General features: G+C 69.3%; 54 protein-coding genes and 1 other RNA gene (2 of these 55 only partly in view). 37 read left to right on the top strand and 18 right to left on the bottom strand.

Annotated elements, in window-relative coordinates:
* From H8N03_RS24295 to htpX, 8 genes are all read left to right on the top strand, one after another.
* Positions 1 to 813, top strand: partial view of an amino acid ABC transporter substrate-binding protein gene (locus H8N03_RS24295; RefSeq protein WP_187078823.1) — the 3' portion only. It extends 75 nt beyond the left edge of the window; the window shows 813 of its 888 coding nt (coding positions 76-888); its start codon lies off the left edge, out of view; its stop codon occupies positions 811 to 813.
* A gap of 62 nt (positions 814 to 875) precedes the next feature.
* Entirely contained in the window at positions 876 to 1637 is a 762-nt protein-coding gene (locus H8N03_RS24290; RefSeq protein ID WP_187078822.1) for an amino acid ABC transporter permease, read from the top strand.
* A gap of 1 nt (position 1638) precedes the next feature.
* Positions 1639 to 2307 carry an amino acid ABC transporter permease gene (locus H8N03_RS24285; protein ID WP_187078821.1) on the top strand — a complete coding sequence of 223 codons (669 nt, stop codon included), beginning with the start codon at positions 1639 to 1641 and terminating at the stop codon, positions 2305 to 2307.
* Positions 2308 to 2335: 28 nt separating this feature from the next.
* Positions 2336 to 3073 carry an amino acid ABC transporter ATP-binding protein gene (locus H8N03_RS24280; protein ID WP_187078858.1) on the top strand — a complete coding sequence of 246 codons (738 nt, stop codon included), beginning with the start codon at positions 2336 to 2338 and terminating at the stop codon, positions 3071 to 3073.
* 183 nt (positions 3074 to 3256) lie between these two features.
* Positions 3257 to 4294: a dihydroorotase gene (pyrC, locus tag H8N03_RS24275; protein ID WP_187078820.1), complete on the top strand. Its 1038-nt coding sequence runs from the start codon at positions 3257 to 3259 to the stop codon at positions 4292 to 4294.
* Positions 4291 to 5010 (top strand): NYN domain-containing protein, encoded by a 720-nt coding sequence (locus H8N03_RS26490; protein WP_187078819.1) that lies wholly within the window; start codon positions 4291 to 4293, stop codon positions 5008 to 5010. Before pyrC ends, H8N03_RS26490 begins: the two co-directional genes overlap by 4 nt.
* A 50-nt stretch (positions 5011 to 5060) precedes the next feature.
* Positions 5061 to 5771, top strand: coding sequence for a DUF3025 domain-containing protein (locus H8N03_RS24265; protein ID WP_354005173.1), 711 nt, complete (start codon positions 5061 to 5063; stop codon positions 5769 to 5771).
* A gap of 69 nt (positions 5772 to 5840) precedes the next feature.
* Positions 5841 to 6710: a protease HtpX gene (htpX, locus tag H8N03_RS24260; RefSeq protein ID WP_187078817.1), complete on the top strand. Its 870-nt coding sequence runs from the start codon at positions 5841 to 5843 to the stop codon at positions 6708 to 6710.
* 60 nt (positions 6711 to 6770) lie between these two features.
* Here the strand turns inward: htpX and rnpB are convergent.
* The 4 genes from rnpB to H8N03_RS24240 form a co-directional block, all read right to left on the bottom strand.
* An RNA gene (rnpB, locus tag H8N03_RS24255) (RNase P RNA component class A) lies at positions 6771 to 7099 on the bottom strand.
* Positions 7100 to 7127: 28 nt separating this feature from the next.
* Positions 7128 to 8207 carry a M48 family metallopeptidase gene (locus tag H8N03_RS24250; protein ID WP_255428380.1) on the bottom strand — a complete coding sequence of 360 codons (1080 nt, stop codon included), beginning with the start codon at positions 8205 to 8207 and terminating at the stop codon, positions 7128 to 7130.
* Between the two features lie 2 nt (positions 8208 to 8209).
* Positions 8210 to 9403 (bottom strand): YjgN family protein, encoded by a 1194-nt coding sequence (locus tag H8N03_RS24245; protein WP_187078816.1) that lies wholly within the window; start codon positions 9401 to 9403, stop codon positions 8210 to 8212.
* 38 nt (positions 9404 to 9441) lie between these two features.
* Positions 9442 to 11076, bottom strand: coding sequence for an MBL fold metallo-hydrolase (locus H8N03_RS24240; RefSeq protein WP_187078815.1), 1635 nt, complete (start codon positions 11074 to 11076; stop codon positions 9442 to 9444).
* 28 nt (positions 11077 to 11104) lie between these two features.
* Here H8N03_RS24240 and H8N03_RS24235 point away from each other — a divergent pair, with 28 nt between their 5' ends.
* Entirely contained in the window at positions 11105 to 12076 is a 972-nt protein-coding gene (locus H8N03_RS24235) for a tripartite tricarboxylate transporter substrate binding protein (protein ID WP_187078814.1), read from the top strand.
* Between the two features lie 48 nt (positions 12077 to 12124).
* On the opposite strand, the gene H8N03_RS24230 is transcribed toward H8N03_RS24235, so the two are convergent.
* Positions 12125 to 12664 (bottom strand): carboxymuconolactone decarboxylase family protein, encoded by a 540-nt coding sequence (locus tag H8N03_RS24230; protein WP_187078813.1) that lies wholly within the window; start codon positions 12662 to 12664, stop codon positions 12125 to 12127.
* Between the two features lie 80 nt (positions 12665 to 12744).
* Here H8N03_RS24230 and H8N03_RS24225 point away from each other — a divergent pair, with 80 nt between their 5' ends.
* Positions 12745 to 13740, top strand: coding sequence for a Bug family tripartite tricarboxylate transporter substrate binding protein (locus tag H8N03_RS24225; RefSeq protein WP_187078812.1), 996 nt, complete (start codon positions 12745 to 12747; stop codon positions 13738 to 13740).
* A gap of 89 nt (positions 13741 to 13829) precedes the next feature.
* Here H8N03_RS24225 and H8N03_RS24220 read toward each other — a convergent pair whose 3' ends face one another.
* Positions 13830 to 15335: an FAD/NAD(P)-binding protein gene (locus H8N03_RS24220; protein WP_187078811.1), complete on the bottom strand. Its 1506-nt coding sequence runs from the start codon at positions 15333 to 15335 to the stop codon at positions 13830 to 13832.
* A 17-nt stretch (positions 15336 to 15352) separates the two neighbouring features.
* On the opposite strand from H8N03_RS24220, the gene H8N03_RS24215 reads away from it, so the two are divergent.
* The 4 genes from H8N03_RS24215 (at position 15353) to H8N03_RS24200 (ending at position 18617) form a co-directional block, all read left to right on the top strand.
* Positions 15353 to 15985, top strand: coding sequence for a 2-hydroxychromene-2-carboxylate isomerase (locus H8N03_RS24215; RefSeq protein WP_187078810.1), 633 nt, complete (start codon positions 15353 to 15355; stop codon positions 15983 to 15985).
* A gap of 7 nt (positions 15986 to 15992) precedes the next feature.
* Entirely contained in the window at positions 15993 to 16862 is an 870-nt protein-coding gene (gene dapF / locus H8N03_RS24210; protein ID WP_187078809.1) for a diaminopimelate epimerase, read from the top strand.
* A gap of 16 nt (positions 16863 to 16878) precedes the next feature.
* A complete protein-coding gene (locus H8N03_RS24205; RefSeq protein WP_187078808.1) occupies positions 16879 to 17556 on the top strand; it encodes a DUF484 family protein in 678 nt (225 codons plus the stop codon).
* A 137-nt stretch (positions 17557 to 17693) separates the two neighbouring features.
* The gene (locus tag H8N03_RS24200) at positions 17694 to 18617 is read left to right on the top strand and encodes a tyrosine recombinase XerC (RefSeq protein WP_187078807.1); all 924 of its coding nucleotides are present in this window, start codon (positions 17694 to 17696) and stop codon (positions 18615 to 18617) included.
* 88 nt (positions 18618 to 18705) lie between these two features.
* Here H8N03_RS24200 and H8N03_RS24195 read toward each other — a convergent pair whose 3' ends face one another.
* The 7 genes from H8N03_RS24195 to H8N03_RS24165 form a co-directional block, all read right to left on the bottom strand.
* On the bottom strand, positions 18706 to 20310 hold the full coding sequence (locus H8N03_RS24195; protein ID WP_187078806.1) for a class I adenylate-forming enzyme family protein: 1605 nt from the start codon (positions 20308 to 20310) through the stop codon (positions 18706 to 18708).
* A complete protein-coding gene (locus H8N03_RS24190; protein ID WP_187078805.1) occupies positions 20307 to 20963 on the bottom strand; it encodes an ABC transporter ATP-binding protein in 657 nt (218 codons plus the stop codon). Before H8N03_RS24190 ends, H8N03_RS24195 begins: the two co-directional genes overlap by 4 nt.
* Positions 20960 to 21739 (bottom strand): ABC transporter ATP-binding protein, encoded by a 780-nt coding sequence (locus tag H8N03_RS24185; protein WP_187078804.1) that lies wholly within the window; start codon positions 21737 to 21739, stop codon positions 20960 to 20962. The genes H8N03_RS24190 and H8N03_RS24185 overlap by 4 nt, the downstream gene beginning before the upstream one ends.
* Positions 21736 to 22665, bottom strand: a complete 930-nt coding sequence (locus tag H8N03_RS24180) for a branched-chain amino acid ABC transporter permease (RefSeq protein ID WP_255428378.1) — start codon at positions 22663 to 22665, stop codon at positions 21736 to 21738. The genes H8N03_RS24185 and H8N03_RS24180 overlap by 4 nt, the downstream gene beginning before the upstream one ends.
* A gap of 83 nt (positions 22666 to 22748) precedes the next feature.
* Complete coding sequence (locus H8N03_RS24175; RefSeq protein ID WP_187078802.1) at positions 22749 to 23645, bottom strand: branched-chain amino acid ABC transporter permease; 897 nt, start codon at positions 23643 to 23645, stop codon at positions 22749 to 22751.
* A 10-nt stretch (positions 23646 to 23655) separates the two neighbouring features.
* Positions 23656 to 24957, bottom strand: a complete 1302-nt coding sequence (locus H8N03_RS24170; RefSeq protein WP_187078801.1) for an ABC transporter substrate-binding protein — start codon at positions 24955 to 24957, stop codon at positions 23656 to 23658.
* A gap of 103 nt (positions 24958 to 25060) precedes the next feature.
* The gene (locus H8N03_RS24165; protein ID WP_187078800.1) at positions 25061 to 26797 is read right to left on the bottom strand and encodes a sensor domain-containing diguanylate cyclase; all 1737 of its coding nucleotides are present in this window, start codon (positions 26795 to 26797) and stop codon (positions 25061 to 25063) included.
* A 78-nt stretch (positions 26798 to 26875) separates the two neighbouring features.
* Here H8N03_RS24165 and H8N03_RS24160 point away from each other — a divergent pair, with 78 nt between their 5' ends.
* From H8N03_RS24160 to H8N03_RS24050, 23 genes are all read left to right on the top strand, one after another.
* Complete coding sequence (locus H8N03_RS24160; RefSeq protein WP_187078799.1) at positions 26876 to 28057, top strand: class I SAM-dependent rRNA methyltransferase; 1182 nt, start codon at positions 26876 to 26878, stop codon at positions 28055 to 28057.
* A gap of 125 nt (positions 28058 to 28182) precedes the next feature.
* Entirely contained in the window at positions 28183 to 29220 is a 1038-nt protein-coding gene (locus H8N03_RS24155; RefSeq protein ID WP_187078798.1) for a CobW family GTP-binding protein, read from the top strand.
* Between the two features lie 295 nt (positions 29221 to 29515).
* Positions 29516 to 30577 (top strand): RNA polymerase-binding protein DksA, encoded by a 1062-nt coding sequence (gene dksA, locus H8N03_RS26485; RefSeq protein WP_354005172.1) that lies wholly within the window; start codon positions 29516 to 29518, stop codon positions 30575 to 30577.
* A 40-nt stretch (positions 30578 to 30617) separates the two neighbouring features.
* Positions 30618 to 32519, top strand: coding sequence for an STAS domain-containing protein (locus H8N03_RS24145; protein ID WP_187078797.1), 1902 nt, complete (start codon positions 30618 to 30620; stop codon positions 32517 to 32519).
* A 101-nt stretch (positions 32520 to 32620) separates the two neighbouring features.
* Positions 32621 to 33172, top strand: a complete 552-nt coding sequence (gene hslV, locus H8N03_RS24140) for an ATP-dependent protease subunit HslV (RefSeq protein ID WP_187078796.1) — start codon at positions 32621 to 32623, stop codon at positions 33170 to 33172.
* Positions 33173 to 33296: 124 nt separating this feature from the next.
* Positions 33297 to 34613 (top strand): ATP-dependent protease ATPase subunit HslU, encoded by a 1317-nt coding sequence (gene hslU / locus H8N03_RS24135; RefSeq protein ID WP_187078795.1) that lies wholly within the window; start codon positions 33297 to 33299, stop codon positions 34611 to 34613.
* Positions 34614 to 34857: 244 nt separating this feature from the next.
* The gene (gene mraZ / locus H8N03_RS24130) at positions 34858 to 35286 is read left to right on the top strand and encodes a division/cell wall cluster transcriptional repressor MraZ (protein ID WP_187078794.1); all 429 of its coding nucleotides are present in this window, start codon (positions 34858 to 34860) and stop codon (positions 35284 to 35286) included.
* A gap of 9 nt (positions 35287 to 35295) precedes the next feature.
* The gene (gene rsmH / locus H8N03_RS24125) at positions 35296 to 36207 is read left to right on the top strand and encodes a 16S rRNA (cytosine(1402)-N(4))-methyltransferase RsmH (RefSeq protein ID WP_187078793.1); all 912 of its coding nucleotides are present in this window, start codon (positions 35296 to 35298) and stop codon (positions 36205 to 36207) included.
* On the top strand, positions 36207 to 36500 hold the full coding sequence (gene ftsL, locus H8N03_RS24120; RefSeq protein WP_187078855.1) for a cell division protein FtsL: 294 nt from the start codon (positions 36207 to 36209) through the stop codon (positions 36498 to 36500). The genes rsmH and ftsL overlap by 1 nt, the downstream gene beginning before the upstream one ends.
* A complete protein-coding gene (locus H8N03_RS24115) occupies positions 36497 to 38233 on the top strand; it encodes a peptidoglycan D,D-transpeptidase FtsI family protein (RefSeq protein WP_187078792.1) in 1737 nt (578 codons plus the stop codon). The genes ftsL and H8N03_RS24115 overlap by 4 nt, the downstream gene beginning before the upstream one ends.
* Positions 38233 to 39699 (top strand): UDP-N-acetylmuramoyl-L-alanyl-D-glutamate--2,6-diaminopimelate ligase, encoded by a 1467-nt coding sequence (locus H8N03_RS24110; RefSeq protein ID WP_187078791.1) that lies wholly within the window; start codon positions 38233 to 38235, stop codon positions 39697 to 39699. The genes H8N03_RS24115 and H8N03_RS24110 overlap by 1 nt, the downstream gene beginning before the upstream one ends.
* Before the next feature lie 2 nt (positions 39700 to 39701).
* Positions 39702 to 41087 carry a UDP-N-acetylmuramoyl-tripeptide--D-alanyl-D-alanine ligase gene (locus H8N03_RS24105; protein WP_187078790.1) on the top strand — a complete coding sequence of 462 codons (1386 nt, stop codon included), beginning with the start codon at positions 39702 to 39704 and terminating at the stop codon, positions 41085 to 41087.
* Positions 41077 to 42255: a phospho-N-acetylmuramoyl-pentapeptide-transferase gene (mraY, locus tag H8N03_RS24100; protein ID WP_187078789.1), complete on the top strand. Its 1179-nt coding sequence runs from the start codon at positions 41077 to 41079 to the stop codon at positions 42253 to 42255. The genes H8N03_RS24105 and mraY overlap by 11 nt, the downstream gene beginning before the upstream one ends.
* Positions 42255 to 43766 (top strand): UDP-N-acetylmuramoyl-L-alanine--D-glutamate ligase, encoded by a 1512-nt coding sequence (gene murD / locus H8N03_RS24095; protein WP_187078788.1) that lies wholly within the window; start codon positions 42255 to 42257, stop codon positions 43764 to 43766. Before mraY ends, murD begins: the two co-directional genes overlap by 1 nt.
* A gap of 41 nt (positions 43767 to 43807) precedes the next feature.
* A complete protein-coding gene (gene ftsW, locus H8N03_RS24090; RefSeq protein ID WP_255428383.1) occupies positions 43808 to 44965 on the top strand; it encodes a putative lipid II flippase FtsW in 1158 nt (385 codons plus the stop codon).
* Positions 44962 to 46020 (top strand): undecaprenyldiphospho-muramoylpentapeptide beta-N-acetylglucosaminyltransferase, encoded by a 1059-nt coding sequence (murG, locus tag H8N03_RS24085; protein ID WP_187078786.1) that lies wholly within the window; start codon positions 44962 to 44964, stop codon positions 46018 to 46020. Before ftsW ends, murG begins: the two co-directional genes overlap by 4 nt.
* The gene (murC, locus tag H8N03_RS24080; protein WP_187078785.1) at positions 46017 to 47429 is read left to right on the top strand and encodes a UDP-N-acetylmuramate--L-alanine ligase; all 1413 of its coding nucleotides are present in this window, start codon (positions 46017 to 46019) and stop codon (positions 47427 to 47429) included. The genes murG and murC overlap by 4 nt, the downstream gene beginning before the upstream one ends.
* Positions 47426 to 48391: a D-alanine--D-alanine ligase gene (locus H8N03_RS24075; protein ID WP_187078784.1), complete on the top strand. Its 966-nt coding sequence runs from the start codon at positions 47426 to 47428 to the stop codon at positions 48389 to 48391. Before murC ends, H8N03_RS24075 begins: the two co-directional genes overlap by 4 nt.
* The gene (locus H8N03_RS24070) at positions 48388 to 49176 is read left to right on the top strand and encodes a cell division protein FtsQ/DivIB (protein ID WP_187078783.1); all 789 of its coding nucleotides are present in this window, start codon (positions 48388 to 48390) and stop codon (positions 49174 to 49176) included. Before H8N03_RS24075 ends, H8N03_RS24070 begins: the two co-directional genes overlap by 4 nt.
* Positions 49177 to 49184: 8 nt before the next feature.
* Positions 49185 to 50414: a cell division protein FtsA gene (gene ftsA, locus H8N03_RS24065; RefSeq protein WP_187078782.1), complete on the top strand. Its 1230-nt coding sequence runs from the start codon at positions 49185 to 49187 to the stop codon at positions 50412 to 50414.
* A 147-nt stretch (positions 50415 to 50561) separates the two neighbouring features.
* Entirely contained in the window at positions 50562 to 51806 is a 1245-nt protein-coding gene (gene ftsZ / locus H8N03_RS24060) for a cell division protein FtsZ (protein WP_187078781.1), read from the top strand.
* Positions 51807 to 52030: 224 nt separating this feature from the next.
* A complete protein-coding gene (gene lpxC, locus H8N03_RS24055; RefSeq protein WP_187078780.1) occupies positions 52031 to 52954 on the top strand; it encodes a UDP-3-O-acyl-N-acetylglucosamine deacetylase in 924 nt (307 codons plus the stop codon).
* Positions 52955 to 52957: 3 nt separating this feature from the next.
* Entirely contained in the window at positions 52958 to 53137 is a 180-nt protein-coding gene (locus tag H8N03_RS24050) for a hypothetical protein (RefSeq protein ID WP_187078779.1), read from the top strand.
* A 140-nt stretch (positions 53138 to 53277) separates the two neighbouring features.
* Here H8N03_RS24050 and ruvC read toward each other — a convergent pair whose 3' ends face one another.
* The 5 genes in view from ruvC to aroE are tightly spaced (at most 9 nt apart) and all read right to left on the bottom strand, a layout consistent with a single transcriptional unit that may run on beyond the window.
* Entirely contained in the window at positions 53278 to 53826 is a 549-nt protein-coding gene (gene ruvC, locus H8N03_RS24045) for a crossover junction endodeoxyribonuclease RuvC (protein WP_187078778.1), read from the bottom strand.
* Positions 53827 to 53835: 9 nt separating this feature from the next.
* Positions 53836 to 54828 carry a phosphatidate cytidylyltransferase gene (locus H8N03_RS24040; RefSeq protein ID WP_187078777.1) on the bottom strand — a complete coding sequence of 331 codons (993 nt, stop codon included), beginning with the start codon at positions 54826 to 54828 and terminating at the stop codon, positions 53836 to 53838.
* Entirely contained in the window at positions 54825 to 55457 is a 633-nt protein-coding gene (locus tag H8N03_RS24035; RefSeq protein WP_187078776.1) for a lysophospholipid acyltransferase family protein, read from the bottom strand. Before H8N03_RS24035 ends, H8N03_RS24040 begins: the two co-directional genes overlap by 4 nt.
* Positions 55454 to 56185, bottom strand: a complete 732-nt coding sequence (gene mtgA, locus H8N03_RS24030) for a monofunctional biosynthetic peptidoglycan transglycosylase (RefSeq protein WP_187078775.1) — start codon at positions 56183 to 56185, stop codon at positions 55454 to 55456. Before mtgA ends, H8N03_RS24035 begins: the two co-directional genes overlap by 4 nt.
* Positions 56182 to 56452, bottom strand: partial view of a shikimate dehydrogenase gene (gene aroE, locus H8N03_RS24025; RefSeq protein ID WP_187078854.1) — the 3' portion only. 542 nt of this gene lie beyond the right edge of the window; the window shows 271 of its 813 coding nt (coding positions 543-813); the start codon falls outside the window, past its right edge — the gene reads right to left on this strand; it ends in the stop codon at positions 56182 to 56184. Before aroE ends, mtgA begins: the two co-directional genes overlap by 4 nt.

Genomic DNA, 56452 nt, shown 5'->3' with positions numbered 1-56452 from the left:
ATGGCCAAGGTCAAGGCCGCCGGCAAGGTCGTCATGGGAACCCGCGAGTCGTCCGCTCCGCTCGCCTACACCCTGGGCAACAACCAGTTCACCGGCTACCACGTGGAACTGTGCCAGCGCATCCTGAAGTCGGTGTTCCCCGGCGTGCCCGTCGAATACGTGGCCGTGACCTCCGCCAACCGCATCCCGCTGGTGCAGAACGGCACGGTGGACATCGAGTGCGGCTCGACGACCAACAACGAGACCCGCCAGAAGGACGTGTCCTTCGCCCTCACGACCTACGTGACCGAAGTGCGCACCGCGGTCAAGGCCAGCTCCGGCATCAAGTCGGTGGCCGACCTGAACGGCAAGACCGTCGCCACGACCACGGGCACCACCTCCGTCGCGCTGCTGCGCAAGAACAAGCGCGCCCAGGGCATCCAGTTCAAGGAGGTCTACGGCAAGGACCACGCCGACAGCTTCCTGCTGCTCGAGTCCGGCCGCGCCGACGCCTTCGTGATGGACGACAACATCCTGGCGGGCCTGATCGCCGGCTCCAAGAGCCCCAAGGACTTCAAGATCGTGGGCGAGACGCTGAACGTCGAGCCGATCGCGATCATGGTCCGCAAGGACGACCCCAAGTTCAAGGCCGCCGTGGACGACTACATCCGCAAGGCCATGAAGGACGGCGAGCTGAAGCTGCTGTACGCCAAGTGGTTCGAGAAGCCGATCCCGCCGAAGAACACCAGTGTGAACCTGCCGATGGGCAAGATCCTCACCGACCTGGTGAAGAACCCCAACGACAAGCCGGCCGAAGCCTTCAACCAGCAGTAAGCTGACGAACACCGGCCGCCTCCTGTGCGGCCGGTTGTCCAAAGAACAACGAGGAGGAGCGGATGGCCCTCGAATGGCAGGTCTTCTGCGAAGACACGATCGAGAGGACCGTGGTCAAGGGGTGCTTCGGCACCGGCGGCGCCACCGGCACGCAGACCTACCTGGACTGGCTGCTGTCCGCCTGGGGGCAGACGGTGCTGGTTGCGGGCCTGTCGCTCGTGGTGGCGCTGGTCGTCGGGTCGATCATCGGCACCATCCGCACGCTGCCGGACAGCCCCTGGCTCGCGCGCGTGGGCAACTGGTGGGTGGAGCTGTTCCGCAACATCCCGCTGCTCGTGCAGATCTTCCTCTGGTACCACGTGGTGCCGGTGCTCTTTCCCGCCTTCGCCGACACGCCCAAGCTGGCGCTGGTCGTCGCGGGGCTGGGCCTCTTCACGTCCGCGCGCATCGCCGAACAGGTGCGCGCCGGCATCCAGGCGCTGCCGCGCGGGCAGCGCTACGCGGGCATGGCCCTGGGCTTCACGACGCCGCAGTACTACCGCTACGTGCTGCTGCCCATGGCGTACCGCATCATCATCCCGCCGCTCACGAGCGAGACGATGAACATCTTCAAGAATTCGTCGGTGGCGTTCGCCGTGTCGATCACGGAGCTCACCTTCTACGCGCAGCAGGTCGGCGAGGAGACTTCGCGGGGCATCGAGGTGTACATGGCGGTGACCGCCCTGTACATCGTCTCGGCCCTCGCCATCAACCGACTCATGGCGTTCATCGAGAAGAGGGTGCGCGTGCCGGGCTTCGTGGCCAACGTCGCAGGCGGGCACTGAGATGAACGTCCTGGACTTCTCCTTCTTCACGGGCGAGGTGTTCCGCGCGTACATCCTGAAAGGGATGTACTTCAGCTTCGCGCTGACCGCGGTGGCCACGGCCGGCGGCATCCTCTTCGGCACGGTCCTGGCGCTCATGCGGCTGTCGGGACGCAAGTTCCTCGACATCCCGGCGGCCATCTACGTCAACGGCATGCGTTCCATCCCGCTGCTGATGGTGCTGCTGTGGTTCTTCCTGCTGGTGCCCTTCATCATCGGCCGGCCGATCGGCGCGGAGATGACGGCGGTGATCACCTTCATCGCGTTCGAGGCGGCGTACTTCTCGGAGATCGTGCGCGCCGGCATCCAGTCCATCCCGCGCGGGCAGGTGTTCGCGGGCCAGGCGCTCGGCATGAGCTACGGGCAGAACATGCGGCTGGTGATCCTGCCGCAGGCCTTCCGCAACATGATCCCGGTGTTCCTGACGCAGACGATCATCCTGTTCCAGGACACGTCGCTGGTCTACATCATCACGGCCCACGACATGCTCCACGGCTTCACCGTGGCGGGCAACAACCTGAGCCACCCGCGCGAGAGCTACATCCTCGCCGCCGTCTTCTACTTCGTCATCTGCTTCACGCTGTCCTGGCTGGTCAAGCGCCTGCAGCAGAAGATCGCCATCATTCGCTGAGAGACTCGCCATGGCCGACCAACAACCGATGATCGACATCCGCAACGTGTCCAAGTGGTACGGGCCGGTGCAGGTGCTCAACGACTGCTCCGTGCGGATCAACAAGGGCGACGTGGTCGTCGTGTGCGGGCCTTCGGGCTCGGGCAAGTCCACGCTGATCAAGACCGTGAACGGGCTGGAGCCGATCCAGAAGGGCGAGATCTTCGTCGACGGCACGCAGGTCAACAGCGGGAAGACCGACCTGCCCAAGCTGCGCAGCCGCGTCGGCATGGTGTTCCAGCACTTCGAGCTGTTCCCGCACCTGTCGGTCACCGAGAACCTGACCATCGCGCAGGTGAAGGTGCTCGGGCGCAGCAAGGACGAGGCGCACGCCCGCGGGCTGAAGATGCTCGATCGCGTGGGCCTGATGGCGCACAAGGACAAGTTTCCCGGCCAGCTCTCCGGCGGCCAGCAGCAGCGCGTGGCCATCGCCCGGGCGCTGTCGATGGATCCGATCGTGATGCTGTTCGACGAGCCGACGTCCGCGCTCGACCCCGAGATGGTGGGCGAAGTGCTCGACGTGATGGTGGGCCTGGCCAAGGAAGGCATGACCATGATGGTGGTCACGCACGAGATGGGCTTCGCGCGCAAGGTCGCCAACCGCGTGATCTTCATCGACGTGGGCGGCCGCATCCTCGAGGACTGCAGCAAGGACGAGTTCTTCGGCAACCCCGAAGCGCGACAGCCGCGCACGAAGGATTTCCTGAACAAGATCCTGTCGCACTGAAGGGCGCTGTGCGGCGGCGTACGCGGCCGAAAAGCCTTTGAACGCAGAGGTCGCAGAGGATCCGCAGAGGTCGCAGAGGAATACCTTTCTGGTTTCTTTCTCTGCGACCTCTGCGCTTTCTCTGCGACCTCTGCGTTCCTGCCCCCCGATTTTCTGGGCCTTCAGGGTGGGACAATGCACCCCATGTCCCAGACCCTCACCATCACCCGCCCCGACGACTGGCACCTGCACGTGCGCGACGGGGCGGCCATGGCCTCGGTGGTGCCGCATTCGGCGGCGCAGTTCGGCCGGGCGCTGATCATGCCCAACCTGCGGCCGCCGGTGACCACGGCGGCGCTCGCCGCCGCCTACCGCGACCGCATCCTGGCGGCGGTGCCCCAGGGCCAGTCCTTCCAGCCGCTGATGTCGCTGTACCTCACCGACAACCTGGCGCCGGAGGAAATCGCCCGCGCGAAGTCCGCCGGCGTCGTCGCCGTCAAGCTCTATCCCGCCGGCGCCACGACCAACAGCGATGCCGGCGTGACCGACATCCGCAAGGCCTACCGCACGCTGGAGGCGATGCAGCGCGAAGGCATCCTGCTGCTGGTGCACGGTGAAGTGACCGATCCGTCCGTGGACATCTTCGACCGCGAGGCGGTGTTCCTCGAGACGCAGCTCAAGCCCCTGCGCGCCGACTTCCCCGAGCTGAAGATCGTCGTGGAGCACATGACCACGAAGGAGGCGGTGCAGTACGTGCGCGACGCCGACCGCTTCACGGCCGGCACGATCACCGCGCACCACCTCCTGTACAACCGCAACGCCATCTTCACCGGCGGCATCCGCCCCCACTACTACTGCCTGCCCGTGCTGAAGCGCGAGGTACACCGGCAGGCGCTGGTGGCAGCGGCCACCAGCGGCAGCCCGAAGTTCTTCCTGGGAACGGACAGCGCACCGCACCCGGCGGTGCTCAAGGAGCATGCGCTGGGCTGCGCGGGGTGCTACACGGCGCTTTCCGCGATGGAGCTGTACGCCGAAGCCTTCGACGCCGCCGGCGCGCTGGACAAGCTGGAAGGCTTCGCCAGCTTCCACGGTGCCGACTTCTACGGCCTGCCGCGCAACACCGGCAAGCTCACGCTGAAGAAGGAAGCCTGGCAGCTGCCGGAAAGCGTGCCCTTCGGCGAGGCGCAGCTGAAGCCGCTGCGCGGGGGCGAGACGCTGCCATGGCGCGTGGTGGCGGCATGAACGACAGCGGCAAGCTCGCCGCGCTGCTGGTCGACGCGGACAACGTGACCGCGCAGTGCGTGGAACACGCGCTGGCCGACCTGGCGCAACGCGGCTTGCGCGTGAACATGCGCCGCGCCTACGGCGGCGGCGAGAAGCTCACGGGCATGAAGGACTGCCTGCTGCGCCACGCGGTGCGGCCCTTCGTGAACCAGGGCACCGGCACGACGGACGCGCTGCTGGTGGTGGACGCGATGGACCTGCTGCATGCCGGGCGGCTGCCGGACGTGCTCGCGATCGCGTCGAGCGACGCGGATTTCGCGCCCCTGGCCGTGCGCCTGCGCGAAGCCGGCATCCACGTGATCTGCTTCGCCCAGGAGGGCAAGTCGGCCGACGGCGCCCTGAGCCGCTGCTACGACGAACTGGTCTACGTCGACGTGCCGTCGCGGGCCAGGCACGCTCCGCCGCCTGCGCCGGCCCCGAAGCCGCCGAGGGCCGCTGCGAAGAAGGCGGCGGCCGCCGCCCGCGCGCCGGCCGATCCCGCACGCGCGGTGCTGGAGTCCATTCCCGGCTTCCGCGAAGGCCGCGAGGTGCCGCTCAACACCATCGTGCGGAAGCTGCGGGACGAGGGGCTCCTCGGCAAGACCGCCAGCGGGCCCGGGTACCTGCGCAGGCACGCGGGCTACGTCGAACTGCTGCCGGCGGACAACCCGAACAAGGCCCGCCTCAAGCCGTGATCGACTGGGCGCAGCCCTGGTACGGGCCTTGGCGCGCGCAGGGCGAACCGGTGGCCGCGCGCATCGCGCAAGGCGCGCCGCCGCACGAAGCACTCTCCGCGCTCGGCGCGCCCGTGCGCTTCGTCGCGCAGGAGCAGCTGCCCGCCGACGAGCCGTATGAGCAGTTCATCCGCGAGACCGGCCTGTGCCCCGTCCGTCCCGGGCTGCACGACTTCTTCAACGGACTCGTCTGGCACGCCTTCCCGCAGTCCAAGGCGGCGCTGAACCGCCTCCAGGCCGCGGAGATCGCGCGCGATGGCATCGGCGCGCGCCGCGGCCCGGTGCGCGATGCGATCACCGTGTTCGACGAGAACGGCGCCCTGCTGCAGGCGCCGCAGCCGCTGTGGGATGCGCTGCTGGCGCGCGAGTGGCGGCGGCTGTTCGTGGAGCTGCGGCCGCTGTGGCGCGAGGCACGCCTGGTGATCTTCGGACACGCGCTGCTGGAGCAGCTTGCCGTGCCGCGAAAAGGCCTGACCGCCCATGTGTGGCGCGGGGACGCTGCTCTGGATTCAGGAGCAGGCGCCGACGCCTGGCTGGCGGCACGATGCACCGCGGAAGTGCTCGCCACCAAGCCTTTCACCCCGCTGCCGGTGCTCGGCATCCCCGGCTGGTGGCCCGGAAACGAGAACTTTTCCTTTTATGATGACTCTCTCGTATTCCGTCCACGCAAGACGCCAGAAGCCACCACAACAACAACGTCCGCGGGCCCCTCGCGCTCTTGATTTCCGGTTGGCGCAACCTCAACTGGCGCGCGAGGGTGAATGTCTTCCACCCTTCGGAGCTTCCAAACAATGAAACGCATCCTCCTCTTCCTGGCAACCAACCTCGCCGTGGTCGTCGTCCTCGGCGTCGTCGCGAGCCTGCTGGGGGTCAACCGCTACCTCACCGCCAACGGCCTGAACCTCGGGGCCCTGCTGGTGTTCGCCTTCATCATGGGCTTCGGTGGCGCCATCATCTCGCTGCTGATCTCCAAGCCGGTCGCCAAGTGGTCCTCGGGCGTGCAGGTCATCACCGGCACCGAAGGCCCGGACGAAGCCTGGATCGTGAACACGGTCCGCAAGTTCGCCGACCAGGCCGGCATCGGCATGCCGGAAGTCGGCGTGTTCCCGGGCGAACCCAACGCCTTCGCCACCGGCGCCTTCAAGAACAACGCGCTGGTCGCGGTGTCCACGGGCCTGCTGCAAGGCATGACCCGCGAGGAAGTCGAGGCCGTGATCGGCCACGAGGTCGCGCACATCGCCAACGGCGACATGGTCACGATGACGCTGATCCAGGGCGTGATGAACACCTTCGTCGTGTTCCTCTCGCGGGTGATCGGCTACCTGGTCGACGGCTGGCTGAACCGCGGCGAGCAGCGCTCGGGCCCCGGCATCGGCTACTTCGTGACCACGATCGTGCTGGACATCCTGCTCGGCTTCCTGGCCGCCATCATCGTGGCCTGGTTCTCGCGCCAGCGCGAATTCCGCGCCGACCGCGGCGCCGCGCAGCTGATGGGGCGCAAGCAGCCGATGATCAACGCGCTCGCCCGCCTGGGCGGCATGGTCCCCGGCGAGCTGCCCAAGGGCCTGCAGACCGCGGGCATCACGTCCGGCGTGGGCAAGCTGTTCTCGACGCACCCGCCGATCGAGGAGCGCATCGCGGCGCTGCAGAACGCGCAGTAAGCGCTTCGCGCGACGAAAGAAAAAGGCCGCCCTCGGGCGGCCTTTTTGCTGCGGCGTTAAGTGTGAAGTCCGCCGATACGCCGGATCTTGTGCACCCGGTTGCCCGGGCGTGACCATCATTCTTCTGGGCCGGGGGTCGCCCCCACGGCTCGATGCTACCTACCCGCCAGCTCCGCGGGACCACGTCAACGCTGGCCTATTTGGTATTGCTGCGCGTAGAGATTGCCCGTTTCACCCCCGGAAGCTTGCACCTCCGGGACTACGTCTCTGTTGCTCTGATCCTCACCTCGCGGTGGACAGGTGTTACCTGCTACGCTGCCCTGTGCAGTCCGGACGTTCCTCCAGTGCGGCCTTTCGGCACTTGCACCAGCGACGGCCTGGCGGGCTTCACGGACGGGATTATCCCAGCTCGGGAGATCACCTGCAGGCACTCTCTCCGCGCTTCAATGCCTCGGCCCGCTGCGGCGTCGCCGGGTGGCTGCTCAGGAGCTCGGTCCAGCCGGCGCTTTCGCCCGCCTTCGCCCCGTGGTCCATCTTCATCAGCAGGTCCGCCATGGGGGCCGTCCTGCCGCCCGTGCGCGCCATGAGGGCCACGGCGAAGCAGTCGGCCTCGCTCTCGTGGCTGCGGCGGTAGGAGAGGCCGGTGAGCATCGAGCCGCCGATGGAAGCGAGCCAGGAGACGTCGCCCAGCGCGAGCCCGAGGCCCACGTTCAGCACGCCTTGCTCCACCACCAGGCGCGTGGCGTGCCGGTGCAGCACGTGGCCGATCTCGTGCGCCAGCACGCCGACCAAGGCCTCGTCGCCCAGCTGGTGCTTGTCCGCCAGTTCGACGATCCCGTCGGTCATCACGACGGTGCCTCCGGGCAGCGCGAAGGCATTGGCGCCCATGCCGTGGCGGAAGTGCAGTTCCAGTTTCGGCTGGTAGCCGGGATAGCGCCGCAGCTCCGCGGGCAGGTTCGCCGCCAGCGCGTCGAAGCGCGCGCGCAGCGCCGCCTGGCGCTGCGCCGGCAGCTTGCTGGGCTTGAGCCACTCCCCGTCGATGTCGCGCAGCGCGCGCTGCGTCAGGTCGGTTTCCCAGGACAGCGGCACCTGGCGCGTGAGCTGCGTCGCCACCCAGGGCGTGCCCCAGCGATAGAAGGCGAGCACGACGGCAACGACGGCGAGCAGCACCACGGCGAAAGTCGTCCAGCGCGTCTGCATGCGCGTGGCGACGGTGGCCTGGTAGCCGGCGGCGCCCAGCGCCTGCTCCCATGCAGCGGGATCCGATATCTCGAGGCTGCCCCGTGCCCCCAGGTCCACGACCACCTTGCGCGGGGCGCGCTTCGCGCTCCAGCGCTCCGGCCAGCGCACCTGCCGGTGCCGCAGGACCAGCGACTCGCCATCCTCGGCCTGCAGCGCCAGCGAAGGACCTTCGGCGGCCCGTTGCAGCCGTACTTCGACCGGCCGCGCCCCGCTGGTGCGGCCGTCGAACCAGAGCCCGGGCAGCGCGGCGGCCAAGGTCAGCCCACCAGTTCGAGGCCCACCGCGTCCGCGATGGCGTCGCCGACGGCGAGTTCCTCGCGCGCCAGCTGGCCGGCCAGCTGGTCGAGCCCGCCCTTGACGTGCAGCGTGACCGATTCGGCCTTCATGCGGTACTCGCTCACGCGCGCGAACGGCCGGTAGAAGCCCAGCGTGAGCAGCGAGAGGAACACGTTCTTCACGCGCAGCCCCACGTAGCGCCAGGGCCGCAGGCGGCACTTGAAGCGCGCCACCTTGCTCACGCCGATGTTGTTCCACACCAGCTGGAACATGCGCGCCTCGCGGTAGGCGCGCGCCGGCGCGGAGGCGAGGAACAGCAGGAAGGTGAAGGCGACGAACATGGCGACCATCATCAGCACCGCCGCGATGCCGCCGCCCTTCATGTTCTTCAGCAGCGCGAAGGAGCCGCCGAGCGTGGCCGCGATGATCGCCGCCACGAGCAGCACGACGCCGAGGAACACCGCCAGCGTGGCGGCCCAGATGCGCACGAAGTCGCCGAACTGCGGCTTCCAGCGGCCCGGCTGGCCGCCGATGCGGCCGCGCGCGACCATCAGGCTCTTGTAGTTGTATTCCAGCCGGATCGCGCACAGCACGCTGATCACCACCGCCGCGACGGCCACGCCGATCACCATGGGCAGCGAACGGTCCTGCCCCGGCTCCAGCAGCATGCCGATCTGCGCCAGCCCGCCCACCCACACGATGGCGAAGAAGAAGGCCGGCAGGCTCGCCCGGTACACCTCGGCCCAGCTCGCGGTGAACTGCAGCCGCACGCCGCGCCAGCGCGTCGCGTTGAAACGGAAGCGCATCGCGCTGGCCCAGAAGTAGGGCGCCAGTGCGGCGCCGCCCAGCAGCATGACGGCGACGACGGTGTCCTGCCCCGTCTGCGAGGCGACCTTCAGCGCCGCGTAGAGCGCGACGAAGAGCACGAAGCCGATCAGCATGCGCTTGGTCTGCGCCGTGAATTCGAGCGGGCTGCCCGCGACGAGCGTGTGGCCGTAGAAGTATTGCGCGGTGCGCCGGCGTGCGAGCGGCGTGTAGAAGCCGAGCGTCACGATCGAGAGCAGCAGGTTCACGATCCAGACGCGGAAGTACTCGCCGCCCGAGCCGCTGAATTCGAGCGGGTAGGCGGTGATGTCCGCGCGTGACGCGTGCGCGTGCGGGTCCTGCATTCCCATCCCCCAGTATTGTGCGGGGCAGTGTACCGGCGGGTGCGCTACCCGGCCAGTTGCAGCGCCTCGATGCGTTGTACGTGCGCCAGCAGGGACCGTTTCGCGATCGGCCACATGCGCGGGGGCACGTCGGCGTAGGCGATCTCCACCCAGTCCTCCAGCGTGCCGGAAGGCCGCTGGCGCATGGCTGCGAGGATGCGCGCTTCGCGCTGGAGGCGGTGGCCTTTCAGCATGCGGATCGCTTCTTTCGCGAAACCCAGCACATGCCCGTGGGCCGGAAGGATGAAGCCGATGCCAAATTCGTCACAGGCGGCGGACAGCCGGTCCAGCGAGTCGAGGTAGGCGGTCATGTCGCCGTCCGGCGGGTCGACGACCGTGGTGCTGCCGTTGAGGATGTGGTCGCCGGAGAAGAGCAGGCCGTCCTCCACCAGCACCAGGCACACGTGGTTGGCGGCGTGGCCCGGCGTGTGGATGGCCTTCAGGCTGTGCGTGCGCCCGTTGCCTTCCAGCACGAGCACCTCGCCGTCGGCGAGCACGCGGTCCGGCACGAAATGGCTGGCCGGCCGCGCCGTCGGCGCCGAGGGCAGCCCCAGGATCGGAGGCTGCACGCGGCACAGCGCCTGCAGCGGGCGCGCGCCCGGCGAGTGGTCCGCATGCGAGTGCGTGCAGACGATCAGGCGGATGTCGCCGTTGGTGGCGCGCCAGAGGCGCTGCTGGTGCTCCGGGTCCTCGGGGCCCGGGTCGATGACGACGTAGCCCGTGTCCGGGTCGCCCACGATGTAGCTGTTGGTGCCCGGGCCGGTCATCACGCCGGGGTTGGGCGCCGTCATGCGCGCGACGTTCTTCAGCAGCGGCACCGCATGGTCCATCTGCCAGTCGAGGTGGTGCAGCAGCTGGCCGTCGGGCGCGACGAGCGCGAGCTCGCCGTACTGCATCTCGTGCTCCATGTAGCGCGCCTCGGCGCCCTGCACGAAGCCGGCGCGCGGGCAACTGGTCCACAGCGGCTGCTCGCCGGCGCACGCGGCCAGCACCGCGTCGACGCTCGCGAACTTCTCCAGCCGCTCCAGCGTGCGGATGGTGGGGAAGATGATGAAGAACTGGCCCGCCTTGTGCCGCGCCAGCGCGTCGGCGGGGCGCACCCACACGGGTTCGAACTGTTCCGCCTCGTCGGCCACCGGGGACTGGTTCGCGGGCATGCGCGCGACGAGGAAAGGCACGTCGAAGCGGCGCGGCAGGTCGCGGTCCGTGATCCAGTGCGCGAGCAGGAAGACCTGGTCCGCCGCGAGCACCAGCCCGCGCTCGCGCACCTGCGGCGCGAAGGGGGCGTGGCGGTCCATCGTGGCGACGTCGGAGGCATCGGCGGGGCGGCCGTCGGCGTGGCGTGCGAGCAGCACCCCGAGCTCCTCGAAGCTCTCGCGGATGGCGGCGATGGCCTGCGTGAGGCGCTGCGCGTCCTGGCCGGGGCGGCGGGCCGCGAGCGCGTGCGCGTCCGCGTCCGCCGCATCGATGCCGCCGCCGGGGAACACGTAGGCGCCCGGGGCGAAGCTCGCGGTGGCGGAGCGGCGCGTCATCAGCACCTCCACGCCTTGGGGGCCGTCGCGCAGCAGCAGGACGGTGGCCGCGGGGCGGGGGACTGCGGGTTCTCGCTGAGCGTGCAGCAGCTGGCTGGCTCTTACCATGCCGGCGATTACATCACGCGGAGCCGCCATGACCCCCCGCAGAACCCTGCTTGCGCTCGCCCTCGCCGCCTGCGCGGCGCTGCCCGTCCAGGCCCAGGTCGGCGACTGGCCGAAGCGGCAGCCGGTCCGGCTCGTGTCGGTGTTTCCCCCGGGCGGCTCGGTGGACCAGGTGGCGCGCATCCTGGCGCAGCAGCTCACGCAGCAACTCGGCCAGACGGTGATCGTGGAGAACAAGGTGGGGGCCTCCGGCTCCATCGGCACGGGCTTCGTGGCGCACGCCGCGCCGGATGGCTACACGTACGCCGTCGTGTTCGATACGCACGGCGTGAACCCGAGCCTGATCCCGAACATGCCCTTCGATACGAAGAAGGACCTCGCCCCGGTGGCGCTGCTCGGGACGGCGCCGATGGTCATCGCGACGCCCGTGGCCTCCGAGTACAAGAGCTTCGGGGACGTGGTCGCCGCGTCGAAGGCGAAGAAGAACGTCAACTTCGGCACGGTCGGGAGCGGCAGCCTGGGCCACCTCGCGATGGCCTTGCTGGGCAAGAACGGCGGGCTGGAATGGACGCACGTGCCGTACAAGGGCGGCGGTCCGCTGATGCAGGACGCCGTGGCGGGCCACGTGCCGTTGTCGGTCGCCTCCATCGTCGTGACCAAGCCGCACATCGACAGCAAGCGCCTGCGCCCGCTGGCGGTCACCACGAGCAAGCGCTCGCCGGACCTGCCGGACGTGCCCACGGTCGCGGAAAGCGGCTACGCGGGCTTCGACGCGCCGGCCTGGTGGGGCGTGCTGACGTCCGCCAGGGTGCCGCCGGAGATCGTGCGGCGCATGAACGAGGAGATCAACAAGGCCCTGAAGAACCCCGAGGTGGCCGGCAAGCTGCAAGGGCAGGGCATGACGATCGTGGGCGGCACGCCCGAGGCGGCGAAAGCCTTCATCGACCAGCAGATCGATACGTGGGCGGTGGTGGTGAGGGAGAACAACATCAAGGCGGAATAGGTTCTGTCGTCCCCGCCTCTCCCGCCTTCGCGGGAATGACGGTGGCTCTTACTCCTCGGGCGACACGCCCAGCGCCACCAGGAACCTCGCCACCATGTTGTAGGTCGCAATCGCCGCCGTGATCTCCACCAGCTCGGTCGTCCCGAAGCGCTCCTGCATCTTCGCAAAGACCGCATCTTCCACCTTCACGTCCCGCGTCATCTGCGTGGCGTAGCGGGCGACCAGCGCCTCGTCGCCGGCGAGGCCCTGCGGCTCGCCTTGCGCCCCCGCTTTCACGTACGCCTGCAGCGCATCCAGCGCCGCCTGCGTGCCGCCTGCCGCCAGGTAGTCCGGGGCATGGTGGTGGTACTCGTAGTGCGCGCCCGTGAGCAGCGCCACGGTGCAGATGCCCAGCTCGCGCAGCTGCCGGCTCGCGCCCAGGCCGGTGCGCACCGCCTTCAGGTAGGTGTTCCAGCCGCGGGCGAGCGGCTCGCTCCAGAGCAGGGCGCGGTCGAGGTTGAGGAGTTCGCCGCCGCGGCGCTCCAGGATGGCTTGCACCAGGTCCTGCGGTTGCGGCTTGCCTTCGGGGGTCCAGTCGGGGATGCGCATGGCCCGCAGCATAAGCTCATGCTGGAAACGATCCATGGTGCTTGCCACAATGCGGCGTCACGCTTGTTGGAGTTCCTCGCATGAAAAAGACGTCCACCCTCCGCCGCGCCCTCGCGGCCACCCTGGCCGGCCTGGCCCTCGCGCCGCTCGCCCAGGCGCAGAACGACTGGCCGCAGCACCCGATCACGATGATCATGACCTTCCCCGCCGGCTCCGGCGTGGACGTGATCGGCCGGCTGATCCAGGAGCCACTGGGCAAGGCGCTCGGCCAGCCCATCGTCATCGACTACAAGGTGGGCGCCGCCGGCAACGTCGCGAGCGAGTACGTCTCGCGCGCCAGGCCGGACGGCTACACCGTGCTGTTCGGCACCGCCGCCACCCACGGCGTGAACGCCGCGCTGTACAAGAAGCTGCCCTTCGACGTGGAAGCCGACTTCGTGCCGGTCTCGCCGATCAACGACGTGTCGAACGTTCTCACGATCAACCCCGACGTGATCAACGTGAAGACGCTCAAGGAGTTCGCCGACACGGTGCGCGCGAACCCGGGCAAGTACAACTACGCGTCGACGGGCAACGGCACCGGCACGCACATGGCTTTCGCGGAGATGAACGCGAAGCTGGGCCTGAACATGGTGCACGTGCCTTACAAGGGCGGGCCGGAGGCGATCCAGGCCGTGCTGAAGGGCGAGACCTGCTGCATCATGAACCAGGTGCAGACGGTGCTGCCGCATGCCAAGGCGGGCAAGGTGCGCCTGCTGGCCGTGACCACGGGCAGGCGCGTGCCGGCGGTGCAGGACGTGCCGACCATTGCCGAAAGCGGCCTGCCGGGCACGCAGGGCTTCGACAGCTCCACCTGGTTCGCGATCTTCGCGCCCAAGGGCACGGACCCGGCCATCGTGGCGAAGATGAACACGGCGATCCGCCAGGTGCTGCAGCAGCCGGAGGTGAAGTCCAAGCTGGAAAGCATGGGCAACACCATCCGCCTGGAGACGCCGGAGCAGTTCAAGGCGACGGTGCACGCGAACCGGCTGAAGTGGGCGGAGGTGGTGAAGGCGGCGGGGGTGTCGATCGACTGAGGGCGCCCACCCGGAATGTAGGCTGGGTTGCGCGAAGCGCACCCCAGCGATGCGCGGGAGCGCTGGGGTTCGCTGGCGCGAAACCCAGCCTACTTGCGCTGCTCGGGGGGGACGTACCACTTCGTCGGCAACAGCTCCGGCTCCTCCAGCGCCTGCAGCCTCTCCCAATGCAGGTCCGCATCGGCGACGAACAAGTCCTTCGCGATGGATTGCGCCAGGCGCCCGGCGCCGATGGCCAGGCCGGGGATGTCGCCTGCCAGCGCGCCGTGGCTCATGGTGCTGCCCCAGTTGAACAGGTGCACGCTGGCCAGCGCATTCCGGTGCACCTCGCCCCGGGGACGCAGTTCGAAACCGGAGCCGAGGTAGGGGAAGCGCGCCGCTTCCACGTTGCGCTTCGCCTCGTCCGGATCCACGTGGTTCGCCCAGGTGTCGATCGCGCCGGCATAGCGCGCGAGCTCGGGGCGGTCCAGCAAGTCCACGTCGAAGCCAGTGCCGAAGATGACGGCGTCGAAGCGCTCGCTGCCGGACGGCGTCGTGACCTGCACGCCATCCGCTTGCGGCCGCACGTCCGTCCACGGCGTGCCGAGCCGCAGCGTGAAGCCGGCATGCGCATCGCAGCGCCGCACCGTCTCCCACGGCGGCGGCACCTGCTCGTCGAAGATGTAGGTGTAGAAGCGCCACTTGCGCGCGTCGTCCAGCGACTCGAAGCCGCGGAAGAAGCCGGCGAAGGACGTCCACTTGCTCTTGTTCACCTGCGGCAGGAAGGACCGGCGCGCGAACAGGTCCACCTGCGCGCCGGCTTCCAGCGCGCAGGCCGCGTTGTCGAACGCCGATGCGCCCGCACCCAGCACGCCGACCCGCTTGCCGCGCAGCGCCTCGAAGTCGATCGCATCCGCGGAATGGAAGACGCGGCCGGCGCCGAGCGGATCGTCGCGGCGCAGGGAGGGGAATTCCGGCCAGCGCGGCGCGCCGCTGCCGTCGCGACCCAACGCCAGCACGATCTTGCGGGCCCAGACGGTTTCCTCCCCGCGCGGCGAGGCCAGGCGCGCGCGCAGCAGCCCGCCCTGGTCCTCCACGGCAAGCAGGGACACGCCGTTCTCCACCGGCAGGCCCACCGTGTCGCGCACCCACAGCAGGTAGTCGCGCCAGTCGATGCGCCCCACCTTGTGCAGCGCGGCCCAGCCGGCGTCGCCGTGCTGCGCCTCGTACCAGGCGCGGAAGGTGAGCGACGGCACGCCCAGGTCCGGGCCGGTCAGGTGCTTGGGGCTGCGCAGCGTGAGCATGCGCGCGTAGGTGCCCCAAGGGCCTTCTTCGCCGCGGGCGGCGCGGTCGACCACGCGGATGTTGGCCATGCCTTCGCGCAGCAGCGCGTAGGCCGCGGTCTGGCCGCACATGCCGGCGCCGGCCACGAGCACGTCCAGCACGGGCGAGCCGTCGGGCGTGGTCGTGGGCGGTACCCAGTTGGCGGGCGGGAAGTTCAGGCGCGCGAGGTCGGCGCGGGCGTCGCGGGCGAGCCGCGCCAGCGCGGCGTCGTCGCGCGGGGAAGCGATCGCCTGCGGCGGAACGGGCGGCAGGGCGGGGGAAGCAGGGGTCACGGGCAGATAATTCGCGGATGACGATTCAACTGGACTGCTATTACAGCCTGTCATCGCCGTGGGCCTATTTTGCCGGGCCCCAGCTGCAGGACATCGTGCGCCGGCACAAGGTGAAGCTGGTGCTCAAGCCCTACGACTTCCAGGCCGTCATCCCCAAGACGGGCGGCGTGCCGATCCGCACCCGGCCGGAGCCGCGGCGCACCTACCACGACGAGGAGCTCGCCCGCTGGGGCCAGTACCTCGGCATGCCCATCGTGACCCAGCCGGCGCACTACCCGCGCTACGAGGTGCAGGACAAGGACTGGAACAAGTACGCGGGCTGGATGGTGATCGCCGCGCAACAGCAGGGCCTGGACGCCTTCGTGCTCTCGCACGCGCTGCTGCGCGCCCTGTGGGCCGAGGAGCGCGACACCTCCAGGCCCGAGGTCCGCATCGCCATCGCCGACGAGAACGGCTACGACGGCAAGGCGCTGCACGCCCTGGAGAAGGCCCCGGCGGTGCTGCAGCAATACCAGGCGTACAGCGACGAGGCCGAGCGCCTGGGCGTCTTCGGCGCGCCGACCTTCATCATCGGCGGTACCACCGAGCGCTTCTGGGGCCAGGACCGCCTGTTCTTCGTGGATCGCGCGCTCGAGCGTCTGCGGGGATAATCGCCGCATGCGCATCCGTTTCACCAAGATGCAGGGAGCGGGCAACGACTTCATCGTGCTCGATGAAACGCGCCAGCGCCTGGACCTCACCCCCGCCCAGTACCGGCAGCTTGCCGACCGCCACTTCGGCGTGGGCGCGGACCAGATCCTCACCGTCCGCCCCAGTCCCGCCCCCGGCGTGGACTTCGAGTACGTGATCCACAACGCCGACGGCGGCGAGGTGGAGCAGTGCGGCAACGGGGCGCGCTGCTTCGCCCGCTACGTGGCGGACAAGGGGCTCACGCGCAGCGACCGCATCAAGGTGCAGACCCTCTCCGGCGTGATCGAGCCGCGGCTGAACGCCGATGGGCGCGTCACCGTGGACATGGGCAAGCCCGTCTTCCGCCTGGAGGACGTGCCTTTCGTGGCCGCGGGGCTCAGCCCGCACAAGGAAGGCGCCTGGGAGAAGTGGCACCTGGCGCTGGGTACGCATGCGGAGTCGGAGATCGTCGCCGTCGCGGTGCTGTCCATGGGCAACCCGCACGCGGTGCAGGAAGTGGCCGACGTCGACCGCGCGCCGGTGGCGAAGCAAGGCCCCCTCATCGAGCACCACTCGCGCTTCCCGAAGCGCGTGAACGCGGGCTTCATGCAGGTCGTGGACCGCGGCCGCATCCGGCTGCGCGTGTTCGAGCGCGGCGCCGGCGAGACGCTCGCCTGCGGCACGGGCGCCTGCGCCGCCGTGGTCGCGGGCATCCGCCTGGGCAAGCTCGACGCGCGCGTGGACGTGGAGACGCGCGGCGGCCTGCTCACGATCGAATGGGCCGGCGGCGACGCCCCGGTGCTCATGACCGGTCCCGCCGTGACGGTCTTCGAAGGCGAAATCGAATTGCAGGAGTGAGGACGGCTTGGAACCCATGAATCCGATCACGGAAGACGACATCGCCAACTACCTGGCGAACAGCCCCGATTTCTTCGAGCGGCACGCGGAGCTGCTCGCTTCCGTGCACCTCACCAGCCCGCACGGCAACCGCGCCGTGAGCCTGCAGGAGCGGCAGGCGGAGATGCTGCGCGAGAAGATCAAGGCGCTGGAGCACCGCATCATGGACATGGTGCGGCACGGCAACGAGAACATGGTGATCTCGGACCGCATCCACCGCTGGGCGAAGTCCCTGCTGCTGGTGCAGTCCACGCGCGCGCTGCCGGCCACGCTGGTGGCGGAGCTCGAGCGGGAGTTCATGATCCCGCAGGTGGCGCTGAAAGTGTGGGACGTGGATGCGCGCTACGCGCAGGACCCGTTCGCGCAGGGCGTGAGCGAGGACGCGAAGAGCTTCGCCTCGTCGCTCGCGCAGCCCTATTGCGGCGTGGTGTCCGGCGTGGAGGCGGTCAGCTGGCTGCCGGACCCGTCCACGGCGATGTCGATCGCGCTGATCGCCTTGCGTCCCGGCGCGGTCAACGGCTCGGGCCCCGCCTTCGGCATGCTGGTGCTGGCCTCGCCGGACCCGCAGCGCTTCCAGTCCGGATTTGCCACGGACTTCCTGGAACGCATCGCCGAACTCGCGAGCGCCGCCCTCTCGCGGCTGCGCCCTCGGTGATGGCCCACCCCCGAAGCGCCTTCGGCGCCTCCCCCCAAGGGGGCGCCACCAGCGGCCCGGCCAAGCCGGTTCCGCGGTGGCCCTGGACGCGCGTGTGCGCCTTGCCGCCGCCGTGCTCTTGAGCGGAGGGAATTGAAGTGGAAGCGGACGCCGGGCTGGTCGAGCGCTACCTCGAACACGTCCGCGTCGAGAAGCGGCTCGCGGCGCGCACCGTGGAGCTCTATGCGCTGGACCTGCAGAAGCTGACGGAGAACGCGGCGAAAGCCGGCGTGCCGCTGCTGCAGGTGCAGAACGCGCACATCCGGCGCTGGGTGGCGCAGATGCATGGCGGCGGACGTTCCGGGCGCGGCATTGCGCTGATCCTCTCCGGCTGGCGGGGCTTCTATGCCTGGCTGGGGCGCGAAAGCCTCGTGCAGGCCAATCCCGTGCAGGACGTGCGTGCGCCCAAGGCGCCCAAGCCGCTGCCGAAGGCCCTGAGCGTGGACGACGCGGTGCAGCTCGCGGAGTTCAGCGCGGAAGAAGCGGATCCGTGGATGGAGGCGCGCGACGCGGCCATCGTCGAACTGCTCTATGGCTGCGGGCTGCGCGTGGGCGAGCTGGTGGGGCTCGACGCGCAGGCGAGCCGGGAAGCCAGGGGCTGGGTGGACCTGGAGGCGGGCGAGGCGCACGTGCTGGGCAAGGGCAGCAAGCGGCGCACGGTGCCCGTGGGGCGCAAGGCGATCGAGGCCTTGCGGCACTGGTTGAAGGTGCGGACGCCCGGTGTCGCGGCGAAGGATCCCGCGCTGTTCCTGGGGCGGCACGGGCAGCGCCTGAGCGCGCAGGCGATCTGGCAGCGCCTGAAGCAGCGCAGCCTGCAGGCGGGGCTGGCCACGCCGGTGCATCCGCACATGCTGCGGCACTCCTTCGCGAGCCACGTGCTGCAATCCAGCGGCGACTTGCGCGCGGTGCAGGAGCTGCTGGGGCACGCGAACATCGGGACGACGCAGGTCTATACGCGGCTGGATTTCCAGCATTTGGCCAAGGCGTACGACGCGGCGCATCCGCGGGCGAAGAGGAAGTAGGCGTCGGCATTGCTGGGGTGCGCTGCGCGCAACCCAGCCTACGAACGAGCGCGGGCCGTAGGCTGGGTTGCACGAAGTGCACCCCAGCTCACCCGACCCGCTCGCGCAAGCTCCTCTTCATCACCTTCCCGTTCGCATTCCGCGGCAGCGGTTCCGCCAGCCACGTCCACGCATCCGGCGTCTTGTAATCCGCCAGCTGCGCCCTGCACCGCGCCGTGAGCTCCTGCTGCAGCCTGCCGGTATCCACCACCGCCGGCGCATACACGAAGGCATGGATGCGCTCGCCGAGCACGGGGCAGGGCACGCCGACCGTCGCGGCCTCCTGCACGGCGTCGTGGCCGACCAGGCAGTTCTCCACCTCCACCGAGAACACCTTGTAGCCGCCGCGGTTGATCATGTCCTTCTTGCGGTCGTGCACGCGCAGGAAGCCGTCGGCATCCATCGTCCCGATGTCGCCCGACTTCCAGTAGCCCGCGACGAAGCTGTCGGCGGTGGCCTGCGGGTTGTCCCAGTAGCGCGGCACCACCATCGGGCCCGCGATCCACACTTCGCCCGGCGTGCCGTGCGGCACCTCGCGGCCGGTCTCGTCCATCACGAGGATGTCGGCGCAGGGCAGCGGCTGCCCCACGGCCTCCAGGCGGTCGGAGCCGGCAGGCGTCAGCGTCGCCGGCGAGGAGGTCTCGGTGGAGCCGTAGGCGTTGAAGAGGCGGATGCCCGGGCAGTTCGCGCGCAGGCCTTCGATGGTGGCGCCGGCCATGGGCGCGCCGCCGAAGCCCGCGAGGCGCAGCGAGGAGAGGTCGGTGTCGTGCAGCGCGGGTTCGCGCAGCCACAGCGCGTACATCGCGGGCACCATGAGCGTGTAGCTGACGCGCTCGCGCGCCACGAGCGCGAGGCTGGCGGATGCCTTGAAGTCCGCGAGCAGCACCACGCTTCCCGCGACGCCCGCCATCGCCAGGACCAGGGCCACGAGGCCGGTGACGTGGGAGCCGGGCACGGCGAGCAGTCCCGTCTCGCCCGTGCGCAGGCCGAGCGCATGCCGGTAGTGCAGCACCGAGTGCACGAGGTTCAGGTGCGTCAGCACCGCGCCCTTGGGCGCGCCGGTGGTGCCGGAGGTGTAGAGCAGGACGGCCGGGTCTTCCTCGGCCGGCTCGGCGTCCGCGAAGCCGCTGGCGTCCGTAGCGAGCAGCGCGTCCCAGTGCAGCCACCCGCCGGCCGCGATGCCACCCGGCAGCAGCACGCGCGTGAGCGGGCGCCCGTCGGACAAGGCCGGCGGCACCAGCATGGACAGCACCGGGTCGGCGATGACCAGCGTCGCGCGGCACTGGTTCAGGATGAAGGCGATGCCGGGGCCGGCTTCGCGCATGCTCACCGGCACCAGCACGGCGCCGAGCCGCAGCGCGGCATGCGTGGCGACCACGAACTCCGCGCGGTTCGGCGCGACGAGCACGACCCGGTCGCCGGGTTCGACCCCGGCCTGGCGCAGGCCCACCGCGAGCCGGGTGCTGAGCGCGTCGAGCTCGCCCCAGGTCCAGCGCCGCGCGCCGTCGACGAGCGCGGGCGCGGACGCATCCACCGACCGCGCTTGTGCCAGCATCGCCGGCAGGTGCGGCGGCCGGTCGGCAAAGCAGCGCAGCACGCGGTCGCCGAAGTGGCGCTCGTGGCGCAGCGCCACCGGGGGCCAGGCACGCGTCATGCAGCCGCCTCCGTCGTGACGTTGGCACCGCGTTCGATCACCACTTCCTCGTCCAGCAGCCGGCGCGAGTGGTTCAGGTCCGACTGGCTGATCACCACGGTGAGGCCCGAGCCGCGCAACTGGCCGACGACTTCGGACAGCCGCTGCGACAGGGCGGGCGCGACGCCTTCGAAAGGCTCGTCGAGGAGCAGCAGCCGCGTGCCGACCGCGAGCGCACGGGCCAGCGCCACCAGCTTCTGCTGCCCGCCGGAGAGCAGCAGCGCCTTGCGATCGCGCATCTCCAGCAGCTCGGGCAGGATGCCGTAGACCATCGCCAGGCGATCGCGCAGCACGAGCTCGCGCGAAACCCAGACGGGCAGGGCGATGTTCTCTTCCACCGTGAGCTCGGGCACGAGGCCGCGGTCTTCGGGCATGTAGCCGATGCCGAGCGCCGCGCGCCGGTGCGGCGGCACGCGGGCGAGGTCCTGGCCGCCGAGCGTGACGCGGCCGGCAAGCAGGGGAAGGTGGCCCATCACGGTGCGCATCACCGTGGTCTTGCCCGCGCCGTTGCGGCCGATCAGCCCTACCAGGGTGCCGGGCGCGACACGCAGCGAGAAGCCGCGCAGCACCTCCACGTTCTGGATCGCGACGCGCACGTCGTCCAGGGCGATCATGCGGCCTCCGCCAGCGAAGCGGGCAGCGATCCCGTGACGTAGCGCTGCACGTCGGCATCGGCGAGCACGTGCGCCGGCGCGCCGTCCGCGATGATGCGGCCGCTGGAGAACGCGGCCACGCGGCTCGCGTAGCGCCGCACGATGTCCATGTCGTGCTCCACGAAGACGACGGTCACGGGCGCTTCGTCCTGCCGCCCTTCGATCGCGCGGACGACGGTGTCCATCACCGCGAACTTCTCGTCCGCGCTCACGCCGCTGGTGGGTTCGTCGAGCAGCAGCAGGCGGGGCTGGCCGGTCAGGGCCATGGCGATGTCCAGCAGCTTGCGCACGCCGCCCGGCAGCTCGCGCGCGAGGCGCTGCGCATGCTCCGCCACGCCGAAGGCGGCGAGCAGCTGGTCGCAGCGGGCGAGCGACGCGGCGTCGCGTGCCGGCCGCAGGAAGTGAGCGTGCGCCTGAGTGCAATGCAGGGCGGTGAGCATGTTCTCCAGCACCGTCATGTGCAGGCACAGCTGCGGGATCTGGAAGGACCGCGCGACGCCGCGCCGCGTGATCTCGCGCGGCGAGCGCCGGGTGACGTCCTCGCCCGCCAGCAGGATGCTGCCCTCCGTGGGCTTCAGGTAGCCGGTCACCATGTTCACGAAGGTCGTCTTGCCCGCGCCGTTGCTGCCGATCAGGCACAGGCGCTCGCCCTGCGCGACGTCGACGTTGATGTCGGCGGCCGCCACCACGGCGCCGAAGGTGCGCTGCAGGCCGCGGGCGGACAACACCGGCGTCATGCGGGCCTCCTGCGCGCCACCAGCAGGGCCCCGAGCCCGTCCGGCAGGAAGCGGATGACGAGCAGCAGGAAGAGGCCCAGCGCGAGCTGCCAGGTGTTGGGGAAATACGCGCTGGAGAAGGAGCGCACCAGCTCCAGCAGGAAGGAACTCGCGAGCACGGCGACCACGCTGTGGTGGCCGGCGAGGATGGCGACGAACACGAACTCGCCGGAAGTGGTCCAGTAGCTGAAGTTCGGGTCGATGTGGCCGAGCGCCAGCACCGCCAGCGCGCCGCCCACGCCGCCCAGGGCCGCGGCGATCAGGTAGTTCCAGGCGACGATGTTCGCGACCGACGTGCCCAGGTACTCCACCCGCAGTTCGTTGTCGCGCACGCCGAGCGAGAGCAGGCCGCGCTGCGAGTGGCAGTAGATGCGCACCCACCCGGCGAGCAGGCACACGATCGCGGAGGTGACGGCCCAGAGCGTGTAGTGCGCGGCCCCGTCGGGCGGCTTCCAGCCGAAGAGCGTGCCGCGCGAGACGTTGAAGCCGTCCGAGCCGCCCAGCGTCTCCGTCTTCATCAGCAGCCCGTACAGCACCATCGACAGCGCCAGCGTCAGCATCGCGAAGAAGATCCCCCGGTAGCGCGCGAGCAGCGGCGCGAAGGGTGCGGCCACCAGCGAGGCGGCCGCGCCTCCCAGCGCGGACAGGAGGACCATGTCCGTGATGCCGGCCTTGTTGAACAGCAAGGCTGCCGCGTAGCCGCCCGAGGCGAACACCAGCCCCTGGCCGAAAGGCACGACGCCGCTGCGCATCATCACCACGATGCCGAGGGAGACGAGGCCGTTGGCGAGGGCGAGGGTGGCGAGCGACGTGAGCCAGCGCGGTGCGAGCGCGCCGGCGGCGAGCAGGAAGGCGAGGCCCGCGGCGGTTGCCAGGACGGTGGACATCCAGTGCCACCGCGGAACCGGCTTTGCCGGGCCGCTGGTGGCGCCCCCTCGAGGGGGAGGCGCCGCAGGCGCTTCGGGGGTGGTCATATCTTTCGGGCCTGCACGCGCTGGAAGACACCTTCCGGACGGAACACCAGGATCACGGCCATCACGATGTAGATGCTGAAGAGTTCCGCCGCCGGCCACAGGTGGACCGACGCCGCACGCGCGAGGCCGACGACCAGCGCACCGAGCGCCGCACCTTCGATGCTGCCCAGCCCGCCGATAATGACGACGGCGAAGCTCACGATGATCACGCCCACCGACAGGCCCGGCTGCACCGAGATCATCGGCGCCGTCAGCGCCCCGCCGAGTGCGGCGAGGAACACGCCCACCACGAAGGCCCCCGTGTACACGCGCGAGACGTTCACGCCCATGCTGGCCGCGATCTCCGCGTTGTGGATCACGGCGGTGACGATCTTCCCCTGCCTCGTGCGGTTCAGGACCCACCAGGCCGCGACGCCCGCGACCACCGCCACCCCGACCAGCAGCAGGTCGTAGCCCGCGTAGTTCAAGGGACCGAGCTGCAGGTTGCCGAAGGCCTGGTAGGTGTCCGAGGCGTAGTAGGGATGCACGCCCCACAGCAGCTTGGTCGCGTCCTCCAGCACGAGGAAGAGGGCATAGGTGACCAGCACCAGCAGCACCTCGTCGCGCCGGTAGAACATGCGCAGCAGCCCGCGCTCGGTGAGCGGCGCCAGCAGCGCCGCCACGCCCGCCGCCGCCAGCACCAGCGCGCCCACGCTCAGGAGCGGCGAGACTTTCAGCGAGACCAGCCAGGCGACCAGGCTCGCGCCCGCATACGCGCCCACGGCGTAGAAGCTGCCGTGCGCGATGTTCAGGATCTTGAGGACCCCGAACACCAGCGTGAGCCCGAGCGCGACGATGAACAGCCAGGCCGCGTAGGTCAGGCCGTCGAAGAGGATGGTGAGGGCGAGGTTCAAGGCGGTGCCGTCAGCACTTCGCGCCCGGCAGCCCCGCCTTCAGCCAGTCGTCGCTCTTCATGTTGGCCGGCGGGTTCACGCATTCGGCCGGGAAGCGCTGGATGTCTTCCAGGACCATCATCCGGCGGTTCGCGTCCCACTTGGTCCGGCCGATCGCGGTGTCCTGGATCGCCTGGTGGCCGTCGCCGAGCGCCATGCGGATGGTGCCCGCGGGCGATTCCCAGCTGGAGCCCTTGAGCGCGGCGGCGAGCTGTTCGGGCGTGGGCTTCTTGCCGCCGTTGGCGGCCATCGCTTTCTCCGCGGCGAGCTTCAGGCCCAGCATCGCCTGCACCATGCGGTAGGGCGCCTGCACCGGGTAGGTCTTGTAGGCGAGCGAGTAGAGGTCCCACCACCAGTCGTTGAGGGCGGACTTCGGCGACATCAGTCCGTACGCGCCGCGCGCGCCGAGGATCGCGCCCTGCGGCATCTTCTCGCCCAGGCCGGGCAGCACGTGGTCCGCCGCGGAGAGCACCGGCGTCTGCTTCTGGAACACGCCGCGCGCGCCCGCCTGCAGGATGAAGGCCTGCAGGTCGCCGCCCCACAGGCTGGAATGCACGATGTCCGCGGGCTTGGAGAGCAGCGCGGACACTTCGGTGCCGTACTGGCCCGCGCCGAACTTCGGCAGCAGGTCGGCGTCCGCCCTGGCGTCCTTGTACAGCTGCGCCATGGTCAGCGTGAAGTCCTTCTTGCTGTCCTGGCCCCAGGCGTAGTCCTGGTTGATCATGTTGAAGCGCTCGACCTTGACGTTGCGCGACTTCAGGTAGCGCACGAGCGCCACGTTGTCCATCGTGGCGTGGGCCGCGGTGCGGAAGACGTACTCGTACTTGCCGTCCTCGAAGATGCGCGGCGTGCCGCAGTCGTAGAGGATCAGGAACTTCTTCATCTCCTCGGCGACGGGCGCGACCGCGAGGCAGTCGCCCGAGCCGACGTAGCCGACGACCGCGTCGACCTTCTCGCGCTCGTAGAGGTTGCGCAGTTCCTGCACCTGCTTGGTGGCGCCGCCGTTCTCGTCGACGTAGACGGCCTCGATCTTCATGCCGCCGAAGCCGACCTTGTTGTACGGAGCCGGCGCGGCGCCCTTGTTGAACGCGTCGACGAGCACCTTCGCGCCGTTGACGGCCGGCACGCCGAAGCTCTCCGCGGCCTGGCCGGAGAGGAAGCTGACGATGCCGATCCTGAAGGTCTCCTGCGCGAGCGCCGGGGCGCACGCGAGGCTCAGGGCCGCGGCGGCACAGGCCGCGCGCCAGGGGGAGAGGGGAACCGTGGGGGCCATCGGGATGTCTCCTTGGAAGCGCAGGCGCCCGCCTGCTTGCGAACCAAGGTTGTCGCATCCGTCCCCCGCGGCGAGGGACGGGACTTTCCCGAGGACGAAGGTGTTACGGGGTGAGCGCGGCCGGCATGCTCGTCTTGGAGAGCATGAACACGGCACGGCGGCTGTCGGCCGGCGCGCTGGCCAGCAGCATCTCGAGGCGGCCGATCAGCTGCGAGGGATCGGTACCGTCCATGGGGATCAGCGCTTGCGCCACGCGCACGTGCGCCGACCATTCCAGCGGCCGTCCCTTGAAGGGCATGAGGCAGCGCGCCACGATGCGCGGCCCGGCTTCCGCGACCTCGTCGGCATGCAGAGGGCCTTCGAGCAGGATGCCGAAGCGGTGCTCGGACAGGCGCGCCACCGTGTCGATCTCGCGCGCGACCGACAGCAGGCGGCCCGCGACGCGCAGCGTGAGTTCGCGGGCGGAGTCGGAGTCGAACTGGCGGCGGATCTGGTCGATGTTGGCGATGTCCACCAGCAGCATGGCGCTGCGGAACTTCAGCCGCTGCGAGCGCGTGACCAGGCGCACCAGCCGTTCGTGGAACACCGCGGCGTTGATCAGGCCGGTGGCGGGGTCGATGCGGTCCAGGCCCTGGATGCGTCGCACGTGCTCGCGGCGGTGCTGGCTGCGCATGGCCAGCACGATCAGCAGGATGGGCAGTTCGGCCGCGATCGCGACCTGCATGCCGTGCGTGGTCCAGAAGCTGATGGGGATGAGGCCCGCCGCGCGCGCGATCGGGAACAGCGCGCCTATGCCCACCGGCGTGGAACCCACCAGCAGCCAGGGCGCGTAGCGGTCGCCGCGCAGCGCGGCCCACACCACCACGCCGTAGCCTGCGATGGTGGCGGCCAGGAAGTAGACGACGATCCAGTTCAGGCGCTCCTGCACGTTGGGCGTGAGGATCAGGTACAGCGCGAGCGGGATCGAGGCGAGGCCACCCACCAGCAGCAGCCGGTAGAGCGTGCGCGAACGTTCCCGCAGCGACACCACCTCGGCGAAGAAGATCTGCAGCGACGCGATGGCGAACAGCGGCAGCACCTGTGGCGCCATGTTGTTCCACCAGGGCCAGTCGCCCCAGAGGTGCAGCCCCGCCAGGCCCGTGATCGTGGCCTGCGTCAATGCCATCAGCAGCGCCGAGATCGCGTACAGCCAGTAGCCGGAATCTTCCAGCGTCACCGCGCCGGTGACCGCCAGCATCACCGCGAGCACCACGAGGCCGAAGTAGATGCCCAGCATGAGCGAGATGCCCTGCTCGGTGCGGCCCATGTAGCTGTCGCTCACCAGCTGCAGCGGGGCGCCGAAGATCGTGCCGTTCTGGATGCGCAGGAGGTGCACGCGCGGCGTCTGCGGCGAGACGGACACGGGCATGATCGGGTGGCGGTGCGGCAGCGGCCACTCGCCGATGGCGATGTTGTCGCCCGCGGAGCGGCCGACCCATTCGCCGCTGGCGTTCTGCACGAACAGCGTCACCTTGTCGACGCCGGGATAAGGCACTTCGAGGTACCAGCGCTCCGCGGTGGGGGCGGGCGGCACCGTGAAACGGACCCACAGGGCCTGGCCCTTGTCGAGGCGATAGATGTTGTTGTCGCCGGTGGCGTGCCACTTGATCGAGGGGTCGGACACCACGGCCTGCACGTCGGCCTTGCCGCTGTCGTCCACCCACGCGTCGCCGGCGTCGTGCAGCATCACCGGCTGCTGGCCGGTGTCGAACCTCAGCGCGGTGCGCGCGCCGGCGGTCCCGGCGAGCAGGAGCATCGCCAGGAACAGCAGCGTCGCCGCGATACCGCGGCTGCGGGCCAAGCAACCCATTCGGGGTTTCTCCTCGACTATGTCCTGTTGCACATTCTTACGCTTAATGCGTGCGCCGACAATAGGGAGATGAAAGTCATTCGCCTCCACCCCGGACGCGAGCGCTCGCTCCTGCGCCGCCATCCATGGATCTTCGATTCCGCTGTCGCCAGGGGCGGCGCGGATCCCGGGGAAACGGTGCGCGTGGAAGGCGGCGACGGCCAGTTCCTCGCCTGGGCAGCCTACAGCCCGGCCTCGAAGATCCGCGCCCGGGCCTGGAGCTTCGTGGAGACGGAGCGCATCGAGCCGGCCTTTTTCCGCAACCGCCTCGTCCAGGCCGTGGCCCTAAGGCAACGGCTTAACCCTTCCAGTGACGGTGTACGCCTGGTGCACGGGGAGTCGGACGGTCTCCCCGGCTTCGTCGTGGACCGCTACGGCGACACGCTGGTGGCGCAGTTCCTCTCCGCCGGCGCGGAGCGCTGGAAGAAGGTGCTGGCCGACGGCCTGCTGGAGGCGACGGGGCTGCAGAAGCTGTACGAGCGCTCGGACGCCCATGCGCGCTCGCTCGAGGGCCTGCCCGAAACCACGGGCTGGCTGCGCGGGAGCGGCGCGACCGAGCTCACCATCGCCGAACACGGCTGGCGCTTCGGCCTCGACATCGCCGGCGGCCACAAGACCGGCTTCTACCTGGACCAGCGCGACAGCCGCGCGCGCTTCGCCGAGTGGGTGAAGCGGCTCGGCGCGCAGAAGGTGCTGAACTGCTATTGCTACACGGGCGGCTTCACCGTGGCGGCCCTGGCGGGCGGGGCGGGCGAGGTCACCTCGATCGATTCCTCCGGGCCGGCGCTGGAACGCGCGCGGGCCAACGTCGCCCTGAACGGCTTCGATGCCGCGCGCGCCGAATTCCTGGACGCGGACGTCAACGCCAGCCTGCGCAAGTTCGGCGAGGCGGGACGGACCTTCGACGCCATCGTCCTCGACCCGCCCAAGCTCGCGCCGACCGCGGCCCACGCGGAACGCGCCGCGCGCGCGTACAAGGACATCAACCGCCTCGCCCTCAAGCTGCTCGCGCCAGGCGGCGTGCTCTTCACGTTCTCGTGCTCCGGCGGCATTTCCGCCGACCTGTTCCACAAGATCGTGGCGTCGGCCGGCACGGATTCCGGCGTCGACGGCTACATCGTGGAGCGCCTCGGGGCCGCCGCGGACCACCCGATGACGCTCGCATTCCCGGAAGGCGAGTACCTGAAAGGCCTGGTGGTCCTGCGCAAGTGAGCAGGGGCTAGGGGCTGGGGGCTAGGGACTAGGGGAATGTGGCGCGGCACCGCTGAACAGCGGCCATCGGGCTAGACTTTGAAGTTCCCTAGGCCCTAGCCCCTAGACCCTATCCCCTGAAAACCATGAGCCTCATCCCCGCCACCATCCTCACCGGCTTCCTCGGTTCCGGCAAGACGACCCTGCTCAAGCGCGTGCTGAGCGAAGCGCACGGCCAGAAGATCGCCGTCATCGAGAACGAGTTCGGCGAGGAGAACATCGACAACGACATCCTGGTCACCGAGACGAAGGAGCAGATCGTCCAGATGAGCAACGGCTGCATCTGCTGCACGATCCGCGAGGACCTGCGTTCCACCCTGCAGCTGCTGGCCGCCAAGAAGCGCAAGGGCATGCTCGATTTCGACCGGGTCGTGATCGAGACGACCGGCCTCGCCGATCCCGGCCCCGTGGCGCAGACCTTCTTCATGGACGACGAGATCGCCGAGAGCTACCTCCTCGACTCCATCCTCACGCTGGTGGACGCCAAGCACGCCGACAAGCAGCTGGACGACCGCCAGGAAGCGCGCCGCCAGGTGGGCTTCGCCGACCAGATCTTCATCTCCAAGACCGACCTCGTCGGCAAGGACGAGGTCGACGCCCTGGTGCACCGCCTCAAGCACATGAACCCGCGCGCGCCGCAGCAGCAGGTGCATTTCGGCGAGGTGCCCCTGAAGAGCGTGTTCGACCTGCGGGGCTTCAACCTCAACGCCAAGCTCGACATCGACCCGGACTTCCTGAAGGAAGACGAGCACGACCACCACCACGGTCATGACCACGACCACGAGCACGGCGAGCACTGCGACCACCCGCACCACCACGCCCACGACGACGACGTCAAGAGCTTCGTCTTCCGCTCGGAGCGCGCCTTCGACCCGATGAAGCTCGAGGACTTCCTCGGGGCGATCGTCAACATCTACGGCCCGCGCATGCTGCGCTACAAGGGCGTGCTGAACATGAAGGGCACCGAGCGCAAGGTGATCTTCCAGGGCGTGCACCAGCTGATGGGGAGCGACCTGGGCCCGCAATGGGGCGAGGGCGAGCAGCGCCTGTCCAAGATGGTCTTCATCGGGATCGACCTGCCCCGGGACATCTTCCTGCAGGGCCTCGAGCAGTGCCTTGTCTGACGCGCCGCGTCGGTGCGGTCCGAACCGTGCCGCGCAAGTGCCGGGTTTACGCTGGCGCCCTTGATGCAACCCGCGCCGCGCCCCGGACATGTTTGTCTCGCTTCCGCAACTCACGGCCTCTCCCGCAAGGGGGGTGGCGGCGCCGCGCCATGACGAAAAGGAGGTTCACGGTCGTGCAGAGCCCTTAACTCAGGGTATAAATCGCGGTCATGACGGCGTTGACCCTACAACGAAAGAAGGCAGGCATGCGCGCAACGCGCCGCACGCCTCCGGCGCCGACGCGAGGAGACGGGAAGTGAAGGCTCAGCCCAAGGCCGCTGCCAAGACCAAGAAGACCGCGGTGAAGACTCCTGCCAAGGCCAAGGCTGCCAAGCCCGCGCCCAAGGCGGCGAAGACAGCGGCCAAGGCACCGGCGAAGAAGGCTCCCGCGAAGAAGACCCCAGCCAAGACCAGCAAGCCCGCCGCGAAGACGGCGAAGGCTCCAGCGAAGGCGACGCCCGCCAAGGCCGCACCGGCCAAGGCTGCGAAGGCCCCGGCGAAGACGGCACCCCAGGCGGCCAAGACCGCCCCGAAGACCACGGCCGGCAAGGTCGTGGGCGCCGTCGCCAAGGCCGTCGTGACCGGCGCGAAGGCCGTCGTCGCCGCCGCGAAGAAGATCCCCGCCAAGGCGAGCCCCGCGCCGGCGAAAGCCGCGCCCGCCGCCAAGGCCTCCCCTCCACCCGCAGCACCCGCCCCGGCCCCCGCCGCGGCGAGCAGGCCCGTCCCGCAGCCGGCTCCCGCCGCGCCGCGCGCCATGCCCGCTCCCGCACCCGCGATGCCGCAGGCCCCGGCTGCTGCCAAGGCAAGCTACACCCCCATGGCAACCCAATCCGTACTGACGCCCCCGCCCGTCGTGTCCATCAAGAAGGACCCGAAGCTGGCCAACAACTGGAAGACGAAGTCCGCCGAGGAACTCTCGGACGAAGAAGTCCTGGCGATGCCGGATGCGGAGTACATGAACGACAAGCAGATGGCGTTCTTCCGCCTGAAGCTGCTGCAGCTGAAGCAGGACATCCTCAATAGCGCCGGCGAGACCACCGAGCACCTGCGCGAGGACACGGTCATCGTCCCCGATCCCGCGGACCGCGCGACGATCGAGGAGGAGCACGCGCTCGAACTGCGCACGCGCGACCGCGAGCGCAAGCTGCTGAAGAAGATCGAGCAGTCCATCGCGCGCATCGACGCGGGCGACTACGGCTACTGCGACGAGACCGGCGAGCCGATCGGCGTGGGCCGCCTGCTCGCGCGCCCGACGGCGACCCTGTCGCTCGAGGCGCAGCAGCGCCGCGAGCTGAAGCAGAAGATGTTCGGCGACTGAGCCGGGCATCTCCCGCAGTCCCTCCCCGCAGGTTCCGCACATGGCGAACAAAGACGATTCCGCACCCGGTGGACTGCTGTCCCGGGTGGTGCGCTTCGTCCGCAACCCCGCAAGCGGCTTCAACGAGAACGAAGGCCAGGACGCCGACCGCGAGAGCTCGTACTCCAAGCAGATGCTCAAGGAGATGATCGAGCGCAAGCGCCGCAACGACTTCGTGCGCAAGCGCGAGTTCGACATGCTGCGCAAGATGCGCCGCAGCGAGGTGCTGGCGGGCCAGGACCCGGGCCTGCGCCCCTCGTTCTTCCAGAGCTCCATGCCGTCCAAGCCGGACGACCGCGCCACCACGCTGAAGAAGATCGACGAGATCGAGGCGCAGATGTCCATGCAGTGGTGGAAGACCAAGCATGGCGGCAACTCCGGCATGCCCACCGGCGCCAGCGGCTTCCCGATGTCCGCGCACGTGCCGCCGGATGCCATGCGCCAGCCGGCTGCACCCGCGCCCGCGGCGACCAGCTATTCGCGCACCGCGCCGCAGGAACTCGCTGCGGACGGCAGCGCCGCCGCGCCCGCGCCGCCGGCATCGCTGATGGACTCCGTGCTGCCGGATGCGACCACGCAGGCCATGGGCCTCGTGCCGCCGCAGCAGCAGCCGCAGCCCGCGCCCGCCGGTTCGCGCATGGCGCCGCCCGCGGCGCGCGCGGCCCTGCCGCCGCTGGACTTCGATGCGCAGCCCAGCGCCCGCGACATCGCGGCCGCCGGTGCGCCCAGCGTGCCGGGCAGCGCGCCCAGCACGTTCTCGCCGTCCAAGCAGTTCGCGATCCACGTCGAGGAATTCGCGCACGACCCCGAGCTGGAGGAAGCCTCCATCCGCTTCGCCAACGGCGACAACGAAGGCGCCGAGGCGGGCCTGCTGGACGTGCTCGCGCCGCACGGCACGCGCATCAACCACGACGAGACCTGGCTCACGCTGTTCGACCTGTACCGCGCGGCCGGCTGGCAGTCCAAGTTCGAGAGCGCCGCGATCGACTTCGCGAGCCGCTTCGGCCGCTCGGCGCCGCAGTGGTTCTCGATGCCGGAGATCATCGCGAAGATGAACACGCCGACGGCTGCGCAGGCAGCCGCGGCGGCGGGCCAGGACAAGGCGGACTGGACCAGCCCCGCGGTGTTCGGCACGCAGACGGCCGCGGCGCTCGTGGCGGCGCTGGGCCGCGCGACGCAACCGTACAAGCTGAACTGGACCAAGCTCACTTCCATCGTCGATGGCGCCGTGGAGCCGCTCACGAAGCTGTTCACCCAGTGGGCCGGCCAGAACGTGCAGCTGCGCTTCATCGGCGCCGACGCGCTGGAGAAGGTGCTGCGCGAAGCGACGCCCTCGAGCGACCGCGCCGTGAACCCCGGCTGGTGGAAGCTGCGCATGGAAGTCCTGCGCGTGATGCACCGCCCGGACGAATTCGAGCTGGTGGCCCTGGACTACTGCGTCACCTACGAGGTGTCGCCGCCTTCCTGGGACAGCGCGCGCTGCGACTACAAGTCGCTGCAGCCCGATGGCAGCCTCGCCAGCCGCAACACCATCATCGGCGAGGCGTACCGCGACTCCGTGGTCTCCAGCGTGATGACCTACGGCGACTCGCAGCTGCCCGCCATGAGCTCGCAGCTCTCCAGCGTGGCGACCGTGGAGCTCTCCGGCCAGATCCTCGGCGACGGCAAGGAAGCGCTCGAACTGCTCGATGCCAAGCTGGCCGACGCGGACATCATGATCATCTCCTGCGCCCGCCTCATGCGCATCGACTTCACGGCGGCCGGCACCCTGCTCAACTGGGTGACGGCGCGCGAAGGCGAAGGGCGGCAGGTGCAGTTCTCCGACGTGCACCGGCTGGTGGCGGCGTTCTTCAACGTCATCGGCATCAGCGAGCACGCCCGCATCACGATCCGGAACGAATGAGGGGCTAGAGGTTAGGGGCTAGGGGCTAGGGAAACAGCCGGGCGTCCCCATGTGGGAATTTGGCTTTACCCTAGGCCCTCATCCCTAGACCCTAACCCCTCATGGAACAGTTTCACGGCACGACCATCGTCAGCGTGCGGCGCCAGGGCGCCGACGGCCGCTGGCAGGTGGCGATCGGCGGCGACGGCCAGGTCACCCTGGGCAACATCGTCGTCAAGGGCAGCGCGCGCAAGGTCCGCAGGCTCTACCACGACAAGGTGCTCGCCGGCTTCGCCGGTGCCACCGCCGACGCCTTCACCCTCTTCGAACGCTTCGAGGGCAAGCTGGAGAAGCACCAGGGCCACCTCGTGCGCGCCGCCATCGAACTCACCAAGGACTGGCGCACCGACCGCGTGCTGCGGCGGCTGGAAGCCATGCTCGCCGTGGCCGACCGCGAGTCCTCGCTGATCATCACCGGCAACGGCGACGTGCTGGAACCGGAGCAGGGGATCATCGCGATCGGCTCGGGCGGCGGCTATGCGCAGGCGGCCGCGAAGGCGCTGCTGGACAACACCGACATGGGCGCGCGCGACGTCGTCAAGAAGTCGCTGGAGATCGCGGGCCAGCTTTGCATCTACACCAACATGAACCACACCATCGAGGTGCTGGAGTGAACAGCCTTTGAACGCAGAGGTCGCAAAGATGACGCAGAGGTCGCAGAGAACAGCCTGGGAAGCTCTTCTCTGCGACCTCTGCGCATCCTCTGCGTCCTCTGCGTTCCTCTTCCCGGATCGACAAATGTCTTCCATGACCCCCCAGGAAATCGTCTCCGAGCTCGATCGCCACATCGTCGGCCAGAAGGACGCCAAGCGCGCCGTGGCCATCGCCCTGCGCAACCGCTGGCGCCGCCAGCAGGTGGACGAGAAGCTGCGCCACGAGATCACGCCCAAGAACATCCTCATGATCGGCCCCACCGGCGTGGGCAAGACCGAGATCGCGCGGCGCCTCGCCAAGCTCGCGGACGCGCCCTTCATCAAGGTGGAGGCGACGAAGTTCACCGAAGTGGGCTACGTCGGCAAGGACGTCGACGCGATCATCCGCGACCTCGCCGAGATGGCCGTGAAGCAGACCCGCGTGGCGGAGATGCGCAAGGTGCGCACGCGCGCCGAAGACGCGGCGGAGGAGCGCATCCTCAACGTGCTGATCCCGCTCGCACGCGGCGAGGAAGCCAGTGGCGAAAGCACGGCACGCCAGGTGTTCCGCAAGAAGCTGCGCGAGGGGCTGCTGGACGACAAGGACGTCGAGATCGACGTCGCCGAAGCCAAGCCTTCGCTGGAGATCATGAGCCCGCCCGGCATGGAAGACATGGCGGAGCAGCTCAAGGGCATGTTCGGCCAGCTCGGGAGCGGCCGCCGCAAGACGCGCAAGCTGAAGATCCGCGAGGCGATGAAGCTGCTCGTGGAAGAGGAAGCCGCGTCGCTGGTCAACGAGGACGAGATCAAGGCCGCCGCGATCCAGAACGCGGAGCAGAACGGCATCGTCTTCATCGACGAGATCGACAAGGTGGCGGCGCGCGGCGAAGGCTCGGGCCCGGACGTGTCGCGCCAGGGCGTGCAGCGCGACCTGCTGCCGCTGGTGGAAGGCACGACCGTATCGACCAAGTACGGCCCGATCCGCACCGACCACATCCTCTTCATCGCGAGCGGCGCGTTCCACCTCTCCAAGCCCAGCGACCTGATCCCGGAGTTGCAGGGCCGGTTCCCGATCCGCGTGGAGCTGGGCTCGCTCTCCGTGCAGGACTTCGAGGCGATCCTCACGTCCACCCACGCTTCGCTGGTCAAGCAGTACCAGGCGTTGCTGGAAACGGAGAAGGTGAAGCTGGAGTTCACGCCGGAAGGGATCACGCGCCTCGCGCAGATCGCGTACGACGTCAACGAGCGCACCGAGAACATCGGGGCCCGGCGCCTCTCCACGGTGATGGAGCGGCTGCTGGACGAGGTCAGCTTCGAGGCGGCCCGGCTGGAAGGGCAGACCGTCACGGTGGACGCCGCCTACGTCGATGCCCGCCTCAGCGAACTCAGCAGGAACGAGGACCTTTCTCGCTACATCCTGTAGGTGGCATGAGGCAACACATCAAGTGCACCAGCTAAGTGCTGGATTCGTAAAGGAAATCGGAGGCCGCGTGCCTCCGATTTCGTTTCTAAGTGCTTGATTTCATTGCCAAAAAGTACCCAGGACGATTGCGCCTCAGCGTTTTCCTGCTACAGTGCAAAAAAGTGGCAGGAAGTGGGGGATCGTGGGAAACCACTCCTCCTTTTGCCGTTCACACACCTTTCGCTGTACTTGAGGGCTGACACAGGTGTTCCAGGGCGCGTCGTCGCTGAGTCTCGATGCCAAGGGGCGGCTCTCCATGCCGACCCGGCATCGTGACGTCCTGGCCGCGACCGCCGACAGCCGCCTCACGATCACCCGCCACCCGCACGGCTGCCTGATGATCTTTCCGCGGCCCGAGTGGGAAACATTTCGTGAACGCATCGCCCAGCTCCCCATGGCCGCGCAGTGGTGGAAGAGAATCTTCCTGGGCAACGCCATGGACGTGGAACTCGATTCGACGGGCCGTGTCCTGGTGAGCCCCGAGCTTCGTGCCGCGGCAGGCATCGAGAAGGACGTGATGCTGCTGGGCATGGGTAACAACTTCGAACTCTGGGACAAGGCGACTTACGAGGCCAAGGAGGCCGAGGCGATGCGCGGCGAGATGCCCGAAGCCTTCAAGGACTTCTCTTTCTGAAGGAAGACGGTGGACGGCACATGGCAACACACCACCGTCTTGTTGAACGAAGCAGTCGACGCCCTCGTCACCAAGCCGGATGGAATCTATGTCGATGCGACCTTCGGTCGCGGCGGACACTCGCGCCTGATCCTCTCGCGCCTGGACGAGAAGGGCCGGCTGGTGGCCTTCGACAAGGACCCGGAAGCGATCGCGGTGGGCAATGCCATCGAGGACCAGCGCTTCGAGATCCGGCACGAGGGCTTCGCCGCGGTGCGCGAGCTGCAGGCAGCGTCCGTCACGGGGTTGCTGATGGACCTGGGCGTGAGCTCGCCGCAGATCGACAACCCCGCACGGGGTTTTTCCTTTCGTTCCGACGGACCGCTGGACATGCGCATGGACCCCACGCGCGGCACCAGCGCCGCGGACTTCCTCGCCACCGCCACGGTGGAACAGATGTCGGAGGTGATCCGTGACTATGGCGAAGAACGGTTTGCTTTTCAGATTGCAAAGGCGGTTGCAGCTCGCCGACAGGAACGGGGCCCTCTTGCAAGCACCGCCGAACTGGCCCAGCTCGTGGCTGGTGCGGTCAAGACCCGCGAGCCGGGCCAGGACCCTGCAACGCGCACATTTCAGGCTCTTCGGATTTTCGTCAACCGGGAGCTTGAGGAACTGCAGGAGGCGCTGAGCGCCGCCCTCGACGTGCTGGAACCCGGAGGCCGACTCGTGGTGATCAGCTTCCACTCGCTGGAAGACCGCATCGTGAAGCAGTTCATCGCGAAGCATTCGCGCGATGAAGTGGACCGGCGCGCGCCCTTCGCCGCCCCGAAGCCCATGAAGCTGCGTTCCATCGAGCGGGTGAAGCCCACCGAAGCGGAGGTTGCCGCCAACCCGCGCGCGCGCAGCGCCATCATGCGTGTCGCGGAGAGGACGGCCGCATGATGCTGCGCCTGAACCTCACCTTGCTGGTGTCGCTGCTGGCGAGCGCGCTGTACCTCGTGCAGGTGCAGTACGAGTCGCGCCGCCTCTACGCCGAGGTGGAGCGCGCGCAGAACGAGGCCCGGAAGCTGGAGATCGAGCACGAACGGCTGCAGGTCGAGAAGCGCGCGCAGGCGACGCCGGCGCGCGTGGAGAAGCTCGCCAAGGAGCAGCTGCACATGAAGCCGGCGACGCCGGCGATCACGCAGTACGTCACGCTCAAGGGCACGGCCGCCGGCGTGGAGGTCGCGCCATGAGCGGACGCGTCGTCGCCTATTCCTCGAGCCCGCTGCTGGCCAGCCGCACGCCGGTGTGGCGCAGCAAGCTGATCGTGGCGGGCATCGCGCTGGCTTTCCTGGGCCTGGCGGGCCGCGCCGCGTGGGTGCAGGTGATCGGCAACGATTTCTACCGCAAGCAGGGCGAGGTGCGCTTCGCCCGCACCCTCGAACTGCCCGCCAACCGCGGCCGCATCTTCGACCGCAACGGCCTGCTGCTCGCCACCAGCGTCCCCGTGCCCAGCGTGTGGGCCAGCCCCGAGGACCTGGAGCGCGACAAGGTGAAGCTCACGCAGCTCGCCAGGCTGCTGCAGGTGCCGCTGGCCGAGCTCATGGCCAAGCTGGACGACCAGGAGAAGAACTTCGTCTGGCTCAAGCGCCAGGTCGACGAGGCGACGGCGCGCCAGGTCACGGCGCTGGACATCAAGGGCGTCTTCCTGCGCAAGGAATACCGCCGCCAGTACCCGGAAGGCGAGGCCGCGGCGCACGTCGTGGGCTTCACCAGCGTGGAAGACAAGGGCCAGGAAGGCGTGGAGCTCGCCTTCAACAAGGAGCTGGGCGGCAAGCCCGGCTCGCGCCACGTGATCAAGGACCGCCTGGGCCGCATCGTCGAGGACGTGGGCGAACAGGTGCCGCCGGTGGACGGGAAGGACCTGCAGCTGTCGATCGACAGCAAGGTGCAGTTCTTCGCGTACCAGAAGCTGCGCGACGCGGTGCTGGAGAACAAGGCCAGGGCGGGCAGCGTCGTGGTGCTGGACGTGCACACCGGCGAGGTGCTCGCGCTCGCCAACTACCCGAGCTACAACCCAGCCCACCGCCAGAACCTCACCGGCGGCCAGCTGCGCAACCGCGCGCTCACCGACACCTTCGAGCCGGGCTCCACGATGAAGCCCTTCGTGGTGTCGCTCGCGCTGGAGAAGGGGCTCGTCACGCCGAACACGCCGATCAACACGAACGGCGGCCGCATGACCATCAACGGCTCCACCATCACCGACTCGCACGGCCACAACATGCTGACGGTGACGGAGGTCGTGCAGAAGTCCAGCAACATCGGCACCGTGAAGATGGCGATGCAGCTGCAGCCGCGCGAGATGTGGGAGCTGTACACGCAGGTGGGGCTCGGCCAGCGCCCGCAGGTGCCGTTCCCGGGCGTGGTGAGCGGCAAGCTGCGCGCGTACAAGACCTGGCGTCCCATCGAGCAGGCGACCATGAGCTACGGCTACGGCCTGTCCACCAGCCTGTTCCAGCTGGCGCGCGCGTACACCGTGTTCGCGCGCGACGGCGAGCTGGTGCCGGTCACCCTGCAGAAGACCGACGTGCCCGCGCCGGGCGTGCGCGTGCTGGACCCGAAGACGGCGCAGACGATGCGCCAGATGCTGCACCTCGCGACCCTCAACGGCGGCACCGCGCCGCGCGCGCAGACCATGGGCTATTCGGTGGGCGGCAAGACCGGCACGGCGCACAAGCAGGAAGGCAAGGGCTACGCCCAGAACAAGTACCGCGGCGTGTTCGTCGGCATCGCGCCGATCGACAAGCCGCGCATCGTGGTGGCCGTGATGATCGACGAGCCGAGCAACGGCCGCTACTTCGGCGGCGACGTCGCCGCGCCCGTGTTCAGCGCCACGGTGCAGCAGAGCCTGCGCATGCTGGGCGTGCAGCCGGACATGAACGTGAAGCCGCAAGTCGTGGTGCAGGCCGTGGAGGAGTCGTTCTGATGCTGGTCCTCCGCACCCCCAGGGAAGCCGCCGACTGGCTGCGCGCGCGCGTCAGCGGCGAAGTGCATTGCGACAGCCGCAAGGTCGGCGCGGGCGACGGCTTCATCGCCTGGCCCGGCGCCGCCACCGACGGCCGCAAGTTCGTGAAGGGCGCGCTGGAGCAGGGCGCGAAGGCCTGCCTGGTCGAACATGCCGGCAGCGAGGCCTACGGCTTCACCAGCGACGCGGTCGCCGCGTACGACGGATTGAAGGCGGCCACGGGCCCCATCGGCGCGCTGTTCTACGGCGAGCCCTCGCACGAACTCGACGTGCTCGCCGTGACGGGCACGAACGGCAAGACGTCCACCGCGTGGTGGCTCGCCCAGGCGCTGTCCAACGTCGGCATGTCCTGCGGCATCGTCGGCACGCTCGGCATCGGCCGCCCGCCGCACGTGGAGCACACGGGGCTGACCACGCCGGACCCGGTGCTGATGCAGCGCCACTTCCGCCGCTTCCTGCAGGAGGGCGCCAAGGCCTGCGCGATCGAGGCGTCCTCCATCGGCATCGTGGAGCGGCGCCTGGACGGCACGCGCATCCGCGTTGCGGGCTTCACCAACTTCACGCAGGACCACCTGGACTACCACGGCTCCATGCATTCCTACTGGGACGCCAAGGCGGCCCTGTTCGACTGGCCCGGCCTGCAGGCCGCGGTGCTGAACGTCGACGACGCCAAGGGCGTGGAACTGGAGCGGAAGCTGCAGGGCCGCCTGGACGTGTGGACGGTCTCCTGCGAGCGCGCCGCGCGGCTGCAGGCGCTGGAGATCGGCTACACCGACCAGGGGCTGCGCTTCGTCGTGGCCGAGGCCAGCGAGCGCCACGAGCTGCGCACGCAGCTGATCGGCCAGTACAACGTCTCCAACCTGCTGGGTGTGGTCGGGATGATGCGCGCCGTCGGCGTGCCGCTCGCGCAGGCGGTGGGCGCCTGCGCCAACCTGCTGCCGGTGCCCGGCCGCATGGAGCGGATCAACGAGCCGGGCAAGCCCCTCGTGGCCGTCGACTACGCGCACACGCCGGACGCGCTGGAAAAAGGCCTGCAGGCGCTGCAGCCGCTCGCGCGGCAGCGGGGCGGCAGGCTGTGGTGCGTGTTCGGCTGCGGCGGCGACCGCGACCCGACCAAGCGGCCGCTGATGGCGCAGGTCGCCGAGAGGAACGCCGACCACGTGGTGGTCACCAGCGACAACCCGCGCAGCGAAGACCCGCAGGCCATCATCCGGCAGGTCCTGCAAGGGCTCGCCCGGGGCGACGCGGCAACGGTGCAGGCCGACCGCGCCCGCGCCATCGCGGACAGCATTTCGAATGCCGCGCCGCAGGACGTGATCCTGCTGGCGGGCAAGGGACACGAGGACTACCAGGAGATCGCGGGCGTGAAGCACGCGTTCTCCGACCAGGCGCATGCCTCCGCAGCGCTGAAAGCCAGGACTTCATGAGCATGTTTCCGCTCCAACTCGCCGCCGCCTGGGTGCGGGGCGACCTCGTCGGCGACGGCAGCGTGCAGGTGGATCGCGTGCACACCGACACGCGCACGCTGCAGCCCGGCGACCTCTTCGTCGCCCTCCAGGGCGAGCGCTTCGACGCCAACGACTTCATCGCCGACGCGCGCGCCAAGGGCGCCGTGGCCGCCATCGCGCACAAGGGCCGACTGCCTGCCGGCTTTCCCGGCATCGAGGTGGACGACAGCAAGCAGGCGCTGGGCCGGCTGGCACGCTGGTGGCGCAAGCAGTACGCGCTGCCGCTGATCGCGGTCACGGGCAGCAATGGCAAGACGACCGTGACGCAGATGGTCGCTGCCATCCTGCGCGCGTGGCAGCCCGACGCCCACCTCGCGACGCAGGGGAACCTGAACAACGACATCGGCCTGCCGCTGACGCTGCTGCGCCTGCGGGCGGAGCACAAGGTCGGCGTCGTGGAACTCGGGATGAACCATCCCGGGGAGATCGGCTACCTCGCGCACGTCGCGGAGCCCACCGTCGCGCTGGTGAACAACGCGCAGCGCGAGCACCAGGAATTCATGGCGACCGTGGAGGCCGTCGCGCAGGAGAACGGCTCGGTGTTCGGCGGGCTGCCCGCCAACGGCACCGCCGTCTTCCCGGCGGGCGATGCCTTCACCGCGCTGTGGACACGGCTCGCCGGCGGGCGCAAGTGCATCACCTTCGGCGACGCGGGCAGCGGCGCCGACGTCGTCCTGGCCGGTTCCGAATGGCAAGAGGGGCATTGGCAGGTGCGGGCCGACACGCCCGCCGGGCCCGTGCAGTTCCGGCTCCAGATCGCCGGCCGCCACAACGTCCGCAACGCGCTCGCCGCCGCCGCCTGTGCCCTGGCGGCAGGCGTGCCGCTCGAAGCGGTGGTGCGCGGGCTGGAAGACTTCCAGCCCGTCAAGGGCCGCTCGCGCGCGCTCGGCGTGGCCCTCGGCGGCCGCACGCTGACCCTCGTCGACGACACCTACAACGCCAACCCCGACTCCGTGCGCGCCGCGATCGACGTCCTCGCGGAACTGCCCGGCCCGCGCCTGCTGGTGCTGGGCGACATGGGCGAGGTGGGCAACCAGGGCCCGGCCTTCCACGCCGAGGTCGGCGACTACGCGCACGAACGCGGGATCGAGCAGCTCTTCACGCTGGGCGAGCAGGCGGCCGGCATGAAGGGCCGGCATTTCGCCGACGTCGATGCGCTGAACGCCGCCGTGCGCGAAGCGCTGGGCACGGCGGCCAGCGTGCTGGTCAAGGGCTCGCGCTTCATGAAGATGGAGCGGGTCGTCGAGGCGATCACCGCCCACGCACAAGAACAACAACAAGCCAAGGAGGTCCCGGATGCTCGTTAGCCTCGCCGCCTGGATGCAGAGCCACGGTCACGAGTTCGGCTTCTTCCGCGTCTTCCAGTACATCACCTTCCGCGCGGTCATGGCGGCCATGACCGCGCTGCTGATCGGCATCATCGCCGGCCCGTGGGTCATCCGCCGCCTGACGGAGCTGAAGATCGGCCAGCCGGTGCGCGGCTACGCGATGGAGACGCACCTCGTGAAGAGCGGCACGCCCACCATGGGCGGCGTGCTGATCCTGATCTCGGTGGCCATCTCCACGCTGCTCTGGTTCGACTGGACCAACCGCTTCGTGTGGATCGTGATGCTGGTGACGCTGGGCTTCGGCGCGATCGGCTGGGTGGACGACTGGCGCAAGGTCGTCAACAAGGACCCCGAGGGCATGCGCTCGCGCGAGAAGTACTTCTGGCAGTCGGTGATCGGCCTCGTCGCCGCGCTCTACCTCGCGTTCAGCGTCTCGGAGACGACGAACGAGCGCGTGCTGGGCCTCTTCTTCGACTGGGTGCGTTCCGGCTTCGACATGAACCTGCCGCCGCGCGCCGGCCTGGTGGTCCCCTTCGTGAAGGAGATCAACTACCCGCTCGGCGTGTTCGGCTTCATGATCATGACCTACTTCGTGATCGTGGGCTCGAGCAACGCGGTGAACCTCACCGACGGCCTCGACGGCCTGGCGATCATGCCGGTGGTGATGGTGGGTTCCGCGCTGGGCGTGTTCTGCTACGTGACCGGCAGCTCGGTGTTCTCCAAGTACCTGCTGCTGCCCTACATCCCGGGTTCGGGCGAACTGCTGATCTTCTGCGCCGCGCTGGCGGGGGCGGGCCTGGCCTTCCTCTGGTTCAACGCGCACCCGGCGCAGGTGTTCATGGGCGACGTGGGCGCGCTGGCGCTCGGCGGCGCGCTGGGCACCATCGCCGTGATCGTCCGCCAGGAGATCGTGCTGGCCATCATGGGCGGCATCTTCGTGGTGGAAGCCCTGTCCGTGATGGTGCAGGTGATGTACTTCAAGTACACCAAGCGCAAGTACGGCACCGGCCGGCGCATCCTGCTGATGGCCCCGCTGCACCACCACTTCGAGAAGACCGGCTGGAAGGAGACGCAGGTGGTGATCCGCTTCTGGATCATCACGATGCTGCTGTGCCTCGTCGGCCTCTCCACGCTGAAGCTGCGGTGATGGACCTGCGCGACCAATCCGTCCTCGTCCTCGGCTGCGGTGCCTCCGGCCTCGCCATGGCGCGCTGGTGCGCGCAGGCCGGCGCGCAGGTGACCGTCGCGGACACGCGCGAGGCGCCGCCGCAGCTGCCGCAATTGCAGGAGCAGGTGCCGTCGGCGCGCTTCGTCGCCGGCCCGTTCGCGGCCGGACTCGTCGAAGGGCAGCAGCTCGTGCTGCGCAGCCCGGGCCTGACGCCCGAGCAGGTGGCCGCCGTGGAGAACGCCGCGCGCGAACGCGGCATCCCGGTGCGCGGGGAGCTCGGCCTCTTCGCCGATGCGCTCGCCGCCATGAAGGCTGCCGACGGCTACCACCCCGCCGTGCTCGCCGTCACCGGCACCAACGGCAAGACCACCGTCACGTCGCTCACCGGCCAGCTCGTGGAGCGCAGCGGCAAGACCGTCGCGGTCGCCGGGAACATCGGCCCGACGCTGCTGGACACGCTCGCGCAGAAGCGCGAAGCCGGCGCGCTGCCGCAGGTGTGGGTGATCGAACTTTCCAGCTTCCAGCTCGATGGCGTCACCGGATTCGAGCCGACGGCCGCAACGGTGCTGAACGTGACCCAGGACCACCTCGACTGGCACGGCACGATGGAAGCGTACGCCGGCGCCAAGGCGCGCGTGTTCGGCACGACGGGCGTGATGGTCCTCAACCGCGAAGACCCGCTCGTGATGAGGATGCTGCCCGAGCCCGTGCGGCTGAAGGGCGGCAAGTACGAGCAGCGCGAGTACGTCACCTTCGGCGGCGACCTGCCGAAGCGCCCGGGCGACTTCGGCCTGGAGGTCGTGCACGGCATGGCCTGGCTGGTGCGGGCGCACGAAGCGGACGAAACGGAAAGACGCCGCAAGGATGCGGAAGAGGAACTGCACCTGCAGCGCCTCATGCCCGCCGACGCGCTGCGCATCCGCGGCCGGCACAACGCGATCAACGCACTGGCGGCGCTCGCGCTGGCGAATGCTGCCGGATGCCAGCTCGCCCCCATGCTGTACGGCCTGCGCGAGTACCGCGGCGAGCCGCACCGCGTGGAGCCCGTGGGCATCGTCAACGAGGTCGAGTACTTCGACGACAGCAAGGGCACCAACGTCGGCGCCACGGTCGCCGCGCTGCAAGGCCTGGGCGCCGAGCGCAGGCTGGTCGTCATCCTGGGCGGCGACGGCAAGGGGCAGGACTTCGCGCCGCTCGCCGATCCGGTGTCCCGCTACGCGCGCGCCGCGGTGCTGATCGGGCGCGACGGCCCGCAGATCCGCGCGGTGCTGGAAGGCACGGGCGTTCCGCTGATCGACGCCGGCACGATGGAAGAAGCCGTGAAGCTCGCGACGCAACGCGCCCATGCGGGCGATGCCGTGCTGATGTCGCCCGCGTGCGCCAGCTTCGACATGTTCCGCAACTACCCGCACCGCGCCGAGGTCTTCCGCGCCGCGGTGCAGGCGGTCGCCGACGAGGCGGGCGCGATGGTGCAAGGAGGGGAGGCTTGAACCTCGCCGGCGTCCTCTCCGCCTGGACTTCGCGCGGCGCGCTGCCCGACCGCGGCCGCGTGCAGGTGCACGCCTTCGACCCCGCGCTGCTCTGGGTCACCGTGGCCCTGCTCGCCTGGGGCCTGGTGATGGTCTATTCCGCGTCCATCGCGCTGCCGGACAACCCGCGCTTCGGCCGCTACGCGCACACGTACTTCCTGAGCCGCCACGCCCTGTTCCTGGCGCTGTCCTTCGCGGCCGGCCTGCTCGCCTTCCAGGTGAAGGTGGAGACCTGGGAGCGCATCGCGCCCTGGCTCTTCGTCGCCTCGCTGCTGCTGCTGATCGTCGTGCTCATCCCGCACATCGGCAAGGGCGTGAACGGCGCGCGCCGCTGGATCGGCCTGGGCCCGATCTCCTTCCAGCCTTCGGAGCTCGCCAAGTTCGCCGTGCTGCTCTACGCCGCCAACTACATGGTGCGCAAGATGGAGGTGAAGGAGCGCTTCTTCCGCGCCGTGCTGCCGATGGCCGCCGCCGTCGCCGTGGTGGGCGTGCTGCTGCTGGCCGAGCCGGACATGGGCGCCTTCATGGTGATCGCCGTGATCGCCATGGGCATCCTGTTCCTCGGCGGCGTGAACGCGCGCATGTTCTTCCTGATCGCCGCGGTGATCGTCGTCGCGTTCATGCTGATGATCGCGTTCTCCGACTGGCGGCGCGAGCGCATCTTCGCGTACCTCGATCCCTGGAACGAGAAGTACGCGCTGGGCAAGGGCTACCAGCTCTCGCACTCGCTGATCGCGATCGGCCGCGGCGAGATCTTCGGCGTCGGCCTCGGCGGCAGCGTGGAGAAGCTGCACTGGCTGCCCGAGGCGCACACGGACTTCCTGCTCGCGGTGATCGGCGAGGAGTTCGGCCTCGTGGGCGTGATGATCCTGATCGTCGCCTTCTTCTGGATGACGCGCCGCATGATGCACATCGGCCGCCAGGCCATCGCGCTCGACCGCGTGTTCGCGGGTCTCGTGGCGCAGGGCGTCGGCGTCTGGATGGGGTTCCAGGCCTTCATCAACATGGGCGTGAACCTGGGCGCGCTGCCGACGAAGGGCCTCACGCTGCCGCTCATGTCCTACGGCGGCTCCGCGGTGCTGATGAACGTCGTGGCGATCGCGGTGGTGCTGCGCATCGACTATGAAAACCGGACCCTGATGCGCGGAGGCCGGGCATGAAGACGGCACTCGTCATGGCTGGCGGCACGGGCGGCCACATCTTCCCGGGCCTGGCCGTCGCCGAGGCGCTGCGCGAGCGCGGCTGGCGCGTCCACTGGCTGGGCGCTCCCGACAGCATGGAAAGCCAGCTGGTGCCGCCGCGCGGGTTCCCGCTGGAGACGGTGGCCTTCGGCGGCGTGCGCGGCAAGAGCGCGAAGACGCTGCTGCTGCTGCCGCTCAAGCTGCTGCGCGCCTTCTGGCAAAGCCTGCAGGTGGTGCGCCGCGTGCGCCCCGACGTGGTCGTGGGCCTCGGCGGCTACATCACCTTTCCCGGCGGCATGATGGGCGTCCTCCTGGGCAAGCCCCTCGTGCTGCACGAGCAGAACTCCGTCGCCGGCATGGCGAACAAGGTGCTGGCCGGCGTCGCCGACCGCGTGTACAGCGCGTTCCCCGAAGTCCTGACGAAGGGCGAGTGGGTGGGCAACCCGCTGCGTGCCGCCTTCCTGCAGCAGCCCGCGCCCGAGCAGCGCTTCGCGGGCCGCAGCGGCCCGCTGAAGGTGCTGGTGGTGGGCGGCAGCCTGGGCGCGAAGTCGCTCAACGAAGTCGTGCCGCAGGCGCTCGCGCGCATCCCGGCCGGCCAGCGTCCGCACGTCCTGCACCAGAGCGGCGCGAAGCAGATCGACGAACTGCGCGCCAACTATGCGCAGGCGGGCGTGCAGGCGGAGCTGACGCCCTTCATCGAAGACACCGCCGGCGCCTTCGCGGAAGCGGACCTCGTGATCTGCCGCGCCGGTGCGAGCACCGTGACCGAGATCGCCGCGGTGGGCGCGGCGGCCCTGTTCGTTCCCTTTCCCCACGCCGTCGACGACCACCAGACCACGAACGCGAAGTTCCTGGTGGACGCCGGCGGCGGCTGGCTCGTGCAGCAGCGCGAGCTCACTCCCGACAGGCTGGCCACCATGCTGATCACGCTGCAGCGCGACGAGCTGCTGCGGCGTGCCGTGGCGGCCAGGAAGATGGCAAAGACCCAGGCGACCGAGCAGGTGGTCGCCGCCTGCGAGGCCCTTGCACGATGAAACACGCAATCAAGCACATTCACTTCGTCGGGATCGGCGGCGCCGGCATGTCCGGCATCGCCGAGATCCTGCGCAACCTCGGCTACCTCATCTCCGGGTCCGACATCGCCGACAGCCCCACGGTGCGGCGGCTGCAGGAACTGGGGATCCAGACCTTCATCGGCCACGCCGCCTCGAACGTGATCGGCGCCGACGCGGTGGTCACGTCCACGGCGGTGCAGGCCGACAACCCGGAGGTGGTCGCCGCCCGCAAGCGCAAGATCCCGATCGTGCCGCGCGCCGTGATGCTCGCGGAACTGATGCGCCTGAAGCAGGGCATCGCCATCGCGGGCACGCACGGCAAGACGACGACCACCTCGCTGGTGGCGAGCGTGCTCGCCGAAGGCGGCCTCGACCCGACCTTCGTGATCGGCGGCAAGCTCAACAGCGCGGGCGCCAACGCGAAGCTCGGCTCCGGCGACTACATCGTGGTGGAGGCGGACGAGTCCGACGCTTCCTTCCTGAACCTGTTCCCGGTGATGGCGGTGGTGACCAACATCGACGCCGACCACATGGACACCTACGGGCACGACTTCAACAACCTGAAGAAGGCCTTCCTCGACTTCCTGCACCGCATGCCCTTCTACGGCACGGCGATCCTGTGCATCGAGGACGAGGCGGTGCGCTCCATCATCCCGGACGCGCAGTGCCCGGTGACCACCTACGGTTTCAGCGAGGAGGCGCAGGTGCGCGCCGTCGACGTGCAGGCGGTGGGCGCGCAGATGCACTTCACCGTGCAGCGGCGCAATGGCGTCACGCTGCCGGACATGCACGTGAAGCTGAATGCCGTGGGCCGGCACAACGTGCTGAACGCGCTGTCGGCGATCGCGATCGCGGCCGAACTGAACATCCCGGACGATGCGGTGGTGAAGGCGCTGGGCGAGTTCCGCGGCGTCGGCCGCCGCTTCCAGAGCTACGGCGAGGTCGCGGTGCCCGCGGCCCAGGGCGGCGGCAAGTTCACGGTGATCGAGGACTACGGCCACCACCCGGTGGAGATGAAGGCCACGCTGGCCGCGGCGCGCGGCGCCTTCCCCGGCAAGCGCCTGGTGCTTGCCTTCCAGCCGCACCGCTACACGCGCACGCGCGACTGCTTCGAGGACTTCGTGCAGGTGCTCGGCACGGCGGACGTGGTGCTGCTGTCCGAGGTGTATTCCGCCGGCGAGGAACCCATCGTGGCGGCCGACGGCCGCTCGCTCGTGCGCGCGGTGCGCGTCAGCGGCAAGGTGGAGCCGCAGTTCGTCGCCGACATCGCCGACATGCCCGCGGCGATCCTGGACACGGTGCGCGATGGCGACGTCGTGATGTGCATGGGCGCCGGATCGATCGGCACGGTGCCCGCGAAGGTGGTGCAGGCGGGAGGCAAGGCATGAACCCCAAGGACTTCGGCAAGGTCGCCGTCCTCATGGGCGGCAAGTCCGCCGAGCGCGAGATCTCGCTGCTCTCCGGCGGCGGCGTGCTCACGGCCCTGCAATCGAAAGGCGTGGACGCGCACGCGTTCGACCCGGCGGAACGCGATCTCTCCGAACTCAAGCGGGACGGCTTCCAGCGCTGCTTCATCGCGCTGCACGGCCGCTTCGGCGAGGACGGCACGGTGCAGGGCGCGCTGGAGCTGCTCGGCATCCCGTACACCGGCTCCGGCGTGATGGCTTCGGCGATCTCGATCGACAAGGTCATGACCAAGCGCGTGTGGCTCGCCGAAGGCGTCCCCACGCCGAAGTACCAGCTGCTGCGCCGCGGCGCCTACAGCCACGAGCAGGTGATCCGCATCCCCGACGAGCTAGGCCTGCCCCTGATCGTCAAGCCGGCGCGCGAAGGCTCGTCGATCGGCGTGGCCAAGGTGCAAGGGTATTCGGAGGTGCAGGCCGCGGTGGACGCGGCCGCGGCGCTGGACGCCGACGTGCTGTGCGAGCAGTTCGTCTCCGGCGACGAGGTGACCTGCCCCATCCTGGGCACCGGCGACGGCGCCCGCGCGCTGCCGGTGATCCGCATCGTGGCGCCCGAGGGCAACTACGACTACAACAACAAGTACTTCACCGACGACACGAAGTACCTGGTGCCTTGCGGCCTGCCGGCCGGCGAGGAAGCGGCGATCCAGGAACTCGTGGTGAAGGCGTACCGCGTGCTGGGCTGCCGCGGCTGGGGCCGCATCGACGTGATGATCGACGCGGCGACGCGCAAGCCGTCGCTGCTGGAGATCAACACCTCGCCCGGCATGACCGGCCACTCGCTCGTGCCGATGTCCGCGCGTGCCGCCGGCATCAGCTACGAGGACCTCTGCGTGATGCTGCTGGCCGACGCGACGCTCGACCAGCCGGGAGGTGCCCGGGCATGAAGCAGAAGGCGCTGCCCCAGCCGCTGGACGTCAGGCTGATGAACATCACCGCCACGGTGCTGTTCGCGGCCTGCGGCCTGCTGCTCGCGGCGGCGCTGGGCTGGTGGGCGCTGCGGCACCCGCTGTTCGCCATCGGCGGCATCGTGGTGCAGGGCGACGTCACGCACAACAGTGCCGCGACGCTGCGCGCGAACGTCGCGCCCAGGCTGCGCGGCAACTTCTTCACGGTGGACCTGAATGCGGCCCGGCAGGCCTTCGAGGCGGTGCCCTGGGTGCGGCAGGCCGTGGTGAAGCGCCAGTTCCCGAACAAGCTGCGCGTGCAGCTGCAGGAGCACCAGCCCGAGGCCTTCTGGGGCGTGGACTCCGAGTCGCGCCTCGTGAACACCTACGGTGAAGTCTTCGAGGCGAATGCCGGAGACGTGGAGGACGAGGACATGCCGCGGCTCGTGGGGCCGGAAGGGTCCGGTCCGCAGCTGCTCGAGATGTACCGCGGCCTGAAGCCCATGCTGGAAAAGCTGGACCTGGCCGTCGAGGAAGTGAAGCTCACCGGGCGGGGCGGCTGGGCCATGACGCTGGACAGCGGCGCCCAGGTGGAACTGGGGCGGGGCACGGCGGAGGAAGTGCTCGCGCGCAGCCAGCGCTTCGCGTCCACGCTCACGCAGGTGACGGCGAAGTACGGGCGGCGGCCCGAGGCCCTGGTGACGGCGGACCTGCGCCACACCGACGGCTACGCGGTGAAGTTGAGGGGAGTGACCACCACCGACGTGGGCACCCGGAGGAACTGAGGAAGAGGATGGCCAAGGACTACAAGGATCTCGTCATCGGACTGGACATCGGCACGGCCAAGGTGATGGCGGTCGTGGCCGAGGTCATGCCGGGCGGCGAACTGAAGCTCGCGGGGCTGGGCGTGGCCCCCTCGAACGGGCTGAAGCGCGGCGTGGTCGTCAACATCGACGCGACGGTGCAGAGCATCCAGCAGGCCCTGAAGGAGGCCGAGCTGATGGCGGACTGCAAGATCACGCGCGTCTACACGGGCATCACCGGCAGCCACATCCGCGGCATCAACTCGAGCGGCATGGTGGCGGTGAAGGACCGCGAGGTGACGCCGGCGGACGTGGCGCGCGTGGTGGAGACCGCCCGCGCGATCAACATCTCGACCGACCAGCGCCTGCTGCTCGTCGAGCCGCAGGAGTTCGTGATCGACGGCCAGGACGTGAAGGAGCCGATCGGCATGAGCGGCATCCGCCTGGAGGCGAAGGTGCACATCGTCACCGGCGCGCAGAGCGCGGCCGAGAACATCATCAAGTGCGTCCGCCGCTGCGGCCTCGAGGTGGAGCAGCTGCTGTTGAACCCGCTGGCCACCAGCAGCGCCGTGCTCTCCGACGACGAGAAGGAACTGGGCGTCGCGCTCGTGGACATCGGCGCCGGCACCACCGACGTCGCGATCTTCACCGGCGGCGCGATCCGGCACACGGCCGTCATCCCGATCGCGGGCGACCTGATCACCAGCGACATCGCCATGGCGCTGCGCACGCCGACCAAGGACGCCGAGGACATCAAGGTGGAGTCCGGCTGCGCCAAGCAGCTGCTGGCCGACCCCGAGACCCAGGTGGAAGTGCCGGGCCTGGGCGACCGCGGCCCGCGCATGCTCTCGCGCCAGGCGCTCGCCGGCGTGATCGAGCCGCGCATCGAGGAGATCTTCTCGCTCGTGCAGCAGGTGGTGCGCGAGTCCGGCTACGAAGAGGTGCTGTCCTCGGGGATCGTGATCACCGGCGGCAGCGCCGTGATGCCCGGCATGGTGGAACTCGGCGAGGACATCTTCCTCAAACCGGTCCGCCGCGGCATCCCGCACTATCGCGGCGCGCTGTCGGACATGGTGGCGCAGCCGCGGGCGGCCACCGTCATGGGATTGCTCGAGGAAGCGCGGCTCGCGCGCGTGCGCGGCGCCAAGGTGGCGCAGAAGCACGGGTCCGTGAAGACCGCGTTCGGGCGCATCAAGGATTTCATCGTGGGGAACTTCTAGTCATGAGTCCCTACAAGTTGTGGCTGGCGCGCGGAAGCCCACCGCGCAGAAAGGAGCGATGTCGGTGCACCGAATCACCGTTCCAGCGTTAACACGCAATCCAACAATGAAACGTCAGTGGCAACTGCAAGTTCCAGGAGTATTCAAATGAGCATCGAAATGATCGAAGTCGAGGAGTTCCACCAGGGCACCCAGATCAAGGTGATCGGGGTGGGCGGTGGCGGCGGCAACGCCGTGGCGCACATGATCGAGCGCAGCGTGCAGGGCGTGGAGTTCATCTGCGCGAACACCGATGCCCAGGCGCTGGCCCGCAGCAGCGCGCACAAGCACATCCAGCTCGGCACCAGCGGCCTGGGCGCCGGCAGCAAGCCCGACAAGGGCCGCGAGTGCGCCGAGTCCTGCGTGGAAGACATCCGCCAGGCGATCTCGGGCGCGCACATGCTGTTCATCACGGCCGGCATGGGCGGCGGCACCGGCACCGGCGCCGCGCCGGTGATCGCGCGCGTGGCCAAGGAGATGGGCATCCTGACCGTGGGCGTCGTCACCAAGCCGTTCGACTGGGAAGGCGGCCGCCGCATGACCAATGCCGACAACGGCCTGGCCGAGCTGGAAGCCAACGTCGATTCGCTGATCGTCGTGCTGAACGAGAAGCTGCTCGAAGTGCTGGGCGACGACATCACCCAGGACGAAGCCTTCGCGCACGCCAACGACGTGCTGAAGAACGCCGTCGGCGGCATCGCGGAAATCATCAACGTGCCGGGCCACGTGAACGTGGACTTCGAGGACGTGCGCACGGTCATGGGCGAGCCGGGCAAGGCGATGATGGGTACGGCCGTGGCCAGCGGCCCGGACCGCGCGCGCATCGCCGCGGAGCAGGCCGTGGCCTGCCCGCTGCTGGAGGGCGTCGACCTCTCGGGCGCCAAGGGCGTGCTGGTGCTGATCACCGCCGCCAAGAACGGCCTGAAGCTCGCCGAGACCAAGCAGGCGATGAACACCATCCGCGCCTGCGCCTCGTCGGACGCGCACGTGATCTTCGGCACGGCCTACGATGAATCGCTGGGCGAGGAAATGCGCGTGACCGTGGTCGCCACCGGCCTGTCCCGCCACGGCCAGCAGCGCCGCACGGCGCCCCCGCTGCAGGTGCTGCGCACCGGCACCGACAACGTGCCGTTCAACGTGCCCACCATCAACAATGCGGTGGCGGGCCCGGGCGCGATCGTGACCCGCGAGATGCAGGCGGCCTCCGCGCAGCAGGCGGATTACGGCAACCTGGCGGTGCCCAGCGTGTGGCGCACGAACCGCACGCAGGCGGCCGCGAAGGTGGACGCGCTCTCCAGCGGCGGGATGGACGACTTCGAGATCCCGGCGTTCCTGCGGAAGCAAGCCGACTGACGTCGGCTTGCAGGGGCTAGGGGCTAGGGGCTAGGGGCTAGGGAGGGCTGTTGCCCTAACCCCTAGACCCTAGGCGCTAGTCCCTGGGTTTTACTCCCGCTTCATCACCGCTTTACCGGCCCGGCAGAGGCTGGAGGAGGAGGGTTGAACAAATGGGCTGGCTCTATCGGGGGCATGCGGAAAGCCAGACGGCCGGGTTCGGTGCTGCCCGTAAAATCGGCACCATGCTCCGTCAACGCACCCTCAAGACCCTGACCAAGGCGGTCGGCGTCGGCCTGCACAGCGGCCAGCGGGTGGAGTTGACGCTGCGCCCGGCGCAGCCGGACACCGGCATCGTCTTCCGCCGCGTCGACCTGGCCCAGCCGGTCGACATCCCGGTGTCCGCGCAGGCGGTCACCGACACGCGCATGGCGTCGACGATTTCCAACGGCGGTGCCAAGGTCCACACGGTCGAACACCTCATGTCCGCCTGCGCGGGCCTGGGCGTGGACAACCTGTACGTCGACATCACGGCCGAAGAAGTCCCCATCCTCGACGGCTCTTCCGCCTCCTTCGTGTTCCTGCTGCAAAGCGCGGGCATCGAGGAGCAGAACGCGCCGCGCCGCTTCATCCGCGTGCGCCGGCCGGTGGAGGTGCGCGAAGGCGAGGGCGAGAACCTCAAGTGGGCGCGGTTCGACCCGTACCACGGCTACAAGCTGGGCTTCGAGATCGACTTCGACCACCGCGTGGTCAATTCCACGGGCCAGCGCTACGAGTTCGACCTGAGCTCCGGCCACTACTCGCGCGACATCGCGCGCGCCCGCACCTTCGGCTTCACGAAGGACCTCGAGATGATGCGGGCCCGCGGCCTCGCCATGGGCGGCGGCATGGACAACGCGATCGTGGTCGACGACTACCGCGTGCTCAATGCCGAGGGCCTGCGCTACGACGACGAATTCGTGAAGCACAAGATCCTCGACGCCATGGGCGACCTGTACCTGCTCGGCAAGCCCCTGCTCGCCGCCTACAGTGCCTTCCGTTCGGGCCACGCCCTGAACAACAAGCTCATTCGCGCGCTGCTCGCCGACCAGGACGCCTTCGAGGTCGTGAGCTTCGGCGACGAACGCGAGGCCCCTGCCGGCTTCGCGCAGCCCGCACGGGCCTGGTAGTCGATGCTCCTGTTCCGCTGGGCGATCATGCTGCTGCTGCTGGGAGCGGCGGTGAACTTCGCGTTCTATGCGGGGACGGGGAATCCGCGGTACAAGCGGTTCGGGTTGGTCATCCTCAAGTGGACGCTGATCGCGGCGCTGGTGTTTTTCGGCGTGCTGGTGCTGGAGCGACTGGCGGTTTAGCGCCCTTCGGTGGGGTTCGCGTTCGCTCACCTTCCGTCGCTGGCGCGACGCCACCCTACATCGGCAGCGTTGCAAAGGCTGTAGGGTGGCGCGGCGTCAGCCGCGGAAGGTGAGCGAACGCGAACCCCACCGGTCGGGCGCTAAATCACCCGCCCCGTCTTGTACGCGCTCGTATTCCTTCGCGCGACCTTCCCCGCCTCCTGGATCCGCGCCGTCGCGATCGCCGCGTGCGCATGCGTGATCGCCAGCCCCAGCGCATCCGCCGCATCCTTCCCCGGCAGTCCCGGCAGGTTCAGCAGCCGCTTCACCATCTGCTGCACTTCCGCCTTCGACGCCTTGCCCGTCCCCGCCACCGCCTGCTTCATCTGCATCGGCAGGTATTCGGCCACGGGCAGCGAACAGGCGACGAGCGCGGTCACGCAGGCGCCGCGGGCCTGTCCCAGCAGCAGCGTGGACTGCGGGTTCACGTTGACGAAGACGATCTCGATCGCCGCTGCATCGGGCTGGTAGCGTTCGCGCAGTTCGCCGATGCCGTCGAACAGCACCTTCAGGCGCGCGGGCAGGTCGCCGCGTTCCAGGTGGGTCGTGCTGATGGTGCCGCTGGCGACGTAGCGCAGTTCGTGCACGTCGGCGTCGACCACGCCGAAACCGGTGGTCTGGAGGCCGGGATCGATGCCGAGGATGCGCATGGGAGGATCTTACGCGCCGAAGTACCAGCGCACCGAGTGGAAGAAGATCGGCGCGCCGAAGCACAAGGCGTCCATGCGATCCAGCAGGCCGTTGGCGCCCGTCGTCGAACGCGTCTGCGGCCCCCAGGTGGTCACGCCGCGATCGCGCTTGAGCGCCTTCATCACGAGGTGCCCCAGCGAACCGGCGACGCAGGCGACGAAGGCCGCCAGCAGCGCCTGCACCGGCTTGAAGGGGGTGATGAAGGAGAGCAGGGCGCCCAGCAGGCTGCCGGCCAGCACGCCCCAGGACCAGGTGCGCCAGGCGAAGCTGCTGCTGATGCCGGGCAGGCTGGGGGCCGGCCGCAGGCGGCGCGTCACGAGGTGCTGCACCAGCATGCAGGTCTGCACCACCATCACGACGAAGAAGACCAGGAAGGCCTGCTTGCCCTCGTAGTTCAGGCGCGGGAACTGCAGCAGGAAGAGCGCCGGCACGTGGCTCATGCCGTAGATGCACACCATCACGCCCCACTGCAGCTTGGCGTTGCGCTCCAGGAAGCGCTGCGGGTCGCCCGAGAGGGCGCTCGCGACCGGGATGGCGAGGAACACGTACACCGGGATGAACACGGTGAAGAGGTCGAAGTGCCGCGTCCCCACCAGCCAGAACTGCAAGGGCAGCACCACGAAGAACGCCAGTACCAGGCTGCGGTGGTCGCCCCGGCGCGTGGGCGACAGGGTCATGAACTCGCGCAGCGCGAAGAAGGAGATCACGGCGAACAGCAGCGTGGCCCCCGTCTCGCCGCTGGCCCACGCCAGCCAGAACACGACCACCATGCCCCAGGAGGTCGCCAGCAGCTGCCGGAAGTCTTCCAGCTCCGCATGCCGTGTCTCGTCGTGCGGCGTGCGGCGCTCGCGCAGCGTGAGCAGGAAGGCCGCCACGCTCGTGAGCACGAGGATGCCGAACACCGCGATGAACAGCGTGCCGACCTGCTGCGAAGGGGTGAGGCTGCGCAGGAACGCGTTCATAGCTCGCGCAGGGCGATGACGGCCGCCCGGGCGCGGTCCAGGAAGGCGCGGCGGTCCTCGCTGGGGTCCAGGCGGATCGGTGCGCCGAAGGTGACGGAGCAGAGGATGGGCACAGGCACCACTTCGCCCTTGGGCATGACGCGGTGGATGTTGTCGATCCAGGTCGGGACCAGCACCACGTTCGGGAACTGCAGCGCCAGGCTGTACAGGCCGGACTTGAAGGGCTGCACTTCCTCGCCCTCGCCGCGCGTGCCTTCCGGGAAGAGGATGATCGAGTCGCCCTTCTCCAGCGCCTCCTGCAGCGGCGCGAGCGGGTCGCCGCCTTCCTTGCGCTCCCGGTCCACGTAGACCGCGTTGAACACCGCCGTCGTGATCCACTGGCGCAGCGGCGTCTTCATCCAGTAGTCGCGCGCCGCGACGGGGCGCGTGATGGCGCGCAGCTCGTGCGGCAGCGCGGCCCAGATCATCACCAGGTCGGCGTGGCTCTGGTGGTTGGCGAAGTAGATGCGCTGCTCGGCGAGCGGGGGGCAACCCGTCCAGCGCGCCTGCGCACCCGTGAGGATGCGCACCAGTTTCAGCAGGAACCAGCCGAAGGCCCGCGCGGCCCAGGGCGAGAGGGCTGCCTTCAAGGCAGTTCGGCGTCGCGCATGCGCGCCACGATGGTGGAGGTGCGGCCGGCCAGGTAGCTGGAGGCCGGCATCTTCTCGAAGCGCTTGGGCTGCGGCAGCATCACGGCCAGCCGCGCGGCCTCGTAGGCCGTGAGCTTGCTCGCGGGCTTGCGGAAGTAGTGCTTCGCCGCCGCCTCGGCGCCGAACACGCCTTCGCCCCACTCCACGTTGTTCAGGTAGATCTCCAGGATGCGCTGCTTGGTCAGCGTGTGCTCCAGCACCATGGTGAGCACCAGTTCCTGGCCCTTGCGCAGCAGGTTGCGCTCGCCCGAGAGGAGCAGGTTCTTCGCGAGCTGCTGGGTGATCGTCGAGCCGCCGATGATTTTCGGCGGCTTCGCACGCGAGGGCGCGAACTGCGCGCGCTTCGCGGCGAGTTCCTCCGCCTTCGTGTTCTTCGCCCAGGCCTTCTCGATGGCGTCCCAGTCCACGCCGTCGTGCGTCACGAAGCTGCCGTCCTCGGAGGCGATGACCGCGCGCTTCAGGTTGTCCGAGATCTCCTCGTAGGGCACCCAGCGCTGGGTCCAGCGCAGGCGGTCGCGCTCGTTGGCGATCCTCCAGGCTTCCGAGCGCTGGAAGGTGGTGGACTCCGGGTCGACCACGGCCATCAGCGCGATGCGGCCGATGAAGAAGAGCTCCAGCGCGATGGACGCCAGCAACGCCAGGACGATCCAGCGGAACACGGCTTTCACCGCGCCAGCTCCTCGCGCAGTTCCGCGAGCACCTGCGCCGACGGCGGCCGCATGCCGCGCCAGATCAGGAAGGCCTCCGCCGCCTGCTCCACGAGCATCCCCAGCCCGTCGCGCCCGGTGGCGCCGTGCTCGCGCGCCCAGCGCAGGAAGCCTTCGGCTGCGGGCCCGTACATCATGTCGTAGGCGAGGGCGCCCGGTTTCAGCACGCGCGCGTCCACGGGCACGCCGCCGCCGCCCAGGCTGCTCGCCGTTCCGTTGACCATCACG

The sequence above is a fragment of the Ramlibacter cellulosilyticus genome, assembly GCF_014297465.1.
Taxonomy (GTDB): domain Bacteria; phylum Pseudomonadota; class Gammaproteobacteria; order Burkholderiales; family Burkholderiaceae_C; genus Ramlibacter; species Ramlibacter cellulosilyticus.
Note: the sequence above shows the minus strand (reverse complement) of the source record. Positions and strands in the feature narration are given on the sequence as shown.

Coding starts and splice junctions, on each gene's coding strand:
- H8N03_RS24290 (WP_187078822.1), top strand. CDS start 876: ATGGCCCTCGAATGGCAGGTCTTCTGCGAAGACACGATCGAGAGGACC.
- H8N03_RS24285 (WP_187078821.1), top strand. CDS start 1,639: ATGAACGTCCTGGACTTCTCCTTCTTCACGGGCGAGGTGTTCCGCGCG.
- H8N03_RS24280 (WP_187078858.1), top strand. CDS start 2,336: ATGATCGACATCCGCAACGTGTCCAAGTGGTACGGGCCGGTGCAGGTG.
- pyrC (WP_187078820.1), top strand. CDS start 3,257: ATGTCCCAGACCCTCACCATCACCCGCCCCGACGACTGGCACCTGCAC.
- H8N03_RS26490 (WP_187078819.1), top strand. CDS start 4,291: ATGAACGACAGCGGCAAGCTCGCCGCGCTGCTGGTCGACGCGGACAAC.
- htpX (WP_187078817.1), top strand. CDS start 5,841: ATGAAACGCATCCTCCTCTTCCTGGCAACCAACCTCGCCGTGGTCGTC.
- H8N03_RS24245 (WP_187078816.1), bottom strand. CDS start 9,403: ATGGGAATGCAGGACCCGCACGCGCACGCGTCACGCGCGGACATCACC.
- H8N03_RS24240 (WP_187078815.1), bottom strand. CDS start 11,076: ATGGTAAGAGCCAGCCAGCTGCTGCACGCTCAGCGAGAACCCGCAGTC.
- H8N03_RS24235 (WP_187078814.1), top strand. CDS start 11,105: ATGACCCCCCGCAGAACCCTGCTTGCGCTCGCCCTCGCCGCCTGCGCG.
- H8N03_RS24230 (WP_187078813.1), bottom strand. CDS start 12,664: ATGCGCATCCCCGACTGGACCCCCGAAGGCAAGCCGCAACCGCAGGAC.
- H8N03_RS24225 (WP_187078812.1), top strand. CDS start 12,745: ATGAAAAAGACGTCCACCCTCCGCCGCGCCCTCGCGGCCACCCTGGCC.
- H8N03_RS24215 (WP_187078810.1), top strand. CDS start 15,353: ATGACGATTCAACTGGACTGCTATTACAGCCTGTCATCGCCGTGGGCC.
- dapF (WP_187078809.1), top strand. CDS start 15,993: ATGCGCATCCGTTTCACCAAGATGCAGGGAGCGGGCAACGACTTCATC.
- H8N03_RS24205 (WP_187078808.1), top strand. CDS start 16,879: ATGAATCCGATCACGGAAGACGACATCGCCAACTACCTGGCGAACAGC.
- H8N03_RS24195 (WP_187078806.1), bottom strand. CDS start 20,310: ATGACGCGTGCCTGGCCCCCGGTGGCGCTGCGCCACGAGCGCCACTTC.
- H8N03_RS24190 (WP_187078805.1), bottom strand. CDS start 20,963: ATGATCGCCCTGGACGACGTGCGCGTCGCGATCCAGAACGTGGAGGTG.
- H8N03_RS24185 (WP_187078804.1), bottom strand. CDS start 21,739: ATGACGCCGGTGTTGTCCGCCCGCGGCCTGCAGCGCACCTTCGGCGCC.
- H8N03_RS24180 (WP_255428378.1), bottom strand. CDS start 22,665: ATGTCCACCGTCCTGGCAACCGCCGCGGGCCTCGCCTTCCTGCTCGCC.
- H8N03_RS24170 (WP_187078801.1), bottom strand. CDS start 24,957: ATGGCCCCCACGGTTCCCCTCTCCCCCTGGCGCGCGGCCTGTGCCGCC.
- H8N03_RS24160 (WP_187078799.1), top strand. CDS start 26,876: ATGAAAGTCATTCGCCTCCACCCCGGACGCGAGCGCTCGCTCCTGCGC.
- H8N03_RS24155 (WP_187078798.1), top strand. CDS start 28,183: ATGAGCCTCATCCCCGCCACCATCCTCACCGGCTTCCTCGGTTCCGGC.
- H8N03_RS24145 (WP_187078797.1), top strand. CDS start 30,618: ATGGCGAACAAAGACGATTCCGCACCCGGTGGACTGCTGTCCCGGGTG.
- hslV (WP_187078796.1), top strand. CDS start 32,621: ATGGAACAGTTTCACGGCACGACCATCGTCAGCGTGCGGCGCCAGGGC.
- hslU (WP_187078795.1), top strand. CDS start 33,297: ATGTCTTCCATGACCCCCCAGGAAATCGTCTCCGAGCTCGATCGCCAC.
- ftsL (WP_187078855.1), top strand. CDS start 36,207: ATGCTGCGCCTGAACCTCACCTTGCTGGTGTCGCTGCTGGCGAGCGCG.
- H8N03_RS24115 (WP_187078792.1), top strand. CDS start 36,497: ATGAGCGGACGCGTCGTCGCCTATTCCTCGAGCCCGCTGCTGGCCAGC.
- H8N03_RS24110 (WP_187078791.1), top strand. CDS start 38,233: ATGCTGGTCCTCCGCACCCCCAGGGAAGCCGCCGACTGGCTGCGCGCG.
- H8N03_RS24105 (WP_187078790.1), top strand. CDS start 39,702: ATGTTTCCGCTCCAACTCGCCGCCGCCTGGGTGCGGGGCGACCTCGTC.
- mraY (WP_187078789.1), top strand. CDS start 41,077: ATGCTCGTTAGCCTCGCCGCCTGGATGCAGAGCCACGGTCACGAGTTC.
- murD (WP_187078788.1), top strand. CDS start 42,255: ATGGACCTGCGCGACCAATCCGTCCTCGTCCTCGGCTGCGGTGCCTCC.
- murG (WP_187078786.1), top strand. CDS start 44,962: ATGAAGACGGCACTCGTCATGGCTGGCGGCACGGGCGGCCACATCTTC.
- murC (WP_187078785.1), top strand. CDS start 46,017: ATGAAACACGCAATCAAGCACATTCACTTCGTCGGGATCGGCGGCGCC.
- H8N03_RS24075 (WP_187078784.1), top strand. CDS start 47,426: ATGAACCCCAAGGACTTCGGCAAGGTCGCCGTCCTCATGGGCGGCAAG.
- H8N03_RS24070 (WP_187078783.1), top strand. CDS start 48,388: ATGAAGCAGAAGGCGCTGCCCCAGCCGCTGGACGTCAGGCTGATGAAC.
- ftsA (WP_187078782.1), top strand. CDS start 49,185: ATGGCCAAGGACTACAAGGATCTCGTCATCGGACTGGACATCGGCACG.
- ftsZ (WP_187078781.1), top strand. CDS start 50,562: ATGAGCATCGAAATGATCGAAGTCGAGGAGTTCCACCAGGGCACCCAG.
- lpxC (WP_187078780.1), top strand. CDS start 52,031: ATGCTCCGTCAACGCACCCTCAAGACCCTGACCAAGGCGGTCGGCGTC.
- H8N03_RS24050 (WP_187078779.1), top strand. CDS start 52,958: ATGCTCCTGTTCCGCTGGGCGATCATGCTGCTGCTGCTGGGAGCGGCG.
- ruvC (WP_187078778.1), bottom strand. CDS start 53,826: ATGCGCATCCTCGGCATCGATCCCGGCCTCCAGACCACCGGTTTCGGC.
- H8N03_RS24040 (WP_187078777.1), bottom strand. CDS start 54,828: ATGAACGCGTTCCTGCGCAGCCTCACCCCTTCGCAGCAGGTCGGCACG.